Here is a 57671-nt window from a genome sequence, read left to right as displayed (position 1 = left end):
AGCATCAGCCGCAATCTGGTCGAGCTGATGGGCGGAAATCTGTGGGCCGAAAGCGATCTGGGCGTTGGCAGCACCTTCAGCTTTACCGTCTGGCTGGGGAAATCTCCCATAGCGGAGAAAGCGGTAATAGATGTGTTGTACCATCCGGAGGATAATTCCCTGGCAAGTCTGGCTGGACTCAAAATTCTGGTGGCCGAGGACAATCCGGTGAACCGGCAGATTGCCGAAGAATTGCTGCGGCAGGAAGGCGCCCTGGTGGATTCAGTGGAAAACGGGGCGGCAGCCCTGAAACGAATTAACGATGCTAAAGCCCGGGATGATTATGACCTTATTCTGATGGATCTGCAGATGCCGGTGATGGACGGGTTTGAGGCAACCCGTAAAATCCGGATCATTAACCGTGATATTCCCATCCTTGCAATGACCGCCCGGACAATGGCCGATGAACGGGATGAATGCCTGATCAATGGCATGAATGATCACATCTCAAAACCCATCGATCCCCTGCTTTTGTATCATATGATCTTGAAATATGTGAAGCTTCAAGCAAAAGAGTGCGGGGGGGCAGCTGACGCCAGCGCAAGGACTGAAGTAAGAGCGGAAATATCGGAGTTGATTGAAGAAAAATCAGAAGCAATCAGGATTGAAGCCATGAAAATCAAAGAAATCGACTGGGATCAGGTCAAGAATCGGATGGGGAACAGCCAGGAGCTGATCGTGACCCTGCTGACGGTGTTTGCCGAAACCCATCCGGGCATGGCGGCTGACATGGAAACTGCCCTGGAGACTCAGAACAAAGACCTTTTGAAACAAAAAATGCACACGGCTAAAGGGGTTCTGGGTAATATTGATGCCACTGAGCTTTATCAACAGGTCTGTAAAATGGAGGCAGAGCTGCTGGAGACGGGTATGGATGAGATCTTAAGTCAGGATATAAAAAATTTCAAGATCAGCTTTGACCATTTTTATTCAGCTATTCAGATATTTATCGACACTCAGCAGGAGTCTTCGGAAGAGCGGCTGCAAACAGGGGACTACCAAAAAATTTAATCAATAACTGGCTGAACTGGCGGTGGCAATTTTCAGCGGGTTTCAAGGAAATGGCTTCTCTATGCCAGTAAATCGCCCAAAATTTTCAGTACCGCCTGCGGCTCCTCAAAAATAGGGCTGTGGGCAGAGTCTTCAAAAAGATAGAAGTGTTTTTCCGGGGCCTGGACTTCTTCCAGATAAATCTCCGACAGGTGGTAGTTGACGGTGTAATCATAAGCTCCGGAAAAAAAGATGACCGGAATCTCCAGCCGGGTGATGAGATCGTTGAGATTGGCCTGTCGGAATTCCTCGTTGAGTGCCGTGTTTTTAGAAAAAGCTTTACCCTGCCAGATCTGTAACTTTTCCTTGAGCATATATTCCCGGTGCTTCATCACTTCCAGAAAAATTCCGGTAAACACTGAGTACATCTTGTGGGTGGTACCAATCCCGGCCTCATGCATGACCTGATCCCGAATGCGTTCGTAACCGGCAGTTCCATAGGGGGCTTTTTTTAACTGTGCCAGATTCTTCTTATCATCGGCATAGTACTTTAGCATAAATTCATAGGCCAGTTCTTCCGATAGCACCAGATTGACCGACTGAGCCACCCCGATATAGGCGTGGTAGAACTCCGGTGCCTGTGCCACTGCCTGAATGCCGAGATAGGTGCCAAAGGAATGGGCCATCAGATAGATCTTGTCCTGGCGAAAGCGCTGGCGCAGATACTGGGTCACCGCAATGGTATCGGCCACCAGCTGGGCAGTGGTCATCGTCTCAGGAGGGATCCCGGGGCGGTAAGACAGACCGGCGCCGCGCTGGTCCCACCACACCACCGTAAACAGTTCATCAAGGTGGGCAGGATAGCTTGCGTTCAGCCAATATTCCGGCATTCCCGGACCTCCATGGACAAAGAGCAGCACCGGTTTTCTGATATCCCGGGATTTAATAATCATCCCCATTTCCACCCCATTGATGGTGATCCAGGATTTTTCCGATAAACTGCCCGGGAGCACCTGGCCAGTGGCATCGGTGTAGGGAATCATTTTGCCAGAAAACAAGACCATCAGCAAGGTGGTAACGATGCTGATCAAACCCAGAAGTAAAACTAAAAATAATGCCACGATTTGCTACCCCTTTCACAACAAAATTTTATGAGTATCATCAACTTCAGTCAATCCTCTGATAGTTAATAGGATGTTTCGATTATATCGAAACAATTTGATGGCGTCAAGTTGGAAGCTTGATTTCAGCAGTAAGGTTAGTAGGACTGTATCAGCATTACTGGATCCGTTGTCATCCCAAAAATACTGAGGCTGATTCCGCATTGCATATGCAGAATCAGCCTCAGCTTCGTTTTTCCATGGTCATGGCCGGGACTCCTCTCTGATTAATTGCTGTGATTTTGGTCAGGGGACATAGGTGCAAGGATAACCATTGATATAGATGGCGTTGTCACCCAATGGGTTACAATCAATATAGAGCTGGTCGCCTCCGGTATAGATGGTGCCGATGGTGCCGTTTGTTCCGGTTGAAACCGTTGATGAGTAGTAATCATAATAATAGTCGCTGCCGCCATCTGTTACCAGGAGCATTCCACCACTGAACTGATAATAAAGCGTAAACCCGCTGCTGTCCGTCCACTTCCAGGTGCCGCTGATGTAATCTTCGAACTGTTGCCATTCATTGACTTCCGGGGCCACGGTTACAGCCGGTGTTGTGGTTGTGGTGGTTGGCTGTTGGGTCGTAGCCTGCTGAGTCGCTGTCTGTTGAGGAATGGTAATGGTGTAGGTGCCAGTCTTGATGCCGCTTTTATTGCCGCCTTTGTCAATCGCAATGCTTTTCACGGTTGCCGAGGCGTTTAAAACGATGGGGGCTTCATAACGACTTGACTTGTCAGTCGGATCGGTGCCGTCAATGGTAAAATATACAACAATTTCCTCGCCGGAGGGCTTGTTGATTTCAACTTTCTGGGACGAGGCATAGCTGCCTTCGTTTAAGGAATATGAAGGCAGATCGATCACCACCTGTTTTTCCCCAGTTACGCCAGAGTTAGCCAGATCGTTGGTATTTGCCGGATTACCGTTATTTTTGCCGCTGAGACTGAACCATAAAAAAGTGGCGCCGCCAATCAGAACAATTACTCCCAGAATAACGGCCATGATGATCACCGTCTTCTGAGATCCAGCCGATGACGTATTTGGGGGCCCAGACATTTGTGCTGATACCATTTGAACCGGTTGAATTGGCTCTTGAGGAATCGGTACAAGATGGTCTGATACTTCGGTCTCAAAGCCGCAATTCCCACAGAATGGTTCGCCAGGGTCGAGTTTTGCTCCGCACTTTGGACAAAATTCTAAATCTTCCATGAATTTCACCTCCCTTCCACAGTGTAAAGGCTTTTTGCGGTCTTCTATAAAAACTTCATACCCGTCCGATTTAAAATATATCATCATTTTGTGCGACAATTTAAAAGATATTAATAGTTAAAATTAATGAGAAATGGGTTGTTGACTTATTCTAAAATGTTTCGCTGGGATTTTTGAGAGCATCTTACAAATCAGCAGGAAGATAGTATAATAAAGAAATCAGTTAACAATACGGGAAAACCAAAATTTGTAACCGTCGGGCCGGGAATGAGTGTCTGGAAAAAACATTCAAAACCTATAAAATCACTGGTGCAAGCCCGGTGAATAAAGAAATTATTTGACAAGTTTAAACAGGGATCAAAAGATACAGTAATGAATCATCTGAAAATGGCCTAAAATCCCCCTGATACCTAATTGTATCAGGGGGATTTTTCAGGGTTGAAACCGGATAATCTGGGAGGGACATTTGGCCATAGCGTCCTTGATGGCCAGACCGTCCCCGGGCGATAGGGTCTGGCTGATGATCGACGCTTTTTTGGCGACCATCTTAAAATGGCTGGGGGCGATTTTGGCGCACAGGCCACAGCCCACACAATAGTCCGGATTCAGGGAAAGGGGATCATACACTGCGGCGGCCTCATCATCAGCGGGTAGATCCTCCGGTTTGACAAACCGGGAGGTGATATAACCCATCAGAAAAATCGCCACGGTGGTCAAAATCCAGCGGACGACCATAAATTCCGGGCCGAGAAATTTGCTTTCAGTGATCAGCATCGGGATTTTGATCACCGCCCAGGTGGACAGGATGATGACAATATTGGCAATGCTGGCACCCTTGCTCAGCAGCATTTTACAGACCGGAAAGGCGGCGTAAATGGGGCCGGCTGAAAAACTGCCCAGTAAAAACGCAAACAGCGAACCTTTTATACCAGAGTTTTTGCCGAAGGCGTTTTCGATGGTTTCTTTTGGCACCCAGGCTGAAATCAGTGAGGTCAACAGCAGAATTACCGGCATAATCATCAGCATTTCCTTGACATAATAGCCGGTGTTGCCCAGCGATGGCAGAAATTTGTCCGGGGCAAAAATTCCAACTGCCACATAAGCCAGGATCACGATCATCAGAAAGCGGTTGTTTTTGAGTTGGCTTTTTAAAAATGTCATAAGATCACCCCCATCGCCAGAGCAATCACCAGGGCAAAACCAAAGCTCAGAGAGTTGCGGATCAGTGTAAATTTAAGACCGAATTCTCTTTTTTCAAGGGGAAAAGTTACCACCCCGACCATCGTCAGCGTGGTCAGAAAAGCGACAATCGGAACGATGCTGGCGCCGGCATCCACCAGTGAGGCCACCAGCGGAAAGGCCACAAAGGCAGGAATCAGGGTGATGCTTCCCAGTAGGGCAAAAAGCACCGTCGAAACAACCTCATTAGCCTGGCCGAAGGTTGCTTTAATCGTTTCCGGCGGCACAAAGGTAAGAATCAGACCAATTAACAGCAAGATGCCAAGAATATCGCCGGCGATCCCTTTCATCAGCCCCCCAGACATTTTAATGGCCTTAAGGGTTTTGCCCTTGTCTTTTTTTAGTGAAAACCCCAGCCATACCAGGGTAATCATCCAGAAAATCAGTGTAAAAACATCCATCATTTAACCTCCAAGTTGATTATGTGAATCTCAGCTTCAAAATTCGACTTTTCTATATTATACTGTAGATCAGCGGAATAAAAAGTTACCAGGGTCACATCTCAGGAGGTTATTTTATGAATCATCACGATTTTATGATAGTTTTATCCAGCCATAGCCTTTTTTCTGATTTTTCAGCTGAAGCGCTAAATCAGCTTTTCAGAGTCCATTACTATGAGAAACGGGAGTATGAAAAAGATCAGGTGATCCATTTTCAGAATGAGTGCTGCCGGACCATGGATCTAATTCTCAATGGCCGGGTGGCGGTGCAGAATCTCGATAGTGAGGGTAATATTCTGACCATCAGTATTTTCCAGGACGGCGATGTGCTGGGTGCCAATCTGATTTTTTCCAGCCGCAACACTTATCCGATGACCGTGTTGGCACAGTCGCCGACGGTGATCATCCATCTTCATCAAGAACTGATTCTGGAACTGTGCCAGATGAACCGCACCTTTATGATTGGGTTGATTAAAGCCATCTCTGACAAGACTTTGATTCTCACAGACAAAATCAACGCAATATCGATGAAAACAATCCGCCAATGCATCATAGATTTTTTACGGTATGAGTCCCAGATTCAGAAAAGTCAGGTGATCCGACTGCCATCATCAAAAAAAGAACTGGCCCAACGTTTTGGCATTCAGCGATCATCCCTGAGCCGGGAGCTCAATAAAATGCGACAGGATGGTCTGATCGATTTCGATTCGAAAACAATTACCATTAAGAATATGGATTTATGGTTGATTTGAAAGTATTCTGGATACTATAAAAGAGGTAAATAAATTGAAATACTATATTAACCCAAAAAAGAACTAGAACCGATTCCGCCATTTAACCTGCGAAACCGGCCTAGTTCACAATCTCAGTAGTCATCCGTTTGGACTCCTTCTTTTGATTTTATCAAAGATCTTCTTTTTCACTTTTCAGTTTAAACATTACACACTTATAAGGGGATATCCGTCGGTTAAAAAGATTGCTCTTTTTAATAGTTGGAAGATCTGTCTTGATGCAGATTGTTTTCCCGGCCTGTCAATCAATTATTTCATCATGGTCAAATTTTCACCTTCAACCTCGGGTCGGTACATTGATTGTATTGCCAGCGTCGTAATTGTTTTTTAAGTGGTTGACACATTGATTCTTATCACTCGTTACTGAAAATGATTCAGTTGATTTTTGATATGTACCTATTATATCATGGTGCTAATAAAAGTAAATAGACAAGGTGTAAACGTTTGTATAAAATTCGTATACGCTTATAAACAATTCTTATTGGGACTGACAATTGTTGTGACAGCTTAAGATAAGCGGGTGTAATTCCGCCCATCTTTAGGTTAATCCGAAATCTTTTCATGGACTTCTTCTAGCACTTTCACTCGATTTTTTTGTCCGCCGCCGCTGTTCTTTCCCCCCGATCCCTGTTCGTTTGTTTTTGAATCCCAGACGCCCAGGGCTATCGTTCCGAAAATCCCACCAATAAACACCGTCAACATCACAATCGCTACCACGGCAATGGAAAGCTGAGGGCTTTTTTCGGCGGCCTGAACCACCAGGGTTTCGGTTTTAGGACAATTTCGGTCAGAGGTGCATTCATAACAACTGATACAACTGAGACTGGTAACCGTCTCATTCCGGCAGACATCAATATTCATCGGACAACTGCGACTGCATTTCTGACAGCTAACACAGGTATCGGTTTTTCGGCGGATTTTAAAGATCCGGATCTTGTTGAAAAGACCCAGCAGGGCGCCGTAGGGACAGGCATATTTACACCAGGGCCGTTCCACAAACAACGAGCCGATGGTGATAAACATTAGCAGAATCAGGGCTGGCAGGGCCACCGTTCCGGTCCAAAATTTGAATAAGGCGTGATAGGGATCAAGAGTGGCAAACAACAGCGCTCCGGAGACGGCCGTTACCGTCAGTACCCAGATCAGTACGCCATAGCGTAAATAGCGCAGTACCTTGTCTACCTTTGGGGGGATAAACTGATTATAGCGTTTCTTAAATATTTTTTTTCCGATTTTGCCGATCCATTCCTGAAAGGCGCCAAAGGGGCAAATCCAGCCACAGAAAACCGGACCGAAAAGCAGCGCCAGCAGAAATACCAGACTCATCAAAATCACTGCAGAAATCTGGGTTTTGGGGACAAAGAATCCGGTTGTTGCCAGGGTAAAAAAGGTTTCTACACCGCCAAAAGGACAAAGGGCATGGAGCGACGTCGCTGACAAAAAGGGAATCCCCATGCCGGCGGCAGCCAGGGTTTTATTTGCCGTAATAAGGGCGATAAGGGTAAAGAAGAAGATTTGCACCATCAAACGCAGGTTGAATTTTTTAGGTTTAGCCATGATGACCACCTCCAATCATTGTATGCCCATTATGTTAATCTTTAATGATGTCAAAATGGTGTCAGAGTATCGGAGTAGGTTATGATTCAGGTTAATCCATCCAGAAAATCCCCAACCATCGCATTAAAAACAACGGGGTTATCGACATTGGCATTATGGCCAGCCGCGGGGATGATCTTCAGGGGATAGCCGGTTTTGGCCGCCCAGGCCCAGTTGTACTGGGGCACCTTGCCAGTTTTGTCATATTCGCCCAGGGTCAGCAGCACCGGGAAATAAAAAGCCGTATCCCGGTTTTCCCGGAGGAAGCTGGCATAGGCGATCCCCATGATCCGGCAAAGTTCTGCCTTGCCATAAGGTGCCAACATCGTCATCATGTTGTCAAACCCCCGTTTGCTATGGGTGGCCCCTTTAGCAATGGCCGTCACCAGTTTGTCATGGGGATAACAGCGGGACATCCACTCCACCTGTCGCACCCAGAACCGATCCGTCGGCGAATAGTAGGAAAGACCAAAAGGCGAGGTGTCCACCCCCACAAAAGCCAGCACCTTTTCTGGAAAATCCAGGGCATACTGCTGACAGGCATAGCCCCCCAGCGACTGGCCGATGAGGACCGTCGTCGGAATGTTTTCCTGATGGAGGATGGCGTCCAGATCCGCGGCAGCATGGTGAAATGAAAAATCCACATAGGGACGGGAAGCCCCATGGAGTGGTAGATCCCAGCTGATGACGGTGTAATGCTTTCTAAAATAGCTAACCTGGTGATCAAACATCAGGTGATTGGCAGTAAGCCCATGGGTAAACACCAGACAAATTGCCTGGGGATCCCGGTGCCGGGCGATCCAATAATGAACGGTGCCCCGGGGGGAGGTGATTGTTTTTTCCAGCACGATGATGACCTTCTTTCGCAGATTTTCCCATTCCCAGCGGAAGGGGTCTTTTTGTAAGTGTACCGATAAAAAAAGGGTTCGTCAATGGAAGAATTGTAAAGTATGGCGGAAATAATGTTTCACGGCGATTTGATTGACTGCGACGATGTATAAAGAGAATATTCGTCAATTTGCCTGAGGATCGGCTCATTACGTAAAAAAATCGCCGTGGAGACTATAGGTTGTCGCGGCGGTTTACAATGGAGGAGTAAGTTGTGGTTTTTATGATGCCGCCTAGGATGTCCAGCAGTCGACGGCAAAGAGATGGACAGATCATTAACATTTGTTAATGAAAGTGAAAATGGAGAAAAAGCTTGGCGGACAAAGTGTGATTTGTGATAGCCATTTTTTGCTAATCGGCGTATAATTATAAGCAAAAGCAAAAATAAAACCGGCCCCGGGCAGATCAATTGACACATGAAACACAAAGAGACGGCGGTTTTGCGACCTTTTGAAGTTTCACTTATTACATTTTTGCGCTGCCTGCATATAACATGTGACAAAAAGTCTCGGTGTCATACGGGCGCACTTAAACAACTAATCAGTCATTACAACGAAAAGAGGATAAGCGATGCATTTAAAAGACGTTTTCAACCACTACAGTCAGGATTACGATGCCAACCGACGGCATTTCATCCCTTGCTATGATACCTTTTACCAGGCGGCCATTTCAGTTCTGCAATTTGATACGGAGGCACCTAAAATTCTCGATCTCGGTGCCGGCACCGGTCTGTTATCGGCCTTTGTGCTGGCAGCATACCCCAAGGCGCAGATTACCTTAATTGATCAGGCTGAAAACATGCTGGATCTGGCCCGGGAACGATTTACCGGTTTGGAGCAGATTGATTATATCGCCGCTGACTATACAACCCATCAGTATTTCGAAAAATATGACGCTATTGTATCGGCTCTGTCGATCCACCATCTGGCGGATGAAAAGAAGCGTGGACTTTATAAGCGCTGCTTTTCAAACCTTAAACCGCAGGGAATCTTTGTCAATGCCGATCAGGTGTTAAGTCCTGATCCGGAAATCGAAACCCAATTTATCAGAATCTGGCATGACTTTGTCAAAAAAAGACAAATCCCGGATGACGAACTGCAGGCTTACTATCACCGTACTTCGTTTGATCAAACTGCCCCCTTGAACGAGCAGATGGACTGGCTTCAGGCTGAAGGATTTTCCAAAGTCGATTGTATTTTTAAATATTTAAACTTTGCTGTTTTTTTTGCCGTAAAACAAGGCGTTTGAGCTGAGTAACAACCGTTCGCTGATCCATCAGGCCAGCATCTGTTATGCGGTGGTTTATGACACCTGGAAAAAGATGCCTTTTATCATCAAGCAGGGCAATCTGGCAGTGGAGCATACGGAAAAAGTTATTTCTGGCAGCGATGCCATTCAGGCCCTGCGGGGTATGGATGAGTTTTTTCAGTAGATCGACTACTGCTATGGGTCAGACTATCGGGAACGGCGTTTTGATGAGGTCGCCATCCCGCGGCAGAAGTTGGTGGTGGACACCGTTATTATCAGAAAGAAGCGATTAAAAGGAGGAATCTATGTCAAAACGTGGTAGAAATATCAATTTATATCTCATGGACGGTGAGCCTGGTGGCCGGATGAAATGTACCTTGGCAAACTGGACAGGGGTGGCCTACAAGATACCTCGAACTGAGCTGGATCAATGCAAAGAGCGGGATGATCTCAAACAGAGCGGTATTTATTTTTTATTTGGCATTTCTGATCAAACAGGTGAAAATGTCGTTTATGTTGGGCAAGCTGGGGCAAGAAAAAACGGTGAAGGTATTCTCTTCAGACTACAGGAGCACAAGCGTAACGCTGACAAGGACTATTGGACAGAGGCTGTTGTTTTTACAACTTCAAATAATTCCTTTGGCCCCACCGAGATAAGTTATCTTGAAAATCGTTTCTGATGGAGGGTATATGGATTTATTTCAACAACACATCTTTAACAGCCTGATTCCCATCGCGCTCTTCATTTTTTCTTTTGGAACGATGGCTTATACGAATTACAAAAATGGAACAGCAACCGGTAATAAAAGATTGAAGGGTTTTGGCATTATGTACCTGGGTTTTCTGATCGGCGGTTTATTGATTATCGGGGTGATGTTCTATCTGGAATATCGAGATTTGGCCTTTGATATGGTCGCCATATTAATAGATGGGAAAGCTTAATTTAAAAACGATAACTGAATGAAAGAGGGAGAATTAATCATGTCATTATTTACACAAAGAATCGAAGAACTCATTATTGATAGCGGTGAAACGGTGCAATCTCTGGCGGAGATGGGAAAGATTAATCGCTCGACCCTACAGCGGGTAAAATCCGGCGAGCGGCTGCCATCGAAAACTTTTTTTGATGGCATGTGCAAAGCGTTGCGGTTGTCAACTGGGGAAGAAGAGGAACTAAAAAATATCCTGGAAATGGAAACCATCGGCCAGCGGAACTATTATAATCGGAAAGCCATCGTCGGCTTGATCGAAACGATAGCCGAACTTACCGAACACACCATCCCTTTTTCAAAAGAAATTGGTTTGAAAAACGGGGAAGCCTCAGAGCGCACGCTCACCGATGGCATGGAGACTGTCAGGGGACAAAATAATGTCCTGCGAATGGTTGAAAATGCCATTGACTGCGAGATTTTTGCCAGTGAGGCCCCGCAAATTCGGCAGGTCATCCCGTATGACTGGGATGTCGTCTATGACTACATTTTTCAGCAAATGATGGGCTCCGGGAAAAATCTGGTTTTACAGGATATCGTCAGCTTTCCCCAAAATTGCAGCAAGTCAGAAGCCGATCAAAGTCTGATGGCCTTTAAAAAGCTGGCAGCGCTGTCGCTGCTGGATAATGTCGACTATCAATCCCGTTTTTATTATCGGTCTTCGGATGAGCACCCGGTTGATAGCGGGGTATTCCCTTATTATCTGTTAACCGCTGATCGATTGATCACCCTGTCAAAGGATCTCGCCACCGCAGTGGTGTATTGGGAGGCAGGACTTTATCAGGTATATGCTGGTTATTTTTCAGAGCTCTTAGAAAATAGTGCTCCGTTTATTCATGAAAGCCGTGATCTTTTTGAGATCTACGCCCTGGAAGATGCCCTGCCCACAAAACTTGTGATGCAGCCCATACCTTGTTTTTCGCGCTACTATACCGATGAAATGATCGATAAACAGATGAATCGGGATTTTCCTTATTATGAGGCCCTGTATGCGGCAGTGATTCCATTTTATGATAAATTCCGGGCCGATAACAAGTGGATGGTGGATGTTTTTTCCCTGAAATACCTACGACAATTTATGGAAGATGGCTATATCTATCTGCCCCAAGAAATGGTCCATCCTTTTCCCGCTGAAGAACGGCTGCAGCTGATCAAACAATTATATGCTGATATGATGGCCAGTGAAAGAAAGTGCTTTGCCATCAACGAGGACAAGCTTTTTATGAATTCGGCGGTGGAGTTCTCTAAAGAAGACCCGACCCTCCGGTTGATTCTCCACTATCATCGGGGTGATGAAACCATCTTTAAGCACCTGGCCATTCACGAAGTCAATATCATCCATGCTTTTGACGACTTTTTTGACAGCCTGCCGGCCAGCGACTATGTTCTTAGTAAAGCCGAAACCATTGCCGGGATTGAGGCCATCATCAGGGATTATCACGGAACTGAAATAGCAGCAAGAAATGAAAGTCAGAAATCATAATGATTCAACAAAACAACAAAACCGATTTGGATTTACTGCTGGCGATGCGCCATGACAATGGGGCAGATTTTTGGTCAACACCGGATGGTCGTCTCGGCATTGAAAAACCAGTCAGTACCCTGACAGCACTGATGATCATGAGTGAACTAAATATTAGCGAAAATCATGAGGCGTTGCAGGGGGCGGCGGATTTGGTGCTGGCAGCAGTCAGAGAAGATGGTCGGGTGCGGATTGCGCCAAAAGCTGCCATCTATCCCTGTCATACAGCACATGCAGCAGCAGCCCTTTGTCGTAATGGTTATGCCGAGGACAAAAAGGTTCAGTTGATCTTTGCCTGGCTCTTAGCCAATCGATTTAAAGATGGCGGATGGCGGTGTAATAAATTCATTTATGGCCGGGGCCCAGAAACGGAATTCTCAAATCCCAATGTTACACTTCTGGCTTTGGATGCCTTTCGATTTTCAAAAAAATATCAGGACAGCAAAGCACTGGATGATGCCGCGGAAACCCTTCTTGATCATTGGACCGTTAAAACACCGGTGGGGCCCTGTCATTATGGAATGGGAAGCCTGTTTATGCAGGTTGAGTATCCATTTTTAAGGTATAATCTTTTTTATTATACTTATGTTTTGTCTTTCTATTCAAAGGCCCGACAGGATCAGCGGTTTAAAGCGGCTTTTGAAGCGCTCAGCCAAAAACTGGATGATCAACAGATGCTGAGAGTCGAACATCCCAACCGAAAAATCAGTCATTTTAGGTTTTGTCAAAAAGGACGTCCTTCTGAATCCGCCACCTGCAGATATGATGAAATCGTCAAAAATATGGAAGAAAAGAGTGACAATTATTTTAAAGATCGGAGATAGTGATGAATATAACCATCAGAAATGAAGAAGAAAAAGATTACCGCAAGGTTGAAGAAGTCACCCGGGAAGGGTTTTGGAACCATTTTCAACCGGGAGCTGATGAACATTTTCTCCTGCATAATTTGAGAAAAAGCCCGGACTTCATCAAAGAACTGGATTTTGTGATCGAGGCTGACGGTGAAATTATCGGCAGTATTATTTTCTCCACAGCCCGGATCATCGACGCAACCGGAATCGCAACAGAAGTCATTACCTTCGGGCCGCTGACCATTTTACCGGATTATCAGAAGCAGGGGCTGGGCCGAAAACTGATTCAACACGCCATTCATATTGCCACTGAAATGGGCTTCAAGGCGATTCTCATTTATGGCGATCCTCGTTTTTATGGACGGCTGGGCTTCCGGGCGGCGGAAAAATATGATATCACCACCGCCGATGGTTATTATGCAATCGGCCTGCTGGCTTATGTACTCCAACCCGGGGCACTTCAAAAAATCAGCGGCCGATTTGAAGAATCGCCAGTATATCATCAGATTGACCAAACAGCCTTGGAAGCCTTTGATAGCAACTTTGAAAAGAAGCAGAGATGCGAAACTGAATTTCAAAAAGAATTCCGGATTCTGTTGAGTTTAGTCTATAAAGCAGAGCAAGAAAAATAGCATTCGGCTAGAAAAACATTGTTTTAAAAAGAGCGAGGATAAAATGAAGAACATTAATACTAAAAACTTGCGGTTAAGACCATTAACCATGGAGGACACGGCCGACGTTTTTGCCTATTCTAAAAGCGAAAATGTTGGCCCGCGGGCGGGTTGGAAACCCCATGAAACCATTGAAGAAACAGCAGCGATCATGAAGACAATCTTTGTTGGTCAGGAAAACGTCTGGGGGATTGAAAAAGACAACCGGATTATCGGCACAATCGGTTTGATTGAAGATCCCCATCGCCAGAATGATCAGGCACGGATGCTGGGTTACGCTCTGGGTGAGGATTATTGGGGTCAGGGCATCATGACGGAAGCTGCCAGAGCCGTCCTCGCATATGGTTTTGACACCCTGGGTCTCAGTCTGATCTCGGTCGTGCATTATCCATCGAACCTGGGATCCCAGCGGGTTATTGAAAAATGCGGTTTTCATTATGAAGGGACAATCCGACGGGCAGAAAAGATCTATACCGGTGAAATTCGGGATGTCAAAGCTTATTCCATATTCAGAGAAGAATCCGGTGAAGAAAAAGTATAACAATGAGAGTCCAGAAAATCTTTGAAAAATATTGGTGTGTGAGTGAAAGTGAGAAAATATGGGAGCAGATGAAAACTATCAATTTAATGCAAAGATCTACGATGTGCTGGATCGGACTTACTTTAGAAAGGCGGCCTCCAGTCCCCGCAATGCCGTCATTTCGATATTAGGTGATGAACCATTAAAAGTCCTGGACATGTGTACCGGAACTGGAGCCAATGCGTTTGCCATTGCCGGGGCCAGAAGAAATGCCAAAGTGATCGGGATTGATATTTCTGATGCAATGTTACAAAAAGCCACAGCAAAATTGGGGCAAGAGGGGATTTCCAACGTTAAGCTGATTCATATGAATGCGGCCAATCTGAAATTTCCAAACGAGGAATTTGATGTGGTACTGATATCGCTGGTATTGCATGAGATCAGCCCTGATCTGACGGGACAGCTGCTTGGGGAAGCCAGAAGAGTTTTGAAAAATGCCGGTAAACTGATTGTCGTGGAGTGGGAGGAACCAGTCAGCCGATTCAAGCGGATCCCGTTTTATCTGGTTAAAAAAACAGAACACGCAGGCTTTGAGAATTTTCTGAAATGTGAGATGGAGCAGTATTTTTTTCGCTTTGGCTTTGAAATGACACAAACAATTCATTGCGATTATACTAAGGTAATGGTATTAAGAAAGGATGATTAGGCTTGAAATATTAAATGCAAAATAATAACAGACACCCATGTCATCAGAATAAAAAAAATTATAACGACTCAGGATTAATTATTCCATGCGATAATTATCTTACTACATCATAACATTGAAAAGGAGATGGATGACCGTTTGATTAGATCATCCAAAAGTAAGATGAACCGAGTTGCAAAATGGTGTTTCTATTTTTTATTTGCGTTAGTACTCAGCATCGGGATTATGCTTAATAATATATTGGCCGCCACTACGCCAAACGTTAGTTATCGGACCCATGTCCAGAATGTCGGCTGGCAGGATTTTGTATCAAATGGAGAAATGAGCGGAACCTCTGGCTTAAGTCTGCGCCTGGAGGGGATTGAAGTCAAACTTGATGCCCCGGTAACTGATTTGGGGATTACCTATCAAACCCATATTCAGAACATCGGCTGGGAGGCCGATACCGCCAGAGGTTGGAAAAGCAACGGGGAAATGAGCGGAACCTCCGGCCAAAGCCTGCGTCTGGAAGGGATCCAGATCAAACTCACCGGGACGAATGCCGAGCAGTTTGATGTTTACTATCAGGTTCATGTTCAAAATTATGGCTGGATGGATTGGGCAAAAAATGGCGAAAGTTCCGGTTCCCAGGGCTTTTCCTATCGCCTCGAAGGGATTCATATTGTCGTGCAGCCCAAGGGCTCAGCGGCCCCAGGAAAGACGGACACACCGTTCATCGAGGCAACCAAACCTTCTTTTGAGGCTCAGGTGATCGCTCTGGTCAATCAGGAGCGGGCTTCCAGAAATCTTGGCTTGGTAACCAGTGATCCCACCTTGACCCGGGCCGCCCAAATCAGAGCAGAAGAAATTATTCAGCTGTTCTCGCACACCCGACCAAATCAAAGCAGCTGTTTTACCGTCCTGACGGAACTCGGTATTAGTTACAAGGGGGCCGGCGAAAATATTGCCGCCGGTTATTCCAGTCCGGAAGCGGTGATGGCTGGATGGATGAGTTCAGAGGGGCATCGGGCAAATATTTTAAATCCGGGATTTAATAAGCTAGGGGTTGGTTATGCTCAAACTGGTTCTGTATATGGTCAATATTGGACCCAAATGTTTATTTCAAAGTAAAACGGTGGATTGGATTGACTGACAGCGATTAGGGCTGTCAGTCCTTTTCAAACGTCGGGAAGGATAATATGAAAGACTATTCTATTCGGGAAATCACACCAAGAGAAATTCCATTGCTTGATGATTTTTTGTACGAGGCCATTTTTCAGCCAGACGAACAAAACCAGCTGCCAAGGGATGTAATCAAGCAGCCGGAACTGCAGGTCTACATCGAGAACTTCGGTGAACCGGATGACCATTGTCTGGTTGCCGAGTGCGATGACAAAATTGTTGGTGCCGTGTGGACCCGAATTTTAGCCGGAAAGGTCCGGGGATTTAGAAATGTAGATGATAAAACACCGGAATTCGCCATCTCTCTTTATCAGGAATACCGTAACTGCGGCATCGGTACCGCACTTATGAAACGGATGCTGCAACACTTAACATCAAAGGGCTATCGACAGGTGTCGTTAGTTGTCCAGAAAGACAATTATGCCCTGAGTATGTATCTGGCGGTTGGCTTTTGTGTGATTGATGAACTGGATCAGGAATACCTGATGATCTGTCAATTAGATGGTGAATCGATGCTCAAAGTTGATTATGTTTGATATGGGAAAGAAACTCATGAAGTGGAAAAAGAAAGGATTAAGGTTAGGATGAGCGCGTTTAAAATAATTGACTTGACGCCGGAAAATATTGGGGATTATGGAGTCTGTGGCTATAAGGATATCAAAAAACATGTGGAGCTGCGGAATAAAATTCAGTGGTTTACCGACTATTATCCGAAAGGTCTGAGAATCAAGGCAGTGCTGAGTGATGAAGGGGGCTACCAGGGCATGATTGAGTACATTCCCGGAACTTATGCGCACCGACCGGTTGAGGCGGATGGGTATACGTTTGTTCACTGTCTCTATGTCGGGTTCAAAAAGGAATATAAGGGAAAAGGCTTTGGAACAGCTTTGATTCAGGCCTGCATTGACGATGCAAAAAATACCGGCATGAAAGGTGTGGCGGTGGTGACCCGAAAGGGGTCTTTCATGGCCGACGATGCAATTTTTATAAAAATGGGATTTGAAATTGTGGATCAAGCGAAGCCCGATTTTCATCTGCTGGTTAAAAAGTTCGATGCCAAAACAGAGGATCCGAAATTCAAGGAAGACATGCAGGCAAATCTGGAAAATTTTGGACCAGGCTTAACAATTCTACGTTCGCCGCAATGCCCCTACACCGAAAAAAATGTCAAAGCGATGATGGTAACGGCACAGGAACAATTTCATTTGGAGGTACAAATAATTGATCTGTCTGATGCGGAGGCAGCTAGAAATTCACCCTGTCCCTTTGGTACCTTTGGCATTATTTTCGACGGGAAACTCATTTGTCATCATCCCATCAGCAATACGCGATTTGTAAATATTCTCGAAAAATTAATATAATAATCGTCGCGAAATGAATTATGTCGCACAATTCCAGTTGGGTGAAAAAATAATCAGCCTATCGCCAAGAAAGGCAATAGGCTGATCGTCTAAAGGTGTTTCGGAAAGTAATTACAGCTGGTTGTTCCTAGCCTTTGAAATGATTGAGTTATGTTTTAGAAACTTGTTTCTGATCTCCTGTGATACATGATTAAATGGGCATGAAAAGTTCATGCATTTTTTACACATATAGTTATACATAAGATAACTGTCAATAATGAGAAATAGAACAAATATCGATAAAATAATAAATTGTTTTGAGATCGCCATTATTACAACGGGGTATAAAGCAATGATCACTATTCCTGAAAAAAATATAATTTTTTCGGTTAAACTCATCGGACCAGGGCGGAAGCGCCATATTTTTGGAGAGCCATAATTTGCCCAACATTTTAAGGTTTTTGATCCAGGCTCTGCATAGTGGGGACAATGTGAACACAAAACTCTTATTTCAATCAATCCAAAATATAGAAGAATGAAGGCAATCCAAGGTATAATCAAGATGTAATCAAACAGACAGATACTGATACCTGCGAGTATAAATACTGGTATTGATATTATTAAGAATCGGATAAGCAATTTCATATTAAAATGACAACTTAGTAATTTTTTTACATCACAATTTTCACAGTTTTTTTTATCGCAAGTATTTAAAGGCTTGCTTTTATCCAGAAACAAGATCATTTTTCATCCTCCATTTCAAAGTTAATAAGAGTGGTTATTATTTTATATTAAAAACAAATCGTATGTCAGCTTTGATTCTTTCACAAGTTTGTTCAAAAGTAGAATCTTCAGTGTAGACATACAGCGATAACTGCAAAAATAAAGCCCCGAAAATTAAATCGATAGCTGTAGGGGTATCGAAGTCAAAAGGAAGTAAATGCTCTGCTTTAAGCTGATTGATTAGTACCCTGATTTTATCCATAATCTTAAAATCAGCCTTTAAGACTTCCTGGATCGGCATTTTGTCGGATTTCATACTGCTAAGAATTACTGGGAAAGCCATTTTCCAGATTTTTTTATTGACCCAATTCATTTTTTTGAGATGTTTCATGATTGCATCAGTTACAATTTCAGCTGCGTTACCTGATGCATATTGAATGTCTTCCAAATTTATTTCGGTCGTATCTGCCATGTTTTCGGCCATCGAAAGAATGAATAATTCTTCTTTTGATTTAAAATAATTATAAGCAGTGCCAAGACCGATTTCTGCCTTTTCAGCAATTTGTTCCATCGTTGTATGCTCGTAACCTTTGGAAGTAAAAACCTCTTTTGCTGCAATTAGAATCTTTTCGCGATAATATTTTCTGTTTTCTTCTCTAATGCCCATGATAATCTCCTCTATAATAAATTGTGAAAATTGCTGGCAAATACTGTGAATGAATTCATGAATACATTCACAGTATATACCGGCAATTTTTATTTGTCAATCAATAAGCAATATTATTCAATTTGAAACTTAATTTTGTTGACTTTGAGATTGTTAAGGGCGGCTTTATATTAAAAGAAATCGCTCAGTTAATAAGACCATTAAAGAAATCCATTAGCTGCAGACGCTAGGGTGGGGGGTATAAGGCAGGTCGGATCAAAAACGGGATAAAAAAACGATGATCACCCAAATCGGATGATCATCGTTAAAATAGGATATAGTAGTGATCAAATTGAAGAGAGGTTGTTGCATTACAAATAGTAAGTTTTATGACTGTTTACAAAAAGAGCGTTGATTAAAGACCGAACAGTGTATTAGTATAAGGCTGGCTGATCCCAAAGGTTAAGATTAACCCCGATATTATGCTTGCGGGCATAATCATAAACTTCTTTGCCCCAGGCCACATCTTCCACCGGCATCCCGCCGACCGAGTAGAGAATGATCTGATCGTCGCTTTCCCGGCCGGGCACCTTGCCGTTTAGGATGGCCCCTAAATCGTGGATATCGGTTTTGGCCAGTTTGCCATCATGGATCATGTCCATAAACTTGGAACCAAGGATATAGACAATATTGTAGGTTGGGTAGGGATATTCTTCCGCCCAGGCTTCATAAAGGGAAATATTGTCAACCACCAGCTTGGTTTTATCGCTTTGGATAAACTCATCGGTAAAATCGGCCGCCCCGGGGAGACAGAAGAGGGCACCGGGCTTGATCCACTCGGCATCAACAAAAGGATAAGCCGATGGACCGGCACCCATTGGGGTTGAGGTGGCAAAGCTAAGAATATCTGATCCCCGAACACACTCTTCCAGGGTTTCGCAAACAATAATTTCGGTAAACTGCGGACATTTTTCCTTGACGAATTCAATGCAACGGTCGATGGAAGCCTGGCCCCGGCCTTTTATTTTAAGGGTCGTCAGACTTGGTCGCAGGGCGGCAAAGGTTTCGATGGCAGTGGAGTTGATGACGCCAGGACCAATAATCGCCAGCACTTTAGCATCTTTAAGGGCCAGATTTTTGACACCAACGCCAGGTACGGCCGCTGTCCGGTAAGCGCTGAGCAGGTTGGCAGACATCAAGGCGAGTGGGGCACTGGTGTCCTTGTCGTTTAACATCATCATCAGGATCGAGCGGGGCAGATTTTTATCCCGGTTTTCCACATTGGAACCGTACCATTTCATCCCGGCGACGTCAAACTTGCCGCCGACATAGGCGGGCATCGCCATAAAGCGACGGTCTGGGCCGTTCTTCGGCATATTGGGGAATTCCGGTTCTTCCGGGAAGGTAATCATACAACCGTGGGAATTGCCGTTATCACCACCCATCCGGTAGTCGCCCATATCCAGCAGCTTTAACAATTCTTCCATACAATCAGTACAGGCCACAACATCGTTGACACCGGCCTTAATCATATCGGCCTCATTTAAATACAAAAAATCAATTTTAGGTAATGCCATCATAATCCTCCAAATAGTTTTTTATTTTAGATTTTGTTAAAAATCGTAGGAACATAGTTTAATCACAGGTTTATACAAGTTTTAGCCTTTGTAAAGCAAATAGATCGTTATCGGGTAAGGTGAATCAAATCCGCAGGGCGGTTCCTTTAGTCAGGGATTGGCGATAATTCCCGGGGGATATCCCGGTGAATTGTTTAAATTCTTTAAGCAAATGGGATTGATCAAAATAGCCCATGTCCGCAGCAATGGCTGAAATATTCTGATCTTGTCCCAGGGCCAGCAATACATTCTGAAACCGGATGATTTTTGAAAAAGTCTTGGGGGGTAAGCCAATTTCTTTATTAAAGAGCCGATTGATATATCGGGGGGTATAGCCGACGCTCTGGCTGAGTTCATTCACATTAATAATCCCCACAACCTTGGTGATCGCATCCACCATTTGATAACTGAAAGGTCGGATCCCGGGACTGTAATAATTTTGATAGTCAGGAATATAGGCGTTCAGGAACAACTCAATCTGCTCTTTAAAATCGTTGCTGCGGGTGATACCTTCCATCATCGCCTGATCCTCGCAGATTTCTGGCAGCGGTATGGAGCTCTCAGTCAGGCTGCCAATCGGATAGCCTTTCGGTAAAAAGGCTTTGCCGGGCAGAAAGCGGATGCCAAAAATGGTATCGTTGAGATGAAAAACCGAAGCATACTCAATCGAGTGCATTTTCAGAACGGCGCCGTAGCAGGTTGCATCCAGATGATCCTGACCGCAGCGGAAGACGATGTCCACGGTGCCATCGGGAACGATGATGGCAGTTTCTAACATTTCCTGGGTAACCTGGAAGCGATAAAAGTGGGAGATGCCATAAGCCCGGTAGTCAAAGGATTCATAATTCTTGGCGTGCTGAACCATCAAGGGTTGTTTAGGAACAATGATACTTTCCTTTTCTTCGGGGGAGGATGCATAAGAGCCATACCGTTGCAATAGATCAATCATAGCTAAAACCTTAAGCATACGCTTTCCTTTCTGAACAAACTGGATAATGGGCAAGAACCGACATAAAAAAAAACAAGGGCGCCGAAACTCCGGTTTCGACATCCTTGTCTTGTTTGCTGGTTCATTGATTATTTATTGTATACAATATACCATAGTTGAGAATGAAAGAATAGTAAAAATCGGTACAAAGTTACATCGGCAATCATATTTAAGAAAAGTCTAATTAACGCATTGAGATTAGGCGGTTTTATTGTTTGGGCTTAAAGCGGTCGTAGCGGAGCGCTGACAAATCAATGGTGGAGTGACCGTCGGCAATCATTTCGGCGACGTTGTAGCCCACCGCCGGAGCAATCCCAAAGCCGTGGCCGGAAAAAGCGCAGGCGATATACAAGCCAGGGACTTCAGCCACCGGACTGATCACCGGAACATGGTCGGCACAATCATCCAGCCAGCCGGCCCAGGCCCGGACGATCTTGGCATCGGCCAGGGCGGGGAAGTATTTGATAATCCCCCGGCAGGTGCAGGAGGCGCCGATACTACTGGAAATGGGGGTACCGTTGTCTTTATTGAGGTGTTCAAAGCCAGAGGACCCACCAAAAACAAAAGAACCATGCTTGGACTGATGGCCGTAAAAATCGGCATCGGCGGTACCCAGCATTTGTAGAAACATCGGCGGTTCGGCTTCGGTAACCAGACACTCCATCTTCAATGGCATCATCGGCACATCGATGCCCACCGTCGCTAAAATTTTGCGGCTGTCGAAACCGGCCGCCACCAGTACCTTATCGGCTTCATAGATGGCATCCAGGGTGACAACCTGGCGGATCATGCCCTTAATTTTGCGCAGTTCGAAGCAGGGGGCTTTGGTAATAAAGCGGACGCCTAATTCCCGGGCTTTTTTATAGTAACCCAGGGTCGCGGTTAACGGATTGGCATGGCCGTCGGTGGGACACCAGCTGGCACAGGTAACCTCGTCGGAAAGGTAGGGATTGATGGCTCGAATTTCATCACCATTGATCATTCGGACATCCAACCCGCAGGATACCGCCTTATCCGTTAAGCCCTGAAGAATTTTCTGATGGGCTTCCGTTTTCCCCAGCCGCAGGTTGCCTTTTTGGGTATATTCCACATCTACGCCCAGTTCTTCGGACAGTCCCGGCCAGAGGTTTTTAATGCCCCACATCGCCAGCGGCAGTTCCCGGGTGTCCCGGCCGGACTGGCGGACGCCGCCACCATTCCGGGACGAACCACCAATGCCAATATCCTTGCTGGCTTCCAGCACCGTTACCGACAGGCCTTTTTTAGCCAGATAGTAAGCGGTGGCATTGCCGATGATACCGGCGCCGATAATGATCACATCATTATATTTAGACGTATGTTTAGACATGGGTCACCTCTTCATTTCCTAATACTTTCATTTCCACCGGCCGCATGGGTGAACGACTGGTGGCCGGGTCCAACTGATCGGGGATCACGTTTAGTTCCCGGGCAATCAGATTCTTAACCAGCTTGCCGCAGGTTTGACCCTGACAAAGCCCCATCCCAGCCCGCAGGTAACGGCGGATTTCATTAACGGTAAACATCCCGTCGTGAATTGCCTGGCGAATTTCGCCCTTGGTAATTTCTTCGCAGCGGCAGATGATGATAGCGTCGTCGCTCTGGGAAACGAAGGGGCCGATATTTTGTGAACGATCATTAATAGATTTCATTGTCGTAACTCCTCTTTTCCTTATTGTCCGGCCGCATTGATTTCGGACTGATAAAACCGGGCGGTCATGGCTTGCGCTACCGGTACCTTGATGGTAACCAGGGTGGTGTGGTCAAAAGCCTTGGCACTGCGGACATCAATAATTTCGGCGGGGCCCAGAGGTTGACCGCTGCGGCTTAGGGCCCTTCCCAGTTGGCCCTTTTGGGGCCGAGGCAGAAATTCATAGGGCAGGGTAATGCTGGCGTAGCCCGGGGCGTAGTCTTCGTCCACCAGAAAGATGGCCTGGCCGGAACAGGCCGCAACACACAGGCCGCATCCGGTGCAGCTGTTGGTGTCATCAATCCGCGGTAGGGCAGTGATGGTTTTGCCAATTTTTATGCAGCCCCGGGTACAGGCATCCTGACAGGGATTGCAGGGAATGTTCTGGGTGCATTCGATCACCGGATGGATACCGGATTTTTTATCAGTTTGATTAGATCGAGAAGTAAAGCGCTCAAGATCAGCATCATCAAGGTAGCCTTTTTTAAGCAGACTCTGAGAAACCGCAATGCCTTCGTCGGTTTTGGCAAAGGTTTTGCCCTTGCTGCTGGGGGCGAACATACCCTGGTGCAGGCTGTCAAGGGCAATTTCCAGGTCAGCCAGACGCTTATCTTTGTCCTGCTCACTGAAAAAGCCCAGATAAGCGGCGGCTGCCAAACCGGACATCCGGCCCCCAATCATGGCCGAGCTGGCTTCTTCGATGCCAGAGACATCCCCAGCAGCAAAGAGGCCGGGAATCGAGGTTTTGCCATTTTCATCAACCAGGGGTACCTGACCGCCGCGACGGGGATCATCGACCATATTGCAGCCCGCCATTTTCAGCAGTTGCGACATTGGCGAGAGACCGACGGCCAGACAGATGGTATCTACATCAAAATGTTTCTCGGTGCCGGGAATGGGCGTGAAGCCTTCATCGACCTGGGCAATCGCTACGCCGGTGACGCAGTTGCTGCCCTCGGCTTTGGTAATGGTATGGGAGAGATAGAAAGGCACCCCGCACCGGGCGATTTTGGCGGCATGAACGCCATAGCCGCCAACCCTGGGAGCGGCATCCACTAGCGCTACCACTTCACAGCCGGCCTGCATCAGTTGGAAGCTGACTACCAGACCGACATTGCCGCTGCCGAGCATCAGGACCCGCTGGCCGGGCTTTATGCCGTAAAGATTCATCATCGTCTGGGCGGCCCCGGCACCGACGACCCCGGGCAGGGTCCAGCCATCAAAGGTAACCATGTTTTCGGCAGCGCCAGTGGCGATAATGATGGTATCGGCTTTGAAGTGCTCCATCGCAGCCCCGATCTGGACCAGCACTTCTTTGTCCAGATAAATGCCGGCCACGGTAGCATTGAGGAATACCTCAACCCCCGCTTCATCAGCTTCGGCCAGTAGCGTTTCGCCGATTTTATAGCCGCGGATCTTGGCCTGATGTTCCTTGGAACCGAAAAATTTATGAATCTGCTTGAATAATTGACCGCCGGGTTTGGCATTTTCATCAAAAACGGCAACACTCATGCCACAGCGGGCAGCTTCAATGGCCGCCGAGAGTCCGGCCGGACCGGCACCCACGACGATTAAATCATAACGTTTCATTCGTTTACCTCCAGTGCCGTGACCCCATCCTGGGTCTGAACCCTCATCCCTGCAACTAATGGGGCAATACAGGTGCGGATATTGGGGACCCCATCGACAATCATCACGCAGTCGGTACAGCGACCGATGGCACAGAAGATGCCTCTAGGCTCATGGGCCTTGTGGGTATAGCGGTGAACCATCACGCCGGCGGCTTTTAGGGCCACGGCAATGGGTTCACCGGCAAAACCTTCCATCGGCTTGCCATCCATAAAAAAAGTTACCAGTTGGCCTTTTTCGGTTTCGCCGAGAATGGGATGTTCGCTGATCCGATCCATCACTCACACCTGCCTTCTTCGGAAATAATAATCGCCGTCATTTCAATCTCGCACAGTTGCGAGGGGCGGTTGAGCTCCGTTGTTCCCACTGCGGTGAACAGCGGCCGGAATTCTTTAAAGAATTCTGAGTAAGCCCGGCCAATTTCGCCGCAATCAGACATTCGCGTGGCATAACACATAACTTTGACCACATCGGCAGGGGTTGCGCCGGCTTCGGCTAAAAGTTTGACGTGTTTTTCAAAAATGTATTTGGCCTGTGCGTAAGGATCGCCTTCGCCGTAAACACTGCCGTCCGGTTGAACCGAGGTGGTACCGCCGATCATAATTAGGTTGCCGATTTTCACCATCCGTGAATAGCCTACTTTTTCTTCTAAGGGTGCTCCAGATGAATAATTAATTCGTGACATAGTGGTAACGTCCTTTCGTAATGGATTTAATTAGTTTTGAGATACCTTCATAAAAATGACAAAGACGCCGAAAGTTTCTTTCGACGTCTTTGTCATGAGTTCGCTTTGGGTTTGCTGCTAAGGTTAAGGATAATATATCACAGGAAAAATGAGGAGAATAGTAACAATCGGAACAAGTTACAGTAATTTTCATGAAAAATAAAAAATGATTTCATATTCTTGAAAAAAGGATATAATATTAACTAAATGAACTCCTGTCCAGACTAGTATGTAAATTGATAGAATGGAGTGATCCCATGTTTCGCGAGAAATTAGCAAAATTTTTAACAAATAATCATCGCTTCACCTCTGAGGACCCCCAGTTCAGACAGGTACTGATGCTAAATTGTATTCTGTTAATCAGTATCTTTATACTGGCTGTTTTTTCGTTGGTAGCATATCGTATTGCGCTTTACCCCGTGATGATCAGTAATTCGATCGGTGGAGTCGTGGCGATTTTAGCGCTTTATGATTTTCACCAACGGCATTTCCTGCACTTTACATCAGTTTTAATGGTTTTGATTGAGATGCTTATTTTATTGGTTTTGTTTTGGTTTGTCGGATTGGCTCATTATGTTTTGGTGTGGATTGTCGTGATTCCTATTACTGCTTATTTTTTATTGGGGAGAATCGGTGGGCGTATTTTTACAATCAGTTTTTCCTTGATAGTCCTCAGCTTTATTTTACTCCGGTATTCGATCTGGGAAATTCAGGGGTTCAGTATTGTTGGAATGTTAAATCTGGGCTTCGCATATCTTGCACTAATTCTGACAGTCAGCTATTATGAATTAACCATGCAGGAAGTATTGGAAAACCTTGAAAGAAAGAATAAAGAACTCGCTGTTTTATCGGTGACAGATCGTCTTACTGGCGCCTACAATCGCATTAAACTGGATGAGATTCTTTTTTCAGAAATTGTTAACTATCGCAGGACTGGAAAAGTTTTTTCAATCCTGATTTGTGATATTGATTTCTTCAAACAGATCAATGATAATTTCGGGCATCTGTTTGGCGATATGATATTAAAAGAAATTACTCAATTGATGCGTCAGATCATTGGCGAATCTGATATCTGTGGACGCTGGGGAGGTGAAGAATTTATGATTATTTGTCTGAAGACACCCTTAAATGAGGCAGTCAACCTGGCTGAAAAATTGCGACTGGGGATTGAAGACTATTCCAGGAATTCAAGCCATCGGGTTACCATGAGCTTTGGAGTGACCGAATTTATTCCCTCGGATACCATTGAAACGTTGATTAAACGATCAGATGATGCCCTTTATCTGGCAAAACAGCGGGGGCGGAATCGGGTGGAGATTTTGTAAGTCACGCCGAGATCAAACAATGGGAAAGAAGAAAGATGATCATTTTTGGATCATTTTATGGATGGCCAGGATACAGATGATGTGAGTGATGGCGTTTCGTAAACGCCGATTAAACAACAAGGGAGGTATGCAATGCAAAATGGGAATCTTTTTGATGTGGAAGTAAAAGAATATGAAGAATGGTTTAGAATAAATGATCAGTTGCTCAATTCTGAACTGGATGCAATCAGACCATTGCTTCCAGCATCAGGAAAAGGGATCGAGATTGGTGTCGGTACGGGTATCTTTGCTTCACAATTAGGAATTGGATTTGGGGTCGAACCATCAGAAAAAATGGCGGCTAAAGCCATCAAAAAGGGGATTCAAATAATGATCGGTACAGCAGAAGAACTGCCGGTCGAAGATGAATCTTATCAGTTTGCGTTAATGGTAACCGTGGATTGTTTTCTTCATGATGTTGTAAAAGCGTTTTCTGAGGTCAATCGAATACTCGTTAATCAAGGGATATTTATTATCGCTTTTCTTAATCGGGCGACCCCGCTGGGTGAACTGTATCACAAAAATAAGCATATGAATGATAGTTATAAAAATGCCAATTTCCATACAGATCAAGAAATTTCACAATGGCTGGAAAATACTGGCTTTGAGATATTGGAGCGAAAACAGACAATTTATTCCCTGGAGAATACCCCGCAACAAGTGAACGATGGTTTTGGAGAAGGGGTTTTTGCGGTGATTAAAGCAAAAAAACTATGCTGATTTATTCCAGAATAACTTTGTATAAAACTACTGAAAAAATAAAAGGAATAACAATATGAGCGAAAATATAAGATTTTGATCGATAGTTGCCAATCAGATGGGTATATCCTATAACAGAGACGATTACGAAACACTGTAAACGAAACGCGTTGTTTCGCAATTTCTTATTTTGGATCATAGAAAAAAGGAGGATTAAAAATGGTAGAACAGATTTTCAAGCTGTCTAAAGGTAATGATAAGGCAGTGGAAAAAGTAATATTTGACGAAAATGTTCATTATTTGCACATGGTATTTAACAAAGAAGAGGGGCTTCCCGAGCATTTTTCCAATTCAAACGTCTATATGACTGTGATCAGAGGAATGCTCTCGATTGGCCTTGACGATCAGGAAGTTCATGAATATGAAGCAGGAACCCTGCTAAAAATACCGTTTAAAACAAAAATGAATGTCAAGAACATGCACGCCGAAACATTAGAATTAATCGTTGTCAAAGCACCGGCTCCAACTAATTAAAAACAGTGTTAGCTGGAGTTAAGAAAAGAAGTCGCTTTTATCGGGCACGAGAAAACAATTAAGCCGGTAGCTTAAAACCCCCTTTGCCGATTCTTATTTATCGGGAATGGGGGTTTTGTAATGACCGGATATTGCTAATAAAAGAATTCTGGCTGTTTGGGTTCTTTGAACAGGGTGTTTAGTCGGACTGATGCATCATACACGGGTCCTTGTTTAATGGTTCTGGCATGCCGGGGACAATTCTTAATGCAGGCGCTAGCAGGTGATGCATTCTTCCTGATCAATCAGGCGGCTGTTTTCAAAATCGATGGCTCCTGACGGACAGACCTCAGCACAGATCAGGCATTGAATGCAGTCATTGTTGACGGCAATAAAATCCACATCCCACAGTATGGTTTCACCACGATAGGGGAATTCGCCAGGCACATTCAGTTCTTCAATTTCCTCGACTGACAGAATTGCATCCAGTTTTTTTCTGATTGTTTGGCCAAATTCTTCCGTTTGGCTGAGATCCCGGTTATCAGGGCGGCCGCTGGCAATGGGTGTTTCATCGCTGGAAAAGGAGTGTTCGCCAATAAAGGTTCCAGCCGCCATGGGAACGCATCCGTCCGCGGTGAGAATGTCTTTAAGTTCGAGTAGCGTATCGTCATAGACACGATTACCATAGACAACGATACAAACCGCCGGGGTGTTCAGCGCTTTAATGGACTGCAGCCATCCCCGGATCACCTCCGGTACCCTGCCCATGTAAACAGGGACCCCAACAATCAGTAATTCGTTTTCCCCGGTTTGCAATGGTTGTAACCGCGTAGCCGGTTTGGTCAGATCGACCCGGTCTATTTCTGTAGTATCAAATCCTCGTGCAACACCTTCAACCACAGCCTTTGTGGTTCCTGTTGGCGAAAAGTAAACCAGTTTTGTTGACTGTATCTTCATTCGATAACCTCCAAGTTTTCGTTTTTATAGAATAAGCATATTACAGATGTTATAATATTACCAGAAGTGAAGTTATACTGGTATAAATTATAATAGAAAGGACTTACCATATGGATAATGAACAGCAACGATATAAGGAACTGGGTGATTTCTTAAAAACTCGGAGAGTAAAAATAATGCCTTCCCAAGTTGGTCTTTTATCGGGCCAGCGACGGCGAACGCCAGGTTTGCGGCGGGAAGAAGTCGCCCAGTTGGCTGGGATCAGCCTAACCTGGTATACCTGGCTTGAACAGGGCCGGCCGATCCACGTGTCGACTCCGGTGGTGGAAAGTCTTGCAAGGGTATTGCAGTTGGACCGGGAAGAACGTCATCATCTTTACCGGCTGGCAAACCAACCACTGCCTGCTGATATTTCGGAGGCTCGTAAAATCGTGAGTCCGGCGTTACAGCATATGCTGGACAGTCTAACCCATTGTCCAGCCCTGATCACAGATCAGAGATGGAATGTGATTGCCTGGAACAAGGCATCCTGTACAATTTTTGGCGACTTCGATGCCATGAGTGATCGGGACCGGAACATTGTCTGGGCCATGTTCACCGACAGCAAATATAAGCAGTTGTTTGTTAATTGGGATCGCCACGCCAAGGGCATGGTTGGTCGATTCCGTTCAACCAGCGGAAAGTACATTGAAGATTTCTGGTTTGCTCAGTTTATTGAAGAGCTGAAAACAAGAAGTCCGGAGTTTGATTTATGGTGGCCGCTCCATGAAATTCAAAACAACGGTGAGCTGTATAAACAGCTGAACCATCCTCAGGTCGGACAGCTGGATTTTGAAATCAGTAATTTTGATGTCGCTGATCACTCCAGTCTGAAAATGGCAGTCCATGTTCCAATGCCGGGAACCGATACAACTGAAAAAATGGCGTCACTACTGCGCACATATGGGAATGAATCCGGTCTGTTATTAAATGATTCAACAAGGAGAAAACAGTGAAAATAATATGTTTTGGCGACAGTCTGACCTTTGGTTACCAGGTATCCCGGGAAGAAAAATGGCATGTCATCGCAGCAAAAAAGACCGGAATCCATATTGTCAATCGCGGTGTCAGCGGGGATACTACCGAGGGCATGCTGAAGCGGATCCAGAAACAGGTCTTTAATGCTAAGCCCGATGGGGTAATCCTGATGGGCGGCTATAATGATATCTTTTTTAATCGCAGCTGGGAGCCAACCGCCCAGAATATGATCACCATGGTTGACCAGTCCAGAGCCAATAATATTCAGGTTTTTGTGGCCATCCCGCCACCGATTCATCTGCCGGTGGCCTTTAAAGAAGGGGAAGCGGTGATCGATTTTAAAAAATCAGCCGAGATGATCGAAGCCTATTGCCAGTGGTTAAGAGATTATACCGCATCGTCCCAGATTCCAAACCTGGATTTCCGAGCTGCCATTGACTGGACCGATAAAGATCTTTATCTGGACGGGATTCACCAGAGCCCGGCCGGCCACCGGTGCATGGCGAACCGGCTGATCGCGTTTTTGATGAAAAGCGATGGTACAGCTGAATAAGGGTTTTTTAACCAACCAGGGTCTAAATCCCTTCTTTAAGTGATTCCCGGTTTAACAGTTTTGAAACATCACGGCTTTCGGTTTTTTCGATCAAAATTGCACTGATCAAGTAAAGTGGAAGACTGATCCCAACGTGGATCAATGTGAACTCCAGTCCAATTGATGCGACTTCAAATAACAAAACCGGCAATTTTGTTGTAGACCAAACACCAAGAAAAAAGATGACATTTGATAATCGGGCTCCTTTTTTTAAGAGCATGACCCCAATTGGAAAGGCAACATACAATGGACCGGCAGCAGCCGTTCCGAGCACAAAAGCGATAAGTAAGCCTTTGATTCCCGAACCTTCGCCCATATATTTTGTCAGGGTTTCCTTTGGAACCCATACTTCCATTAAACCCATTAGAACAAATATGGGCGGAACCAGTAAAAGCATTTCTTTGAAATTCAACAGGGAGATGCCCATTGCTTCGATCCCCAGTGATTGATTATATAAATATAATCCGGCCATGACCGCTAGAAAAACAATACCCCATTTATTGGCTTTTAAGATTTTTATCATTACATTATCACTCCAATCACGATTGTAAATATGACACAGATGATAAAGGTCGAAACATTTCGTTTTATTGCCAAAGATTTAGTAAAATACTTCATCTCGGTGGGCATGGTGATAATCCCCACCGCCATAACCGTCGAAACAAGTGCAGCAACTTGAGGATATCCAGCACCAGCATTGAGTAAAGCGCCTCCTAAAGGAAAGGCGACAAAACTGGGAATTAAGGTGACTGAACCCAGTACCAGGGCGATGAGAACGCCGGCGATCCCCGACTGTTCGCCAATTAACTTTGAAATTACTTCATTGTCAAGAATCGCCAGGGTAATCCCGATAAAGAGCATAATAGAAATCACGCTTGGTAAAAGCTTTATAAACTGATTCCACGCAATTTTCAGACTCTTCTTACTTTTTTCCTGATCTTTGGAAAAAGAGATCAGCAAGGCCAATCCGGCCATTGAATATAGAATAATGGATGTCATCGGGTTTCCTCCTGGTCTTCTATATTTTCAAATTCAGATAAAAAGAATTCCATATTTTTCTGAAGCTGTTCCAGTTCTTTTTTAAATTCAGATAACAGCATCATTCCTTTATCAGTGATGGTATAACACTTTTTTGCGGCTCCTTTGGCTGACGTATCCCATTGGGCGATAACGGCTTCCACTCTTTCCAATTCATTAAGAGCCCGATAAACGCCCGGGCCATCGGAAGAATTAAAAGGCATTTCGTCCTTCATAAGGTTTAATAAGGCGGATCCGTAGGAGGAACCTCTGGTTAAAAATAATAAAATGAATGCCGGTAAATGCCGGCCATATTTTGGTTTTGCCATAATTGATCTCCTTTGTTTTTTTATCACTACAAGTGGTTATTTTCAAATTTTCAAATTCGCAACGCAAGCTTCAGTTTGCACATACATGTTAAAGACACTATACTGTTTGCAACAAGATATGTCAAGAAATAAATCAGAAAGTTTATATCCTATCAGCATCCTGATCATTTGACGACTCCTTATTATTTTGTCAATTGGTAACAGGTGTTCGAAAAATGAAGAAGTTATCGGTCGGGATCCAGCCTACCTGACAATAAGGACCGAACTATGACAATCAGTGCGATAGTATTTTTAATTGTTGTATTTTAATCAAACCATCAAGTAAACGAATAAAATGCTGTCACATCCGTTACTACACCTTGAAAATCCAGAGATTTAGATTTATAATGAGAATAGAGGAATTTTATAGTATATTAGTTTAACAATTAAGTTGCGTAAATGATTTATAGTATGGAAATAAAAGTAATCTACGGAGGAACCATGAGAATAAACAGAAAAAATGCCGGTAAAGGTATTATTATTCTAAATCTCTTTACAATCTGCGTATTTTTATTGGTTATCCTCAAAATTTTGCCCTATGAATCCATCAGCGGCGGACGACTGGAGAGCTACGATGCGGCTGTTCGCACGGCAACCACCAGCATTGTGATGATGATCTATGGCATCCCGGTGATTGCAGCAGCTTCCGGGCTGGTTCGGGTGAAGGCCTATAAAAAATTCTATATCGGCTGGTTGTTTTTTGCACTGATATTGATGGCCGTGCTCTTTTTTGAAGCTTCCATAATGGGTGTGATTGTGGTCAGCTTTGGGGTACCATTAATTGCTGTGGCTGCAGGTATAATTGAGTATAAACAGTTTAAGCTGTTTTCGAAAATTTATCTTTGGCTGTCATTTGTATTTGTCTGCTTAAATACCTTGGGTAATCTGTTGGGCGCCACCTGGTTTGAGAAAATCATCATGGGCCTGGTCACCCTGGTTCAGGCAATCTTGTATTTTTACCTGGCTAGGGGAATCCAAAAAAGAAAGTCTCAGAATGGGCAATAAGCCTGGGATAAGCAATGGTGGAAAATTTTAATTCAAGCCGAATGAATCAAATAACAGCCGGTTAATGAGCAGTTAAACTGGTGCAAGTATACTTCACTCGGGTAAAAGTCAATATTCAAACCTAATTAAAAACACTTCTAGCGCTGTAACGCAATCTGGAAGTGTTTTTTAATTGACAACTGAAAAGAAAAATGCTAAGATAGTTGTCGTTGCAACATTTGTAACGACAACTATCTTTTTTAATTTGAGGTGACTAACTAATGTTAATGAACAATCTTTCTATCATCGTGCGTCACAGCAAGGTGTTTTGTGAACGACGTTTGCATGATTTTGGGGTGGGATTTCCGGAACAGGTGATCCTGATGTATTTAGTCTCGAACAATGGGGTCAATCAGGACAACATAGCTCAGCATTTTATGCTGGATAAAGGAGCAATCGCCAAAACTTTGCGAAAGCTGGAGGAAAAAGGCCTGATTAAACGCCATCAGAATCCTGAAAATAAACGTGAAAATCTAATTACCATTGTTCCGGATGGTCAAAGCATTCTGGGGGAAATGGAGGAAGCATTGAATGAATGGAATCAATACTTTTTTGAAGGTTTAAGCGACGACGAGATTCAACAATATGAACGTATTACCGAAAAAATTGCAGACAATGTGGCGAAACTAACTGAAAAAAATTGTGAGCATAATCTATAATAACGAAAGGACAGAGAATCAAATGACGAATCAGAATAAGAAAATCAGCTATGGTCTAATCATGGCGGTATATCTCCTGGGTATTTTTATGGGAGCCCTGGATACCGGCATCGTCACACCGGCACGAACGGTGATCCAAGCCAATTTATTGGTCGATGATAAAACAGGAATCTGGATGATTACCATGTACACCCTGGCTTATGCAGCAAGTATTCCAGTGATGGGAAAATTGGCGGACCGCTTCGGTAGAAAATACATTTATCTCTTGAGTATCTTTCTTTTTGGATTGGGTTCGCTATTTTGTGGGTTGTCACAGAATTTCGGAAGCTTTCCGATGCTGCTGGTGGCAAGAGCGGTTCAGGCCATTGGCGGCGGTGGCATCGTACCGGTGGCAACCGCCGAATTTGGAACCACCTTTCCCAAAGAAAAACGGGGTATGGCACTCGGTTTAGTAGGCGGCGTCTATGGGATTGCCAATATTTTTGGGGCTTCAGCCGGCAGTGCCATTCTGGATCTGGCCGGAACAGCCAATTGGCAGTATATTTTTTATATTAATGTACCGATCACCATTTTTATTCTGGTGGCAGGAGTGATTTGTCTGCCGAATACCAGAGTAGAAAATGTGAAGAAAATCGATATAGGAGGCATTACCATTGTAACCATTATGGTTCTTTGTGTCCTATACGGATTGAAGAACATTGACTTTTTTGATTTTACCAATACCTTACTGAGTACGTCGGTCTATCCTTTTCTGATAATTTTTATGTTGTTGCTTCCGGTTTTTATTCTGGTCGAGAAAAAGGCTGAAGATCCGGTTATTAATTTATCCTATTTCAAAAATAGAAATATCTTGATCACCCTGGTTTTGTCTTTCATCACCGGGGTGGTCATCATGGGGATGATTTTTGTGCCCCAATTCTGTGAAAATGCGATGAAAATAGCGACTGGAAAAGGCGGTTATTATGTAATTATTCTGGGTCTTTTTGCTGGTGTCGGGGCCCCGTTTTCGGGTAAACTCATCGATAAATTCGGCGTAAGAATTACCTTGGGATTTGGTTTTCTGGTATCGGTGATCGGTTCGCTGTTCCTGATTTTTGTGACAACTAATTATCCCAGCACCCTCACAGTAGTGATCAGTCTAATTCTAATGGGGCTGGGGATTGGCTTTACAATGGGAACACCGATCAATTATATGATGCTGGACAATACCAAAGCCGAGGAGTCCAATTCAGCCCTGGCAACCGTCTCTTTGATCCGTTCCATTGGAACGGCTGTGGCACCGGCCATTATGATTGGATTTATTGCTCACGCTGGTCTGTCGGTGCAGACTAATGTCATGAATCTGCTGCCAACCGAAGTAAATGTGCCGACCCTGCCTTATGCCCAGGAGCTGACGGATGAACTTAATCAGTTAAAAGGTAATGAAGCCATTGCTGATAAACTGGCGACCTTCACCTTACCTGATTTAACAGCTAATAAGACCATTGAAATCAATATGAGCGCTGACAGTGGCAACGAAGTACCCGAGGATTTAGTAGCAATGATGAAAGACTCTGACGTGACCACCATCACAGCAAATAGCAAAATATTCGCTGAGCGGATGTTTGCGATTATGACACCAGAGCCGATCGCCGAGATCAGTAGCGGCATCGACTCCGGTATCAATGGGTTAAATAATGGGATAACCGAATTGGATGGCAGCATTGCCGAACTCCGAACTGCCTATGATGGCATTGGCGAGGGCATTGCCGGTATGGAATCGGCTATTGCTTCGCAGGAAGAAGGACTTTCTCAGCTTTACAGTCTGCGCGTGACGATGTCGGATATGATGGCGGCTGCGGCAAAAATGGCAGCCATACCGCCGGCAACCGGGATGCCAGCGGGTGTGACGGAACCACCGGCAGCGGTTACATCAGCAATGGGTCCAGGCGCAGTAGATATCATCAGTATGATTCCGGAAAGCGTTCGAAGCCAATTATCACAAGCGATACTAGATGAACTCAGTGATATCAAAAGTATTGGTGATTTAGATGGAAAGATTTGGCAGCTGGAAAGTGCTATCGCAACCTTATCGGAACAGGTCGATACAACCCGGGCAAGTCAGGCTCAGATGCAGGTGGCCATCGATTCAATGGCAGATGTGAAAAATCAGTTAACCAATATGGTTAATCAGATGATAATCATGAAAAATGCTGTGTCGGGCGCCTTTGAAACCGCCAAGAATGATTATTTAGCAGGTATTGACAGCCGCAAGACGGTAATTGATGATGAATTCCAGAGAACTTTGAACAATGGATTCAAGCAGGTATATTTGACGGTAGCCATCGCGTCAACGTTGGCATTGATTATCCTGGCTTTTTATAAAAAACCGTCCGTGCTCGAAGCGTCTTAAAAGGGGCCAATTTTGTACCATATCAAAGGCAGAAGATAATTTATTTTCATTGATAAGAACTGACCTTCAAACTATGGAAATATAAAGAAGACTATGCTATAATAAAAAAGTAAGAATCATAGGATAAACTAAACACTTCCTGATCTGCAACACCAATCTGGAAGTGTTTTTAATTGTGTAAAAAAAGAAATGGAGCATAAATGAGTATTTTAAATGTCGAGAATCTTTCGCACGGTTTTGGCGATCGGGCGATTTTTAATCAGGTATCGTTTCGGTTGTTAAAGGGAGAGCATATCGGTTTAATTGGACCAAACGGCGAGGGTAAGTCGACCTTCATGAATATTGTTACCGACCGGCTGATGCCGGATGAGGGCAAGGTGGAATGGGCCAAAAATGTCCGGATCGGCTACCTGGATCAGCATGCCGTTTTGAAACAGGGAATGACCGTCCGGGATGTACTGACCTCGGCCTTCGATTTTCTGCTGGATATTGAAAGCCGGATCGGTTTTCTCTATGAAAAAATGGCTGAGGACAGTCCGGAAGAAGTGGAAAAGAGTCTCGAAGAAGTTGGCGACCTTCAGGAATTGCTGGAGTTTCATGACTTTTATCTGGTTGATTCAAAGGTTGAAGAAGTAGGGAATGCCCTGGGCCTCAACGACATCGGTATGGATAAGGATATCACCGAACTCAGTGGCGGCCAGCGAACCAAGGTGCTGCTGGGAAAACTGCTGCTCGAAAAACCGGATATCCTGCTGTTGGATGAACCCACCAACTATCTGGATGAACAGCATATTGAATGGTTGAAGCGCTATCTTAACGACTATGAAAATGCCTTTATTCTGATTTCTCATGATCTGCCCTTTGTCAATTCGGTGATTAATCTCATTTATCATATGGATAACCAGAAACTGACCCGGTACGTCGGCGATTACGCTAAGTTCCAGGAAGTACTGGAAGCAAAAAAAGCTCAGGAACAGGCCGCTTACAACAAACAGCAAAATGAAATTGCTGATTTAAAAGACTTTGTCGCCCGGAACAAGGCCCGGGTAGCGACCCGAAATATGGCTATGTCGCGACAGAAAAAGCTGGATAAAATGGATATCCTCGAGCTGGCCTCCGAAAAACCCAAGCCCCGGTTTAAATTTAAAGAAGCCGGTGCCACCGGTCGCCGGGTTTTTGAAACTGAAGATCTGATCATCGGTTATGATGAACCGCTGTCCAAACCTCTGAATTTAGTGATGGAACGAAAACAGAAAATTGTTTTAAAGGGCACCAACGGGATTGGCAAAACTACTCTGTTAAAAAGCATCCTGGGATTAATTCCACCAGTTGCCGGTACTGTTGAACAGGGTGAAAAATTACAAATCGGTTACTTCGAACAAGAAATGGATCAGGATATCCGCACCAGCTGCATTGACGAGGTATGGAATGAGTTCCCGTCCCTGAATCAGAATGAGGTGCGTTCGGCTCTGGCCCAATGCGGTCTGACTCGAAAGCATATTGAAAGCATGGTCAAGGTTTTAAGCGGTGGTGAACAGGCCAAGGTTCGGCTGTGTAAACTGATCAACCGGGAAACCAATATTCTGATTCTGGATGAGCCCACCAATCATCTCGATGTTGATGCCAAAGCCGAATTGCAGCGGGCCTTAGAAGCTTATAATGGCGGCATCCTGATGGTCTGCCATGAACCGGAATTTTATGAAAGTTTTGTTAATGAAGTCTGGGATTGTTCCCAGTGGACCACCAAATCGTTTTAAATCACTCAAGACCAGAATGGGGAGCAGCCGTTCTGGTTTTTTTATTGAAAAAACCTTGACGATGCAAGCTGGCAGAACCGTCATATGAAATCAGTAAAGTGTTGGTTGATAGCAGCGACCTGGTTCAGTGATAAATGATTAAATCAGTAAATCATGGCATCTTGGTTCAGAATCATTTATAATAGAAACAAAACAAATGAAGAGGAGCAATTTGGGTGATAAAGGATGAAAAAAGAAACAAAAGAAAAGAATAACCAGAACAAAAAGAATAACCAGAAGAAAAACAAAAAAAAGATAGATTTGGAAAACATCGCGATCGCATTGGATGAAATTTCAGTGTCATTAAAAAGCATCGCCCTTTTGTTGGAAACGAATCAGTCGATGCCTTTAAATAATCAGGACCATCAGCTTTATCAGGGCATCGCTAGTATAATGTATGTGGGAAATCAACTAAAAGAAGCAACTCATGAATCGGAATGCAATATGCCGGTTGATCACTTGCTGATCATGAAAGACTCTGTAAAATTAGATGTCGAAGAAAAATATGAGGATGCCAGGATTGCCTTAACGGATTTTTTAGCAACGATTCATATCAATTTTCAGCATTCTCAAAAGAAATTGATCATTGATAATGATTTGGATACAATTGCTAATTTGTTTGGCCGAAAATACAATGAATTATCACCATTGATGAATAACATTAAAGGAAATATAGAGAAGAGAACATCGTTTTCATTGTGTTTAAAAAATTATGCGCAATCGACCGTTGGCATCATTTGTCAAGCGGCGCTGTGCCTGTTAAATACCTCGTTACTGGCGGAATACGTCTATCGAAAGTCACCCTCTTTTCTTTTGACGGCCAGGCCCAATACAGGGGAGGCCGTACGTGATTTTTTTTGCGGTGAATGGTTGGAACGCTATCTTGTTTCAATCACTCGTAAGGTTATTCGGAATCTAGCCGATGAATTAAAACGACCGGTTTGCTTTCATATTTTTGAACAGAGTAGAATTACATTGCCAAAGAACAGTATCATTGATCTGGATCTGGTTATTAAAATCAATGATCTTTTTTATTGGGTGACGTATCAATCGGGAAGCTATCGGAGAAACATTGCGCATCATGATCTGTTTATCAATAAACAACGTTTTGACTATGGTAATGCCTATGTTGTGATTGGTGAATTTCAGAAGAACGAACCGTCATCCACAGACAAATCTACCAGTATGCCGGTCCATTCACTTTCTAACTTTGAGACCTGTTTTAAAGAACGTTTGCGAAAGCAGATTCTGAGAAAAGCACGTTAAAAATGGATAAAGCAATTTAGAAAGAACGAAGAAGGAGAAAAAGATGCGTTTAAAAGTTATTGTCGATAATAACACCACCATCGACGAATATTATTGGGGTGAGCCCGGGGTCTGTTATTATATTGAAGACGGGCCAGATGCTTTTTTATTCGATGTGGGATACTCAGATCTGGTAATCAGAAATGCCGCAGCCATGAATATTGATTTAAATAAGGTCAATACGATTGTGCTTTCCCATGGCCATGATGATCATACCCGGGGATTAAAAAGTCTGTTGGATGTTAGGAGAAAAAAGCCTTTTCAGATCATTGCCCATCATCATGCCGTGAATTACAAAGAATGCGACGGTCTGAAAATATCAGCCCCCTTTACCCGAGCAGAACTGGCAGAAAAATGCCAGTTGAAGCTCACCCGGACTCCGGTAAAGGTTACCGAAAACATCACCTTTCTGGGCGAAATCCCCCGGGTACTGGCTTTTGAAAAACCGGAGTCGATTGGAAAACAGCAGCTGGGTGACGACCTGACCGATGATTATCTATTAGATGATTCCGCCCTGGTTTATCACGGCGATGCGGGGATTTTCATTATCACCGGTTGTTCCCACAGCGGCATCTGTAATATTATTGAATATGCCAAAGCTGTCACTGGAGACCACCGGATCTGTGGTGTTATCGGCGGTTTCCATCTTTTTGAGGTCAATGACCGAGTGGTACAGACGCTTGAGTATTTTAAGAACAATCAAATCAAGCAGATCTACCCCTGCCACTGCACCGCTTTTTCTGTCAAGGCGGCCATCCACGCACACATTCCCATCATCGAGGTTGGGGTCGGCCTGGAGCTGAACTGGTAATAAAGGAAAATCACAAAATCAATCGTTTTGGAGTAATAATCGTGAAAAAACCGGATAAGCAAATTTCTTTGCAAACCATTGGCGCAGTTGAAGACCTGATCTTTGGAGCTAAATCGCTGGTGCAAAATAAATATCGGGAAACCGTGAATACCGACTATGCGTTTTTTATGGAAGCTGAAATTGAGACGGCTCTGATGGCTATTCCCATTGAACGCATCAATGAAGCAGGGCTGGGAATCCGCACCGCGGTCATCCGCGAGGCCGGTGTCGATAACATGGCTCAGCTTCTGAAGATGAGTAAAAAGGAGCTAATCAAAATCCAGGGCGTTGGGGAGCATAGTGCCTTTCAGGCGATGGCGGTAGCCCAAAACTTTGAGGAATCTCTTCGTAAAACGCATTTTCCCAGGCTAAAGCCGGAGGCACCGACAGTGTTTTCCGACCGACTGGTCAAAAATCTGTATTGTCTGCTCCAGAGTAAAGCGGATTATGAAATCTGCAAAACCATCCTGAATGAATTTGAGAACCATCTTTATCAGGAACTTGAGCAGGCTCGGCGGATCCCGAAGGCATTCCGCTGGCTTTTCACCGGCGGTCAGAAAAAAGAAGAAGCCCTTCAATCGTTGAATAATTTAACCCGCTTTCTTGATAGTGATGCTGGCCGCGATCTGGATCAGGCGGTTAAGCATTACCGCTTGATTCAAGAAACACCGCTGTCAGAAGTTTGGCTGGATTTTACCAGCAATGCCGCTGCGTACTATGCCTTGCTGGAAGTCATTACCGGTGTTAAAGCAGACCGACAAAAACGCCAGGGCGATCTGCCCCAGGAACTGGTTGAGCGGGTGGAAGCCTTGAGCTTGAACACAGCGCTGATGAAATCCTCGCTACGGGGGTATCAGGAATTCGGGGCGAAGTATGCCCTGGTCCAGAAAAATACCCTCCTTGGGGATGAAATGGGTCTGGGGAAAACCCTGGAAGCCATTGCTGCGATGGCTCATCTTCAGGCAGCCGGAAAAACCCATTTTATGGTAGTATGCCCCGCCAGCGTGCTGATCAACTGGGATCGGGAAATTGTCCTGCACAGCCAGCTTACATCCTATTCCATCCATGGGTCAGATCGGGAAATGCGCTTAACGGAATGGGCAGAAAAAGGTGGAGTGGCGGTGACTACTTACGAAACGCTTAAGGTCATTGTGATCCCGGTGGAGATTTCTGTGGATCTGCTGGTGGCTGATGAAGCCCATTATGTCAAGAATCCTGAGGCGAAAAGGTCGCAAGCCGTGTATCAGCTGGTGAAGCGGGCGGAGTCGGTTCTTTTCATGACGGGAACTCCGCTTGAAAACAACCTTCAGGAAATGAGCAGTCTGATACTAAGACTTAATCCGGAGATTGCCGAAAAAATCAGTCAGAAGGATGTGCTAACTAATGAGTATCAGTTCCGGGTTTTGATTGCACCAGTTTATTTGCGACGTAACCGGGATGATGTCCTTAACGAACTGCCGGAGCTTATTCAAAAAGATCAGTGGGTGGATTTTGGCCTCCAGGAAGAAAAAGATTATCGTCTGGCCGTCTTAGCGGGTCAATTTATGCAGATGCGCCGGGTGGCCTGGACAGGCGTAGGGGTAAAAGATTGTCCTAAGCTCAAGCGGCTGCTGGAAATTTGCGCGGAGGCAAAGGAAAACGGACGTAAAATATTGATCTTTTCTTTTTTTCGGGATGTGATCGATACTCTCAGGCAGGCCTTGGTTGAGAGGTCTCTAGAACCGATAACCGGCAGCGTCACCCCGACCAGGCGTCAGGCGATCATCGATGATTTCAGCACCGCCCCGCCGGGTACCGCCTTGATCTGTCAGATACAGGCCGGGGGTGTAGGTCTGAATATTCAAATGGCCAGTGTGGTGATCATCTGCGAGCCCCAGATCAAACCAGCTCTGGAGACCCAGGCGATCTCCCGGGCTTATCGGATGGGACAAACCCATACCGTTTTTGTATACCGTCTTCTCACTGATGACAGTGTGGACGAACAGATGATGACAATTCTTCAGAATAAACAACAGCTTTTTGACTCCTACGCCCGGGATTCGGTGATTGCCGAATCGAGCTATCAGGCCGTAGATGTTTCAGAAAAATCCCTGATTGATGAGATTTTAAGAGTAGAACGAAAGCGTTTGAACGGATCGTAAAAAACGGCACGTCACAATAAATTACCAAATCGCCTCAGGCTGAAAGAAAACTGGCAGGATTGATTAAGATTGAAGGTATAATGATGAGAAAAAAAATTCAGGTCTTGTTGCTGTTGGTGCTAATTATTTTGATCAGCACCGGATGTTTTCCGCAAAAAAAAGACATTCTGGTGGGAAAATGGCAACGGGTTGAGTCAGACAATATGTTTAATGGTCTGGTTGTCAATGTGGAGGCGCTAGATGATGGTTATCGAGGGTTGATCCTTGAAATGAGCCCTGAAATGGAAAGCATCGGCTATCGTATCGGTGACACCAAATGGAAAAATGTGAAAAAACTGAAATCTGGTTTATATGTTTTTGAAGATCTTGGGAAAAATACCGAGACGAAAGAAACCTTATGGTTTGAAATGAATATGAATATCAGTCTCGAAGATCCTGATACAATGACAATAACCAGCGTGGCAAATACCGGTGAGGTGGGATCAGTCCAAACCTGGAAACGGGTGCCGCCGCCAGTATAAAGTTTATAGATTATTAGATGAAAAACTGTAAACACGTAGAAGTAAAAAAATCGAGGTGATGAGAATGTCTTTCCTTGCGGAGTATGAAGATTTAATCCAGGATATCAATGAAGACATCGAAGCGGGTGTGATCACAACCAATGATTACATAAAAGTTGTCCGAAAAAGAAAAACGAAAGGAAATGACTATCAGCCGATTACGGATTACTATTATGCCAGTTGTCAACCAATGGTAAAATATTCGGAAATGCGTGTCAGTGAAGTGTTACAGGAATTGGTACTGAGAAACATGCTGAGAAAATAAATCAGCAGAAATTTGAGAAAAATCAATAAGAGCAAAAAAAGAACCAGCCTGTTGCTATTAAAGAACAGGCTGACATAAAGTGTGGGGTATTATAATTGAGGATAGAAAAAGACTCATTCACACTTGAATCTGATGCGGAAATAGATATTTTTATGGCTATATTATCAATCGATAACAGGGATAACAACCATAATTAATTTACAAATTTGGATCGGCTAAACGGCGGTTCAAGGCAATAAAGCGTATTGTCTTCAACTTCATTGGTCATTTCTGGGCGGTCAGGTTTGCATTGATACAATTTGCGAATCAGATCATTATAAACCCATTCCAGATTGTCCAGTTCTTCAAGAAGGGTAAGGGTGTCGGCGATGACCTCAGCGGCCTGAGTATAATCGGAATTTTTTGATAGTCGATCATATTCTTTTTTACTGATTACATCAATCATTTGGCATGTTCGAGATTCGGCTTTATCGGCGGCAAAAAGTTTGATTCCTTTATCAAAATTCTCCTGCGACAGATTATCCAGGTCTTTACAAAGCTCCCTGATTTTTCCAAGTAATTTTTTTGAGATCATAAGGTTCCTCTTTTCGTGTTTTTTTAATGATACCATCTTTTAAAAATACGTCAAGGATAAAACATTGTTATTTGCTTCCAACACATGGTTGAATATTAAAAAGAACACAATAAAGGACGTTTATATGCTTAAGTTTCAATACTGGACAAAAAAAGCGTCTAATTTATTTGTAAATAATCTTTTGCCCAGCAAAGAGAATAATTATTTAATCAGTTCTAAACATTTTATTAACCAGGCGATATAGGAATCCTCTCGCAAAATGGCGCCCAATAAAACGGCATAATCTCCAAAATCTTTTGTCCCAAATTGTGGAACGTTGCTAAAAACTTTTACCATAGTATTTTCGAGATATTCTTTTTTGTAATTGTGTTTAAGCAACTGACTGTTAAGATGTCTTTCATAGTCCGATGGAGCCATAAAATCACTAAAAAAAGTTCTCAGTCTAAATACATCTTTAGGTGTTACCCCTAAAGGTTCATCCCGTAACAGCCATTCAACAAATTCAGCATGTCCCTTTGGCGTAATAGTATATAGTTTTTTCTCCATTTTTTCACCCTGAACAATAAGTTCAAAGGAAATAAGCTCTTCATCCAATAATCGTTTTAATTCCGGATATACCTGGCTGTGTTTCGCATGCCAAAAATTTGCCATGATTCGTTTCTCAAATTCTTTGGAAATATCATATCCTGTTATGGGGCCTCGATCAATTAATCCGAGCAGTGCGTATTTTAATGTTCTCATATGTATTCCCCTTTCAAAGTTTGTACAGATAATTCATACACAATTTAATATTTTAGCACAACTAAATAAAGATAGATAGAACTATATGTAAGCTTCAGGGCAAAATAGTTTGTATTATCAGACAAGACAATCTTTATAACGTTCAAATGTAAGTGCATACTGCAATAAAATATTATATTTGAAATCGATGACATAATCAAGAGAAATATGTATTTCTTAAAATGTTTAATATAACATGTAACTGTTGACATGATTAGCGAACTGTGATAAATTAATAACATAAAATACAAACAATTTACTAAAAAACTTTGAAATGAACTGGGTAATATTTTAGCAAGGAGGACAATTTTATGGCTAAATTTATTTCGGCAGCAGAAGCAGCTAAGTTAATTCCAGATGGAGCAACAGTAGGTGTGGCTGGAATGGGACTTGCAGGCTGGCCAGAAGAAGTAGCAGTGGCGATTGCCGACAACTTTAAAGAAACCGGCCACCCCTGTAACCTTTCGATGAAACAAGGAAGTGCCATGGGTGACTGGCGCGAAAGAGGTATGACCCGTTTGGGACTGGAAGGTTTGGTTACAAAATGGTCGGCTGCTCATATTGGTTCAGCTTTTGCCATGAACGACCTGGTACGGGCAGAAAAACTGGCCTGTCATTGTTTGCCACAAGGTGTAATCGTTAATCTATGGCGGGAAATTGCGGCTAAACGACCTGGTTTGATAACAAAAGTGGGATTAGGTACCTTTGTTGATCCACGTTTAGAAGGCGGCAAAATGAATAAGGTCACCACTGAGGATCTGGTTGAACTGATTGAATTTAACGGTGAAGAATACCTGTTCTATAAATCTTTTAAGCTGGATGTGGCGATGCTGCGGGGGACAACTGCAGATGAAAATGGCAACATTACCTTTGAAAATGAAGGCCCTATCAATGAAGGTCTGGCAGTTGCCCAGGCGGCTAAAAACAGCGGTGGAATTGTCATTGTTCAAGTGGAATATCAGGCGCTAAAAAACACCTTAAAGCCGAAGGACGTAAAAATACCGGGCGCACTGGTTGATTATGTGGTGGTAGCCACCGATAAAAATGCGTGTTGGCAGACTGAAGGTCTGTACTATGAACCGGCTTTTGCAGGGAATCTGAGAAAACCACTGAGTGCTATTCCAATCCTGCCACTGACCGAAAGAAAAGTCATGGCCAGACGAGCAGCTATGGAACTGTCAAAAGGCGATCTCGTGAATCTTGGAGTTGGTATTCCTTCCGATGTAGCCAGTATTGTCTCAGAAGCCGGTTATATTGAAAAAATTACGATGACAACTGAAATTGGCGGGTTCGGCGGTATTCCTGCAAGTCTCCCAAATTTTGGAAGTTCGTACAATGCTGAAGCCAATATTGATCATGGTTCGATGTTTGATTTATATGACGGTGGCGGAATTGATGTGGCCATACTTGGTTTGGCCCAAGCTGATGAAGCGGGTAATATCAATGTCAGTAAATTTACTATCCCAGGCTTGGGCGACCGATTAACGGGACCCGGCGGATTTATCAACATTACTCAAAGCACCCACAAGGTAGTTTTTGCGGGATCTTTCAATGCAAAATGTGAAGTGGATGTAAGTGACGGAAAATTGATAATTAAAAAAGAGGGCAAAGGAAAAAAATTCTTAAAAGAAGTTGAACAAATCACCTTTAGTGGGAAATATGCCGCTGAAAACGAACAGGAAATCCTTTACGTGACAGAACGATGTGTATTTAAACTCATTGGTGGAAAAATGACGGTTATTGAAGTGGCACCTGGTATTGACCTTGAAAAAGATATCCTCAATCAGATGGATTTCAGACCCGAGGTTTCAGCAGATCTTAAAGAAATGGATCCGAGTTTGTTTTCTGAAAAATGGAATGGACTTGACACAATTATGGGCAAGTAATTGTTGCCTGGGTTGAGGAAGTGATGGATGTGGAACTAATAAGGCAGACAATGAATTCTTTTTTAAATAAAAGAGTTGAAAAAACACCGGATAAGATTGCCATCGTCTTTGAGGATGATGCTTATACATGGTTGGAAATGGATCGGTTATCGGATGGCATTGCCCTGTTATTGCTGAAATCCGGAGTAGCCAAAGGAACTCATGTCGGCATCTGGAGTCTGAACAGTCCACTGTTTATGCTTTATACTTTGGCGCTGGCAAAAATTGGCGCGGTGATTGTACTGATCAATACCCGGTGTCATCAGTCTGAACTGGAAGATCTCTTAGTCTATGCTGAAGTAACCACCTTATGCTATGGAGAAGATACGAATACACTTAAATTTTCAGAGATGATCGAACTGCTCGACAGAAAACGACTCTCGTTATTATCGAAAACAGTTGCTATGGGAAAGAATAAAAATGACATTTCTGAGCGATTCAAAAAGAAGATAGTTGACGATGACGATCTGACACTACTCGACAGCGCCAAGAAAAAGGTCTTGCCAGAAGATGTGCTGGGTATCTTATTCACCTCAGGAACAACATCTGCGGCTAAAGGCGTTATGCTTAGTCATTTTGCCACGATCAATATTGCCATCGAAACGGTAACGCAGATGCATTGGAACGAAGCCGACAAAAGTTGTCTGGGAATTCCATTATTTCATTGCTTTGGGCTTTCGTCAGGATTCATGGCCGCTATTTATGCCGGCATTCAGATCTATTTGCTTGAGAGCAATAAAACCATCCGGGTTTTAAAATGTGTGGAACAGAACCAATGCACCATTTATAATGGCGTGCCAACCATGTTTATGGCGATGATCAAACATCCCCGGTTTGAAACCTACAAGCTCAGTTCATTAAACAGCGGCATCATTGCCGGGTCTTATGTGAACGCTAACGACTATCTGACCATCTGTGAGAAATTGGGAATGGAAAAACTACAGATGTCTTACGGTCAGACCGAGGCATCGCCGAGTATTACCTTCTCGAATTATGATGACAGCACCCTTTATAAAAGTCGCTCGGTGGGAAAAGTGATCCCTCATGTCGAGCTAAAAATTATGGCAGCTAATCAGAATGAAATCTGTATTAAAGGCTACAACACCATGCTGGGCTATTATAAACTGGAAGCAGAAACGCAAAAAGCCATCGATGCTGAGGGCTGGCTTCACACCGGTGATCTCGGTTATTTAGATGATGATGGAAATCTTTGTATTACGGGACGGTTAAAAGAAATGATCGTCCGCGGCGGTGAAAATATCTCCCCGTATGAAATTGAAAACCACATAAAAAATTTTCCATACGTCGCCGATGTCAAAGTCATCGGAATTGAAGCCGAAGTGCTTCAGGAAGAAATTGCCGCCTGTATTGTTACCGATGGCCGAAAAAAATTAAGCGAGACGGAAATGCGGGAATTCTTAAGTCAGCACCTGGCGGCTTATAAAATCCCCAAGTATTTTATCTTTTTAAAGAAGTTTCCGATAAATGCCAGCGGTAAAATAGTTCTTGATGAACTGAAAAATCAGATCAAGACAATTATTAATGAAAATAAAAATTAATTGCACTAGGAGGAAAAAATGTATTTCAGTGAACAAAATAAAATGATTCGAAAATTGGCAAGAGATTTTGCTCAAAAAGAATTAACAAATGAAATATTGGATGAAGTGGAAGAATCAGGTGAATTTCCCCAGGAGATTCTTGATAAAATGGCGAAATTTGGTTTCTTTGGGATTAAGATTCCCAAGTCATTAGGTGGATCCGGTGGAGATCACATGTCTTATGTCATTTGTATGGAAGAGTTTGCCCGGGTTAGTGGGGTGGCCAGCGTGTATTTGTCAGCACCTAACTCATTGGCTGGCGGTCCATTGCTACTGTCCGGAACTGATGAACAAATCGAAAAATATCTGAAACCAATTATCACTGGCAAGAAAAAACTGGCCTTTGCCTTAACTGAACCGGGAGCCGGTTCGGATGCTGGGGGGATGACTACCACTGCCGTAGATATGGGCGATTATTACCTCTTAAACGGACGAAAAACATTTATCACCATGGCACCCCTCTGTGATGATGCCGTTATCTACGCCAAAACAGATATGTCAAAAGGGACCCGCGGTATTTCAGCATTTATTGTTGACTTAAAATCTGAAGGGGTTTCGCTTGGGAAAAACGAGCATAAAATGGGTCTGATCGGTTGTGCCACATCAGATATTATTATGGAAGATGTGAAAGTTCCGAAAGAAAATCGCTTGGGCGAAGTCAACAAAGGTTTCAGTAATGCTATGAAAACGCTGGACGTCGGAAGACTTGGAGTAGCATCACAATCCATTGGTGTGGCTCAGGGTGCTTTAGACGAAGCCATTAAATATGCCAAAGAAAGAAAACAATTCGGCAAACGGATTGCCGATTTCCAGGCTATCGCTTTTATGATCGCCGATATGGCTACCAAACTGGAAGCGGCCAAGCTATTGGTTTACAATGCCGCCAGCTTGATGGATAATAAGCAGAATGCCTCAAAAGAAGCGTCCATGGCTAAGTTTTACGCTTCAGAAATCTGTAATGAAATCTGTGCCAAAGCGGTCCAGATTCACGGCGGATACGGCTTTATCAAAGACTATAAGGTTGAACGTATGTATCGTGACTGTCGCGTATTTACCATCTACGAAGGAACCTCTCAGGTTCAACAGATGGTTATTTCCGGCATGCTGTTGAAGAAATAGAGACTAAGAAAGGAACTAAATATAGATGAGAATTCTAGTTTGTGCAAAACAAGTACCGGATACGAATGAGGTAAAAATCGATCCGAAAACAGGAACAATGATCCGTGAAGGTGTGCCAAGTATTTTAAACCCCGATGATGCCAACGCGTTAGAAGCAGCACTGGTAATTAAAGACGAAAACCCGGGATCCGAAGTTATTGTCATGACCATGGGACCACCCCAGGCAGCGGAAATGCTGAGAGAATGTCTGGCCATGGGTGCGGATGAAGCCTATTTATTAAGCGATCGCGCTTTTGGAGGCGCCGATACCTGGGCAACATCAGCCACCCTGGCAGCAGGGATTAAGAAAGTCAAAAAAGTTGACCTGGTTCTGGCCGGGAGACAAGCCATCGATGGCGACACCGCTCAGGTTGGCTCACAAATTGCCCAACGGTTGAAAATGCCAGTGGTGACCTATGTTGAAGATATCAAAATCGAAGATAAAAATGCCATTGTTCACCGCCAAATGGAAGACGGCTATGAAGTTATTGAAGTTCAGATGCCCTGTCTTTTGACCTGTGTGAAAGAACTTAATCAACCCCGATATATGAGTATCGGAGGAATTATGGATGCTTACGAACAACCAATCACTACCTGGAATCATGCAGACATCGGGTTGACACCCGAAGCCTGTGGCCTGAATGCCTCCCCAACTCAGGTGTTCCGTTCGTTTACCCCGCCAGCAAAGGGTGTCGGTGAAATGATCACTGGGACCACCGTTAGCGAAATTGCCGGCAGCCTGGTTTCCAAGCTTAAACAAAAGCACATAATCTAGAAAGGACAAATAAAAATGGCGATTAAAGTAATAGATGAAAAATGTATCGGATGTTCAAAATGTCAGAAAAGCTGTCCTTTTGATGCGATCACGATTGAAAATAAAATAGCGGTGATTGGCGACGCGTGTACCAATTGCGGAACCTGTATCGATGTTTGTCCCACTGACGCGATTCTCCAGGAAGGCACCGAAAAAATTGTCCGGGACCTGAGCATGTACAGAGGGGTCTGGGTTTTTGCGGAACAACGAGCTGGAAAAATCATGCCGGTTGTATTTGAATTGCTGGGCGAAGGCAAAAAACTGGCCAATGAAATCGGCACCGAACTGTCGGCGATTCTCTGCGGCAGCAATGTGGCCGGATTAGCTGACGAATTGTTTGCCTATGGCGCTGACAAGGTCTATCTGGCTGATGCCCCAGAACTGGAAAAATATACCACCGACGGCTATTCCAAAGTGATCAACGAAGCCATCGGAGTGTATAAACCAGAAATTGTATTATATGGCGCTACCCATATTGGTCGCGATCTGGCTCCATGTCTGGCTGTTAAAGTCAACACTGGTTTGACCGCTGACTGTACTAAACTGGAAATTGACCCTGATGATAAAAAAATCAGACAGACCCGACCAGCCTTTGGCGGAAACCTGATGGCAACGATTGTCTGCCCGGGCAGCCGTCCGCAGATGTCGACAGTCCGACCTGGGGTTATGGACAAAGCCGCCTATGATCCAAGTAAAAAAGGCGAGGTCATTAAACTGAACGCCGTCTTTGCCGAAGGCGATATCCGGACTAAGGTGCTGGAGATTGTTAAAACAACCACCGACAACATTTCCATTTCCGACGCTGATTTTATCGTATCCGGTGGAATGGGACTGGGCAAACCTGAAGGTTTACTCTTACTGAAACAACTGGCTGATAAACTGGGCGGTACTGTGGCCACATCAAGAGCCTGTGTCGATGCCGGATGGGCTGATCATGCCATCCAGGTAGGTCAGACTGGAACCACTGTTAAACCTCAGATTTACTTCGCCTGCGGTATTTCCGGCGCCATTCAGCATATTGCCGGGATGCAGGAATCAGATTTGATCATTGCCATTAACAAAAACGAAAATGCTCCTATTTTCGAAGTAGCCGATTATGGTATTGTCGGGGATCTCTATAAAGTGATTCCTGCTATCATTGAAGAATTAGACAAGCTTGGTAAATAATTAACATCTAAATTATTTCCTCTTAACAGCGAGTTGCAGATAACCTGTAACTCGCTGTTTTTTTACACTTGATAAATAGGTAGTAAAGGGGGGAATCATTATTGCGAATTAAATTTTTGAAAACTAATTGTTATGACACGTTGTTGCTAGTTGCCATGCAAGAAATATGGAATAATCCATCGACATTTTTCTTTGATTGTGGTATCTTAATCATATGCGATGATGCAAACGAGTAAAAACAAAATGGCACGAAATCAGAGATCTTAAGGAATTGCTGCCAATCTCAACGATTCATCAAAATACAGTTTGAAATGGAGAAGAAAATGAAGCGAATATCAAAGTTTTTATCGCTGCTAATGGTTGCGTCGATGTTGTCGATGCTGATTCCGGTCTCAGCGTTAGCTGCCGGTGAAGCGGTAAATGAACAAGCTGCGGCCAGCGAATTAGGCCTGGTTTTAGTAACAACTGAAACAGCCGATACAGAGACTGCTTTAACAGCGGAAACAGCCAACAGTAACGAAATTGCCCCGCTGCCCGCGGTCGCTGAAATAACAGCTTCTGCCGATAATAACCTCGAAACCAATGTCGATTCTGAGCAACTGGTTATCTCAACAATTGAACCGGAAACGTTTGAAACCGCAGCAGCTACATATTTGTGCTTAACTCAGAATGGCGTGATCATCGATGTCCTGGCCACCAATACCGGATCCGATTATGCATTTGATGCAGTAACCAATGAACTGACATTAAATAATTTTATGGGCGAAAAGCTTAATGTCAAATCGACAACAGTTCCGTTTAAACTGGTCCTGCTGGGTACCAATATTATTAAAACCGATAATGGTTTTGCCGTTAAAGTTGAAGGTGATATGAATGCCAGCGGGACGGGCGCGCTGATTGCCGAAGGACATGCGACCCCTGATATAATGGGGGGCGGCATCAACGTCGTTGGGAATCTGGTGATTGACAGTGGGACCTATGATGTCGCAGCCGTCGGATATGAAAGCTCCAGCTCAGCGGTTGGAATCCTGGCCGGTGATAATGCTGAAGTTATGACAATGGGTAATCTCACCATTAACGATGGGAACATCGATGTGACCGCTTATAATAGCGATTATGCCGGGGCCTTTGGTTTGTTTGCTTTTGGCGATCTGGTCGTCAATGGTGGAAATATTAAGGCTTTCACCGATAGTCCAACCAGTTACAGCCGTGGTATCGGAGCCTATGATAAACTGGTATTCAATGGCGGATATACTGTCGTCGAGTCGATTGCTGATCATGGCGATGCCGGCGCGTTATTCTCCTATAATAAGATTATCATTAACAATGGTATTCTTGATTTATGCACATCCGGAGCTGTCGCCAAAGCCCTCGTGGCCGAAGGGGGCATTGATATCAGTGGGATTTATGGGGATGTTGACCGTGATGCGGCCTGTTTGTATCTTGAACCGCTTTCGGCTCAAACGTTTAAAAAACAGCATGCCAGTTCAGCTAATCCCAAAACCGGGGTGGACACCAGCGCATCGGAAGCTGCCGTGGCGGGAGCAGCACTGATCATGCTGATCGGACTTGCTGTTGCTGTTGGTAAAAGAGAGGCGCAGGCCTGAAATTTTGCGAGTAGATGACTGAATCTACAATTATCGACACTGTACAGCGGCCGTTCTGGCCGCTTTTCTTTTATGGATCTGAAAAAAATAATTTTTGGGAGCGCAAAAAAAGATGGAAATCATCGAAAATGTTTATCAGCTTGATTGTGCCAGCCATGGTCATGTATTTTTTATTCGTGCGGATGAAGGAATTCTCATCGATACGGGTATGCCAGGCTTGGCAGAGAAGATTCTGGCAGAACTGGAAGCTCTGGACGGAGCGGTTCAGACGATAAAAAAGATCCTTCTGACTCACCACGATATTGATCATATCGGCAATACTAAAGCCTTGCAGGAAGCCACTCAGGCTGAGGTGTGGGCGCCTCAGGAAGATGTCCCCTACATTATGGGTGAAAAAAATCGACCAGGAATCAAACGAATCCTGCAAACAATAGTCCGCCCTCCCAAGCCCACTATTTCTGGCAGCTATCAGGCCAATCAAAGTTTTGGGGAGGTTCGGGTGATTCATGCCCCAGGCCATACACCGGGACACACAATTTTTCAATATCGAAAGGTATTGTTTATTGGGGATTTATTTCAGGAGGTCAGGGGAAAATTAGACCTGTTGCCGCGCTTTTTAGTCTGGGATAAAGAGGAAGCTACGCGATCGATTTCAATCATCAAAGAGCTCCAATACGATTGGATTTGCCCCTCACATGGGATGCCAATAAAAAGAGGCACCGCAACGGAAGAATTTTTAAAAAACTATTAGAGAGATTTTAGACCCGCCGTGATACCATGGTCAGCAATACAAAATTGAAACGATAAAGTGGCCTAAATTTGACTTCGCAATGATGAAATTTTTCCCCGAATATGGTATGATCATCTCGGCAACAGTTTAACGAAGACGTTATTATTAAATGAAAGGAGCTCGTGTCAGCAGTTTCAGATTTAGAGATCAGCTGATGCGATGTGAAAATGATGGTTACTTATATTCACGAAATCGAACTGCATAAGGGCATTGAGGCGGCGATGAAGGCTTTGAATCAGGCCGATGTCGTCATCGGGAAGAATCAGGATCGGGAAGACAGTTTAAAAGAAATTCACCTGCTGATGGATATCGACAGCGTGCAGGATATAAAAATTACCATGGCCATGCCAACCGGGCTGGAAACCCTGGTGGACTACGTCCTGGAAATTGTTGAAGGCACCAAGGATTTTGAAAAGGACATGTATGGTTATACCTATCATGATCTGTTTTCCAAAAACATTGATTTTGTCATCAATAAACTAAAAGAAGATCCCGGAACCAGACAGGCGATGTTGCATGTCGCCAATCAGGAGGCCGCCAGACTAAATCATCCACCCTGCCTGCAGCTCATTCATTACACCGTTAAGGAGGGCAAATTAAATACCGACGTGGTATTTAGAAGTAATGATGGGGTTAAGGCAGTCGCCATGAATATTTTCGCCCTCATCGAACTGTCAAGAATGATTGCCAGAGAAGCAGGGATCAACGAACTGGGTTCCTATACCCATCATGCCCTGAGTTTTCATGCCTACAGCCGGGATTGGAAAGCCCTGGAAGGATATTGCAAATCTTTTGATGAGCGAGATTGCACCATTGATTATGAAGATTACCTGGAAGCCTATGAAGATTATGCGGATGAATGCCGAGAAAAAAGTATTGAACTGAAAAATGCCCAGGAGAAAAAGAAGCATTAGTACAGTTTACAGAAATAGAATAGCTAAACAGCCCTTAAATAACAGATGACTATTTGAGGGCTGTTTCAAATTACGCCGAAACGGGTTTAATCAGCACCGGTATTTTGATAATTCAATTTGAACCCCATTGGTTGTCACGGCCAGCAGCAATTCCAGAAATTGTTCGGTCGGCAGGTCTTTGTCATTGGCATACCATTTTGCAATCGTACTGAGTATCGCCGCACTCTGGTATTCCATTAAATAGCTTACTTCCAGTAGTTCCCGGGGTGTCAGTTTTTTATACATCGAAAGCACCGTCGGAGTGAGTTTCGTTAAGACCTTTTGCCTGAAGTGGGGATCGCCGTTTTCTCCCAGTAAAACCGGGAGATAAGTCTTGTTTTTTTCAAAAAATTCGAGAATTGATTTTAAAATGGCTTTCTTGCGATGATCATGAAAAAGATTACCGTAAAAGAGATTTTTTATAACGATTTTTTTAAAATCTTCGACCGTAATGGTTGTCTCTTCAATTTCTTCCAGAATTTCATAGGCATCTTTAAAATAAACATAAAAAGTCGAGCGATTGTAGCCGGCTACGTCACAGATTTCCTTGACAGTGATCTTCTCAATGCTTTTTTTGCAATATAACAGCCAAAACGCATCAATCAAGTTTTGGCGGGTAACTTTGGCAGTGGTTGATAAAGTCGTCTTCATGTCAGTTTTACCTCGTTCACGGGATCATTCATTTTGATTATAAACGAAGCCGCTGGGATAAACAAGAAAATCCAACAGCTTGAAATAGACTGTTGGTTGAATTTAATAAGGACCAGGGCTAAAATGAGGATAGTAAACATAAAGAGAGGGAACGGAAAATGAAAATAGAAGTCTGTGAAGTCAATAAATCATTTAAACAACAGCAGGTTCTCAATCAGATCAGTTTGATAATTGAGGGTGGCCGGATCTTTTGTCTGCTGGGGGCATCCGGTTCAGGTAAAACAACCTTGCTGCGAATCATGATGGGTGCGATACCCGCTGATGCTGGAAGCGTAACAGTCGGTGGTATCGCCGTGCCAAACCGCCAACTGCTAGCCGAGATGGGCTATATGCCGCAAAATGAAGCGCTGTATGAAGAGTTATCAGCCTGGGAAAATCTGAAGTTTTTTGCCGGGCTGCAGCGACAAAGTCGTAAAACATTTGCAGCAAATGCTGAAGCACTGCTCGAGATTGTCGATATGGCAGCGTGTAAAAATAAACTGATCCGTGATTGTTCCGGGGGAATGAAAAAACGAATATCATTGGCGGTTGCCTTGATTCACAAACCGAAGTTGCTGGTGCTCGATGAGCCAACAGTAGGGGTTGACCCGGTGCTGCGCCGCAAAATTTGGCTTTATCTCAGACAGCTGCGAAATGAAGGAACCACCATTGTGGTGACTACCCATGTTATGGATGAGGTTACCCAATGTGATGATGCCGCCTTGCTTCGCAATGGTCATATCATTGCCCGGGATACGGTTAAAAATTTAATCGACCAGACTCCCGACGGAAACATTGAAGAGTTGTTTTTTATCGACCATCAGTCAGAAGCGGAGGCGCCATTATGTTAAGTATTGTCAAACGGATTCTGGGTCAAATGAAAAACGATAAGCGATCATTGGGATTGCTCTTACTTGCGCCGCTGCTGGTTTTAACGCTGCTATTTTTTATTCTCAGCGATGCCAGCTATGTGCCGAAGTTGGCCGTCTATGATATGAACGAAAAATTTGTCGCAGAGCTTGAGAACCATGCCACGGTGATCGAAGAAACAGAAAAACCTGAAACCGCAGATTATCTGGAGGCTAATGGAATCGATGCGCTGATCTGGAGCGACAGCGCGGGAACACACATTGAATTGCTGGAGAAAAATTCCAAATCCGTCGCCGCTCTGGAAGCCATTCAGGATACCAATAAAGCTTTGCAGCCAACCCAAAATGAGTTGATTATTGATTATGTCTATGAATCAGCGGGGGATAACCAGCTGGATTCGCTCTCCTTTGTTTTTCTGGGCGTGATCTCATTTTTCTTTGTCTTTATTCTTTCGGGGATGTCATTTGTCCGCGAGCGGTTTGGACAGACCTTAGAACGGATGCTGATGACCCCGATCAGACGGATCGATGTCATCGCGGGTTATACCCTGGGCTATGGTTTGCTGGCTGCAGTTCAAAGTGTGGTGATTATCTTGTACGCTGTTTATGTGTTGCAGCTGCAGGTGGAAGGATCGGTGGCCTTGTGTACCTTAGTCATGATCCTGATGGCATTTTCGGCGGTTTCAGTGGGCGCGCTGGTATCGATTTTTGCCAACAATGAATTACAATTGGTTCAGTTTATTCCGGTGATCATCATTCCGCAGATCTTTTTTTCCGGACTGATCCCGATTGACACCATTCCTTTTGGACTGGGAAACCTCTGTTACCTCACGCCAATTTATTATGGCTGTACAGCCCTGGAAATGATTATGATTCAAGGTAAGGGGATTGTCGAGATATGGCCCTGGTTAGTGGGATCGGTCGTCTTTATTGGGGTGCTGTTTTTAGCGAATGTGACCGCATTAAAGAAATACCGCCGGCTCTAAACTTGTGATGGCGTATCAAACCTGAGTTTGATACGCTTTTTTGATGGGAGAGTTAGATTTAGTCCACAACCATCATGATTTTATGATATCATTCACTTGTAATGTTTTTAAATAGCATTTTATAACAGCCCAAAATAAAGTCAGAAAGAAGAATAATATGTTAAATCAGGAATACATTGAAGCACAAACGATTATGAATCAGGCCAAAAAAGATCTGGAGACCATTTTTGACCAGGTTAAACCGCAAACACCAGAAGATCAGGAAGCGCATAACAGCTTATTGAGACTGATTGATCAATTAAAAATCATGGATGCTTACTACAATCATTTAAAAACAGCTAAAATCGAAGCCTTGTCTCCAAATGAAAAGCTGTTTGTCAATCTCATCAAGAAAAACAAAGAAAACCTTAAATAGATCGGTCATCAGTGATTGCTATGGTACTTCCGTTTAAATCGACAGTATTTATCAGGTCAAGCTTTATGAAAGTAGATCAGCAAAAAGATAATCATTGATGCGATCAATCAGTTCCCGTGGTCTGATCATTTGATCAATGATTTCCCGGGTCTGCGTCACATCGTCGGTAATAATGTTATCAACGCCGATTTTCACCATTTTCTCGGTTGATTCTTGAGAATCGACGGTCCAGGCTAAAACTTCTTTATTTTCCCGATGGATGGCAGTAACGATCTCTGGAGTGACGAAGGATGACTCGATGCTGTAGATATCGACCGGCAGTTTTTGAATATCACCAATAGCCAAGGCGGTAATGTAAGCCCGTTTCAGCTCAGGAGCCACCGAGCCAACCTTTTCCAAGGTGGGGTAATCCAAG

At 44.2% G+C, this 57671-nt stretch carries 59 protein-coding genes and 1 pseudogene (1 of these 60 running past the window's edge); 38 read left to right on the top strand and 22 right to left on the bottom strand.

Annotation, left to right across the window (positions count from 1 at the left end; genetic code table 11):
* Positions 1-1050, top strand: the 3' portion of a protein-coding gene (locus tag ACEW8F_RS02370; protein WP_373481870.1) for an ATP-binding protein. It extends 1992 nt beyond the left edge of the window; the window shows 1050 of its 3042 coding nt (coding positions 1993-3042); its start codon lies off the left edge, out of view; it ends in the stop codon at positions 1048-1050.
* Between the two features lie 59 nt (positions 1051-1109).
* Here ACEW8F_RS02370 and ACEW8F_RS02365 read toward each other — a convergent pair whose 3' ends face one another.
* The 4 genes from ACEW8F_RS02365 to ACEW8F_RS02350 all read right to left on the bottom strand — a co-directional run bounded on the left by ACEW8F_RS02365 (position 1110) and on the right by ACEW8F_RS02350 (position 5035).
* Positions 1110-2150 carry an alpha/beta fold hydrolase gene (locus ACEW8F_RS02365; protein WP_373481869.1) on the bottom strand — a complete coding sequence of 347 codons (1041 nt, stop codon included), beginning with the start codon at positions 2148-2150 and terminating at the stop codon, positions 1110-1112.
* Positions 2151-2435: 285 nt separating this feature from the next.
* Positions 2436-3395, bottom strand: coding sequence for a chitobiase/beta-hexosaminidase C-terminal domain-containing protein (locus ACEW8F_RS02360; protein ID WP_373481868.1), 960 nt, complete (start codon positions 3393-3395; stop codon positions 2436-2438).
* A gap of 432 nt (positions 3396-3827) precedes the next feature.
* Complete coding sequence (locus tag ACEW8F_RS02355; protein WP_373481867.1) at positions 3828-4556, bottom strand: permease; 729 nt, start codon at positions 4554-4556, stop codon at positions 3828-3830.
* Positions 4553-5035 (bottom strand): permease, encoded by a 483-nt coding sequence (locus ACEW8F_RS02350; RefSeq protein ID WP_373481872.1) that lies wholly within the window; start codon positions 5033-5035, stop codon positions 4553-4555. Before ACEW8F_RS02350 ends, ACEW8F_RS02355 begins: the two co-directional genes overlap by 4 nt.
* A 116-nt stretch (positions 5036-5151) precedes the next feature.
* Here ACEW8F_RS02350 and ACEW8F_RS02345 point away from each other — a divergent pair, with 116 nt between their 5' ends.
* A complete protein-coding gene (locus ACEW8F_RS02345) occupies positions 5152-5826 on the top strand; it encodes a Crp/Fnr family transcriptional regulator (protein WP_373481866.1) in 675 nt (224 codons plus the stop codon).
* Positions 5827-6408: 582 nt separating this feature from the next.
* On the opposite strand, the gene ACEW8F_RS02340 is transcribed toward ACEW8F_RS02345, so the two are convergent.
* Together ACEW8F_RS02340 and ACEW8F_RS02335 are read right to left on the bottom strand one after the other, a co-directional pair.
* Positions 6409-7422, bottom strand: coding sequence for a 4Fe-4S binding protein (locus tag ACEW8F_RS02340; RefSeq protein WP_373481865.1), 1014 nt, complete (start codon positions 7420-7422; stop codon positions 6409-6411).
* 86 nt (positions 7423-7508) lie between these two features.
* Positions 7509-8309: an alpha/beta fold hydrolase gene (locus ACEW8F_RS02335; RefSeq protein WP_373481864.1), complete on the bottom strand. Its 801-nt coding sequence runs from the start codon at positions 8307-8309 to the stop codon at positions 7509-7511.
* A gap of 610 nt (positions 8310-8919) precedes the next feature.
* On the opposite strand from ACEW8F_RS02335, the gene ACEW8F_RS02330 reads away from it, so the two are divergent.
* The 11 genes and pseudogenes from ACEW8F_RS02330 (at position 8920) to ACEW8F_RS02280 (ending at position 17378) form a co-directional block, all read left to right on the top strand.
* Entirely contained in the window at positions 8920-9597 is a 678-nt protein-coding gene (locus ACEW8F_RS02330) for a trans-aconitate 2-methyltransferase (RefSeq protein ID WP_373481863.1), read from the top strand.
* A 305-nt stretch (positions 9598-9902) separates the two neighbouring features.
* Positions 9903-10274: pseudogene (locus ACEW8F_RS02325) on the top strand (GIY-YIG nuclease family protein); the annotation flags it as partial.
* A gap of 13 nt (positions 10275-10287) precedes the next feature.
* Entirely contained in the window at positions 10288-10539 is a 252-nt protein-coding gene (locus ACEW8F_RS02320; protein ID WP_373481862.1) for a hypothetical protein, read from the top strand.
* Between the two features lie 39 nt (positions 10540-10578).
* Positions 10579-12069: a helix-turn-helix domain-containing protein gene (locus ACEW8F_RS02315; protein WP_373481861.1), complete on the top strand. Its 1491-nt coding sequence runs from the start codon at positions 10579-10581 to the stop codon at positions 12067-12069.
* Complete coding sequence (locus ACEW8F_RS02310; RefSeq protein ID WP_373481860.1) at positions 12069-12932, top strand: prenyltransferase/squalene oxidase repeat-containing protein; 864 nt, start codon at positions 12069-12071, stop codon at positions 12930-12932. The genes ACEW8F_RS02315 and ACEW8F_RS02310 overlap by 1 nt, the downstream gene beginning before the upstream one ends.
* A 2-nt stretch (positions 12933-12934) precedes the next feature.
* Positions 12935-13591, top strand: a complete 657-nt coding sequence (locus ACEW8F_RS02305; RefSeq protein ID WP_373481859.1) for a GNAT family N-acetyltransferase — start codon at positions 12935-12937, stop codon at positions 13589-13591.
* Positions 13592-13634: 43 nt separating this feature from the next.
* Positions 13635-14171 carry a GNAT family N-acetyltransferase gene (locus ACEW8F_RS02300; RefSeq protein ID WP_373481858.1) on the top strand — a complete coding sequence of 179 codons (537 nt, stop codon included), beginning with the start codon at positions 13635-13637 and terminating at the stop codon, positions 14169-14171.
* A gap of 58 nt (positions 14172-14229) precedes the next feature.
* Entirely contained in the window at positions 14230-14856 is a 627-nt protein-coding gene (locus tag ACEW8F_RS02295; RefSeq protein WP_373481857.1) for a class I SAM-dependent methyltransferase, read from the top strand.
* A 138-nt stretch (positions 14857-14994) separates the two neighbouring features.
* The gene (locus ACEW8F_RS02290; protein WP_373481856.1) at positions 14995-15966 is read left to right on the top strand and encodes a CAP domain-containing protein; all 972 of its coding nucleotides are present in this window, start codon (positions 14995-14997) and stop codon (positions 15964-15966) included.
* Between the two features lie 68 nt (positions 15967-16034).
* Entirely contained in the window at positions 16035-16553 is a 519-nt protein-coding gene (locus ACEW8F_RS02285) for an N-acetyltransferase family protein (protein ID WP_373481855.1), read from the top strand.
* 48 nt (positions 16554-16601) lie between these two features.
* Positions 16602-17378: a GNAT family N-acetyltransferase gene (locus tag ACEW8F_RS02280; RefSeq protein WP_373481854.1), complete on the top strand. Its 777-nt coding sequence runs from the start codon at positions 16602-16604 to the stop codon at positions 17376-17378.
* 760 nt (positions 17379-18138) lie between these two features.
* Here the strand turns inward: ACEW8F_RS02280 and ACEW8F_RS02275 are convergent.
* From ACEW8F_RS02275 to ACEW8F_RS02240, 8 genes are all read right to left on the bottom strand, one after another.
* Positions 18139-18747 (bottom strand): TetR/AcrR family transcriptional regulator, encoded by a 609-nt coding sequence (locus tag ACEW8F_RS02275; RefSeq protein WP_373481853.1) that lies wholly within the window; start codon positions 18745-18747, stop codon positions 18139-18141.
* 413 nt (positions 18748-19160) lie between these two features.
* Positions 19161-20303, bottom strand: coding sequence for a tyramine oxidase subunit B (locus ACEW8F_RS02270; protein WP_373481852.1), 1143 nt, complete (start codon positions 20301-20303; stop codon positions 19161-19163).
* Positions 20304-20427: 124 nt separating this feature from the next.
* Complete coding sequence (locus tag ACEW8F_RS02265; RefSeq protein WP_373481851.1) at positions 20428-21309, bottom strand: helix-turn-helix domain-containing protein; 882 nt, start codon at positions 21307-21309, stop codon at positions 20428-20430.
* Positions 21310-21538: 229 nt separating this feature from the next.
* Positions 21539-22678, bottom strand: a complete 1140-nt coding sequence (locus tag ACEW8F_RS02260; RefSeq protein ID WP_373481850.1) for an NAD(P)/FAD-dependent oxidoreductase — start codon at positions 22676-22678, stop codon at positions 21539-21541.
* Positions 22671-23000, bottom strand: coding sequence for a (2Fe-2S)-binding protein (locus tag ACEW8F_RS02255; protein ID WP_373481849.1), 330 nt, complete (start codon positions 22998-23000; stop codon positions 22671-22673). Before ACEW8F_RS02255 ends, ACEW8F_RS02260 begins: the two co-directional genes overlap by 8 nt.
* Before the next feature lie 20 nt (positions 23001-23020).
* Positions 23021-24628 carry an FAD-dependent oxidoreductase gene (locus tag ACEW8F_RS02250; RefSeq protein WP_373481848.1) on the bottom strand — a complete coding sequence of 536 codons (1608 nt, stop codon included), beginning with the start codon at positions 24626-24628 and terminating at the stop codon, positions 23021-23023.
* On the bottom strand, positions 24625-24945 hold the full coding sequence (locus tag ACEW8F_RS02245; protein WP_373481847.1) for a (2Fe-2S)-binding protein: 321 nt from the start codon (positions 24943-24945) through the stop codon (positions 24625-24627). Before ACEW8F_RS02245 ends, ACEW8F_RS02250 begins: the two co-directional genes overlap by 4 nt.
* Positions 24945-25352, bottom strand: coding sequence for a Rid family hydrolase (locus tag ACEW8F_RS02240; protein WP_373481846.1), 408 nt, complete (start codon positions 25350-25352; stop codon positions 24945-24947). The genes ACEW8F_RS02245 and ACEW8F_RS02240 overlap by 1 nt, the downstream gene beginning before the upstream one ends.
* Before the next feature lie 296 nt (positions 25353-25648).
* Between ACEW8F_RS02240 and ACEW8F_RS02235 the strand changes: the two genes are divergently transcribed.
* The 3 genes from ACEW8F_RS02235 (at position 25649) to ACEW8F_RS02225 (ending at position 27988) form a co-directional block, all read left to right on the top strand.
* The gene (locus ACEW8F_RS02235) at positions 25649-26716 is read left to right on the top strand and encodes a GGDEF domain-containing protein (protein ID WP_373481845.1); all 1068 of its coding nucleotides are present in this window, start codon (positions 25649-25651) and stop codon (positions 26714-26716) included.
* Between the two features lie 132 nt (positions 26717-26848).
* Positions 26849-27475, top strand: a complete 627-nt coding sequence (locus ACEW8F_RS02230) for a class I SAM-dependent methyltransferase (RefSeq protein ID WP_373481844.1) — start codon at positions 26849-26851, stop codon at positions 27473-27475.
* Between the two features lie 198 nt (positions 27476-27673).
* On the top strand, positions 27674-27988 hold the full coding sequence (locus ACEW8F_RS02225; protein ID WP_373481843.1) for a cupin domain-containing protein: 315 nt from the start codon (positions 27674-27676) through the stop codon (positions 27986-27988).
* A 255-nt stretch (positions 27989-28243) separates the two neighbouring features.
* On the opposite strand, the gene ACEW8F_RS02220 is transcribed toward ACEW8F_RS02225, so the two are convergent.
* Positions 28244-28924, bottom strand: coding sequence for a 4Fe-4S binding protein (locus ACEW8F_RS02220; RefSeq protein WP_373481842.1), 681 nt, complete (start codon positions 28922-28924; stop codon positions 28244-28246).
* Between the two features lie 110 nt (positions 28925-29034).
* On the opposite strand from ACEW8F_RS02220, the gene ACEW8F_RS02215 reads away from it, so the two are divergent.
* Positions 29035-29919 carry a helix-turn-helix transcriptional regulator gene (locus tag ACEW8F_RS02215; protein ID WP_373481841.1) on the top strand — a complete coding sequence of 295 codons (885 nt, stop codon included), beginning with the start codon at positions 29035-29037 and terminating at the stop codon, positions 29917-29919.
* Positions 29916-30494: a GDSL-type esterase/lipase family protein gene (locus ACEW8F_RS02210; RefSeq protein ID WP_373481840.1), complete on the top strand. Its 579-nt coding sequence runs from the start codon at positions 29916-29918 to the stop codon at positions 30492-30494. The genes ACEW8F_RS02215 and ACEW8F_RS02210 overlap by 4 nt, the downstream gene beginning before the upstream one ends.
* Positions 30495-30516: 22 nt before the next feature.
* Here the strand turns inward: ACEW8F_RS02210 and ACEW8F_RS02205 are convergent, their stop codons facing one another.
* From ACEW8F_RS02205 to ACEW8F_RS02195, 3 genes are read right to left on the bottom strand one after another with little or no spacing between them, the layout of a single operon-like run.
* On the bottom strand, positions 30517-31056 hold the full coding sequence (locus ACEW8F_RS02205) for a permease (RefSeq protein ID WP_373481839.1): 540 nt from the start codon (positions 31054-31056) through the stop codon (positions 30517-30519).
* Entirely contained in the window at positions 31056-31532 is a 477-nt protein-coding gene (locus tag ACEW8F_RS02200; RefSeq protein WP_373481838.1) for a permease, read from the bottom strand. Before ACEW8F_RS02200 ends, ACEW8F_RS02205 begins: the two co-directional genes overlap by 1 nt.
* Complete coding sequence (locus ACEW8F_RS02195) at positions 31529-31879, bottom strand: helix-turn-helix transcriptional regulator (RefSeq protein ID WP_373481837.1); 351 nt, start codon at positions 31877-31879, stop codon at positions 31529-31531. Before ACEW8F_RS02195 ends, ACEW8F_RS02200 begins: the two co-directional genes overlap by 4 nt.
* 480 nt (positions 31880-32359) lie before the next feature.
* Here ACEW8F_RS02195 and ACEW8F_RS02190 point away from each other — a divergent pair, with 480 nt between their 5' ends.
* The 9 genes from ACEW8F_RS02190 to ACEW8F_RS02150 all read left to right on the top strand — a co-directional run bounded on the left by ACEW8F_RS02190 (position 32360) and on the right by ACEW8F_RS02150 (position 42930).
* Positions 32360-32923 (top strand): hypothetical protein, encoded by a 564-nt coding sequence (locus ACEW8F_RS02190; RefSeq protein ID WP_373481836.1) that lies wholly within the window; start codon positions 32360-32362, stop codon positions 32921-32923.
* 260 nt (positions 32924-33183) lie between these two features.
* Positions 33184-33621, top strand: a complete 438-nt coding sequence (locus ACEW8F_RS02185; protein WP_373481835.1) for a MarR family winged helix-turn-helix transcriptional regulator — start codon at positions 33184-33186, stop codon at positions 33619-33621.
* 22 nt (positions 33622-33643) lie between these two features.
* On the top strand, positions 33644-36013 hold the full coding sequence (locus tag ACEW8F_RS02180) for an MFS transporter (protein WP_373481834.1): 2370 nt from the start codon (positions 33644-33646) through the stop codon (positions 36011-36013).
* A gap of 200 nt (positions 36014-36213) precedes the next feature.
* Positions 36214-37770 (top strand): ABC-F family ATP-binding cassette domain-containing protein, encoded by a 1557-nt coding sequence (locus ACEW8F_RS02175; RefSeq protein ID WP_373481833.1) that lies wholly within the window; start codon positions 36214-36216, stop codon positions 37768-37770.
* Between the two features lie 225 nt (positions 37771-37995).
* Complete coding sequence (locus tag ACEW8F_RS02170) at positions 37996-39075, top strand: hypothetical protein (RefSeq protein ID WP_373481832.1); 1080 nt, start codon at positions 37996-37998, stop codon at positions 39073-39075.
* Between the two features lie 43 nt (positions 39076-39118).
* Positions 39119-39925: an MBL fold metallo-hydrolase gene (locus ACEW8F_RS02165; RefSeq protein ID WP_373481831.1), complete on the top strand. Its 807-nt coding sequence runs from the start codon at positions 39119-39121 to the stop codon at positions 39923-39925.
* Between the two features lie 41 nt (positions 39926-39966).
* Positions 39967-42105, top strand: a complete 2139-nt coding sequence (locus ACEW8F_RS02160) for a DEAD/DEAH box helicase (protein WP_373481830.1) — start codon at positions 39967-39969, stop codon at positions 42103-42105.
* Positions 42106-42185: 80 nt separating this feature from the next.
* Positions 42186-42626, top strand: coding sequence for a hypothetical protein (locus ACEW8F_RS02155; RefSeq protein ID WP_373481829.1), 441 nt, complete (start codon positions 42186-42188; stop codon positions 42624-42626).
* Positions 42627-42690: 64 nt separating this feature from the next.
* On the top strand, positions 42691-42930 hold the full coding sequence (locus ACEW8F_RS02150; RefSeq protein WP_373481828.1) for a hypothetical protein: 240 nt from the start codon (positions 42691-42693) through the stop codon (positions 42928-42930).
* Positions 42931-43123: 193 nt separating this feature from the next.
* Here the strand turns inward: ACEW8F_RS02150 and ACEW8F_RS02145 are convergent, their stop codons facing one another.
* Both ACEW8F_RS02145 and ACEW8F_RS02140 read right to left on the bottom strand, forming a co-directional pair.
* A complete protein-coding gene (locus ACEW8F_RS02145) occupies positions 43124-43504 on the bottom strand; it encodes a hypothetical protein (protein ID WP_373481827.1) in 381 nt (126 codons plus the stop codon).
* A 201-nt stretch (positions 43505-43705) separates the two neighbouring features.
* Positions 43706-44245, bottom strand: a complete 540-nt coding sequence (locus ACEW8F_RS02140) for a PadR family transcriptional regulator (protein WP_373481826.1) — start codon at positions 44243-44245, stop codon at positions 43706-43708.
* A 350-nt stretch (positions 44246-44595) separates the two neighbouring features.
* On the opposite strand from ACEW8F_RS02140, the gene ACEW8F_RS02135 reads away from it, so the two are divergent.
* The 8 genes from ACEW8F_RS02135 to ACEW8F_RS02100 all read left to right on the top strand — a co-directional run bounded on the left by ACEW8F_RS02135 (position 44596) and on the right by ACEW8F_RS02100 (position 54257).
* A complete protein-coding gene (locus tag ACEW8F_RS02135; RefSeq protein ID WP_373481825.1) occupies positions 44596-46170 on the top strand; it encodes an acyl CoA:acetate/3-ketoacid CoA transferase in 1575 nt (524 codons plus the stop codon).
* 23 nt (positions 46171-46193) lie between these two features.
* Complete coding sequence (locus ACEW8F_RS02130) at positions 46194-47768, top strand: AMP-binding protein (protein ID WP_373481824.1); 1575 nt, start codon at positions 46194-46196, stop codon at positions 47766-47768.
* Between the two features lie 18 nt (positions 47769-47786).
* Positions 47787-48926 carry a caffeyl-CoA reductase-Etf complex subunit CarC gene (gene carC, locus ACEW8F_RS02125; RefSeq protein WP_373481823.1) on the top strand — a complete coding sequence of 380 codons (1140 nt, stop codon included), beginning with the start codon at positions 47787-47789 and terminating at the stop codon, positions 48924-48926.
* Positions 48927-48951: 25 nt separating this feature from the next.
* The gene (gene carD / locus ACEW8F_RS02120) at positions 48952-49740 is read left to right on the top strand and encodes a caffeyl-CoA reductase-Etf complex subunit CarD (RefSeq protein WP_373481822.1); all 789 of its coding nucleotides are present in this window, start codon (positions 48952-48954) and stop codon (positions 49738-49740) included.
* Between the two features lie 15 nt (positions 49741-49755).
* Positions 49756-50946: a caffeyl-CoA reductase-Etf complex subunit CarE gene (gene carE / locus ACEW8F_RS02115; RefSeq protein WP_373481821.1), complete on the top strand. Its 1191-nt coding sequence runs from the start codon at positions 49756-49758 to the stop codon at positions 50944-50946.
* 323 nt (positions 50947-51269) lie between these two features.
* On the top strand, positions 51270-52553 hold the full coding sequence (locus ACEW8F_RS02110) for an LPXTG cell wall anchor domain-containing protein (protein ID WP_373481820.1): 1284 nt from the start codon (positions 51270-51272) through the stop codon (positions 52551-52553).
* A gap of 112 nt (positions 52554-52665) precedes the next feature.
* On the top strand, positions 52666-53304 hold the full coding sequence (locus ACEW8F_RS02105) for an MBL fold metallo-hydrolase (protein ID WP_373481819.1): 639 nt from the start codon (positions 52666-52668) through the stop codon (positions 53302-53304).
* A gap of 206 nt (positions 53305-53510) precedes the next feature.
* Entirely contained in the window at positions 53511-54257 is a 747-nt protein-coding gene (locus tag ACEW8F_RS02100) for a thymidylate synthase (protein ID WP_373481818.1), read from the top strand.
* Positions 54258-54347: 90 nt separating this feature from the next.
* Here ACEW8F_RS02100 and ACEW8F_RS02095 read toward each other — a convergent pair whose 3' ends face one another.
* Positions 54348-54947: a TetR/AcrR family transcriptional regulator gene (locus tag ACEW8F_RS02095; RefSeq protein ID WP_373481817.1), complete on the bottom strand. Its 600-nt coding sequence runs from the start codon at positions 54945-54947 to the stop codon at positions 54348-54350.
* Between the two features lie 158 nt (positions 54948-55105).
* On the opposite strand from ACEW8F_RS02095, the gene ACEW8F_RS02090 reads away from it, so the two are divergent.
* The 3 genes from ACEW8F_RS02090 (at position 55106) to ACEW8F_RS02080 (ending at position 57256) form a co-directional block, all read left to right on the top strand.
* Complete coding sequence (locus ACEW8F_RS02090; protein WP_373481816.1) at positions 55106-55837, top strand: ABC transporter ATP-binding protein; 732 nt, start codon at positions 55106-55108, stop codon at positions 55835-55837.
* Positions 55831-56841: an ABC transporter permease gene (locus ACEW8F_RS02085; protein ID WP_373481815.1), complete on the top strand. Its 1011-nt coding sequence runs from the start codon at positions 55831-55833 to the stop codon at positions 56839-56841. Before ACEW8F_RS02090 ends, ACEW8F_RS02085 begins: the two co-directional genes overlap by 7 nt.
* Before the next feature lie 157 nt (positions 56842-56998).
* Positions 56999-57256, top strand: coding sequence for a hypothetical protein (locus ACEW8F_RS02080; RefSeq protein WP_373481814.1), 258 nt, complete (start codon positions 56999-57001; stop codon positions 57254-57256).
* A 63-nt stretch (positions 57257-57319) separates the two neighbouring features.
* Here ACEW8F_RS02080 and ACEW8F_RS02075 read toward each other — a convergent pair.
* Positions 57320-57671: glycerophosphodiester phosphodiesterase family protein (locus tag ACEW8F_RS02075; protein WP_373481813.1), on the bottom strand; the 352-nt coding region annotated here is incomplete at its 5' end.

Origin of the sequence: Acetobacterium sp., from assembly GCF_041752335.1 — a bacterium.
GTDB lineage: Bacteria > Bacillota > Clostridia > Eubacteriales > Eubacteriaceae > Acetobacterium.
The sequence above is the reverse complement of the archived record's forward strand: the minus strand, read 5'-3'. Positions and strand labels throughout refer to the sequence as shown.

What these genes read in the sequence shown, in the direction of transcription:
- ACEW8F_RS02145 (WP_373481827.1), bottom strand. Translation starts at nt 43,504, where the DNA reads ATGATCTCAAAAAAATTACTTGGAAAAATCAGGGAGCTTTGTAAAGAC.
- ACEW8F_RS02220 (WP_373481842.1), bottom strand. Translation starts at nt 28,924, where the DNA reads ATGAAGATACAGTCAACAAAACTGGTTTACTTTTCGCCAACAGGAACC.
- ACEW8F_RS02095 (WP_373481817.1), bottom strand. Translation starts at nt 54,947, where the DNA reads ATGAAGACGACTTTATCAACCACTGCCAAAGTTACCCGCCAAAACTTG.
- ACEW8F_RS02240 (WP_373481846.1), bottom strand. Translation starts at nt 25,352, where the DNA reads ATGTCACGAATTAATTATTCATCTGGAGCACCCTTAGAAGAAAAAGTA.
- ACEW8F_RS02085 (WP_373481815.1), top strand. Translation starts at nt 55,831, where the DNA reads ATGTTAAGTATTGTCAAACGGATTCTGGGTCAAATGAAAAACGATAAG.
- ACEW8F_RS02315 (WP_373481861.1), top strand. Translation starts at nt 10,579, where the DNA reads ATGTCATTATTTACACAAAGAATCGAAGAACTCATTATTGATAGCGGT.
- ACEW8F_RS02080 (WP_373481814.1), top strand. Translation starts at nt 56,999, where the DNA reads ATGTTAAATCAGGAATACATTGAAGCACAAACGATTATGAATCAGGCC.
- ACEW8F_RS02270 (WP_373481852.1), bottom strand. Translation starts at nt 20,303, where the DNA reads ATGGCATTACCTAAAATTGATTTTTTGTATTTAAATGAGGCCGATATG.
- ACEW8F_RS02150 (WP_373481828.1), top strand. Translation starts at nt 42,691, where the DNA reads ATGTCTTTCCTTGCGGAGTATGAAGATTTAATCCAGGATATCAATGAA.
- ACEW8F_RS02275 (WP_373481853.1), bottom strand. Translation starts at nt 18,747, where the DNA reads ATGGGCATTAGAGAAGAAAACAGAAAATATTATCGCGAAAAGATTCTA.
- ACEW8F_RS02355 (WP_373481867.1), bottom strand. Translation starts at nt 4,556, where the DNA reads ATGACATTTTTAAAAAGCCAACTCAAAAACAACCGCTTTCTGATGATC.
- ACEW8F_RS02195 (WP_373481837.1), bottom strand. Translation starts at nt 31,879, where the DNA reads ATGGCAAAACCAAAATATGGCCGGCATTTACCGGCATTCATTTTATTA.
- ACEW8F_RS02330 (WP_373481863.1), top strand. Translation starts at nt 8,920, where the DNA reads ATGCATTTAAAAGACGTTTTCAACCACTACAGTCAGGATTACGATGCC.
- ACEW8F_RS02140 (WP_373481826.1), bottom strand. Translation starts at nt 44,245, where the DNA reads ATGAGAACATTAAAATACGCACTGCTCGGATTAATTGATCGAGGCCCC.
- ACEW8F_RS02260 (WP_373481850.1), bottom strand. Translation starts at nt 22,678, where the DNA reads ATGTCTAAACATACGTCTAAATATAATGATGTGATCATTATCGGCGCC.
- ACEW8F_RS02175 (WP_373481833.1), top strand. Translation starts at nt 36,214, where the DNA reads ATGAGTATTTTAAATGTCGAGAATCTTTCGCACGGTTTTGGCGATCGG.
- ACEW8F_RS02215 (WP_373481841.1), top strand. Translation starts at nt 29,035, where the DNA reads ATGGATAATGAACAGCAACGATATAAGGAACTGGGTGATTTCTTAAAA.
- ACEW8F_RS02305 (WP_373481859.1), top strand. Translation starts at nt 12,935, where the DNA reads ATGAATATAACCATCAGAAATGAAGAAGAAAAAGATTACCGCAAGGTT.
- ACEW8F_RS02130 (WP_373481824.1), top strand. Translation starts at nt 46,194, where the DNA reads ATGGATGTGGAACTAATAAGGCAGACAATGAATTCTTTTTTAAATAAA.
- ACEW8F_RS02200 (WP_373481838.1), bottom strand. Translation starts at nt 31,532, where the DNA reads ATGACATCCATTATTCTATATTCAATGGCCGGATTGGCCTTGCTGATC.
- ACEW8F_RS02110 (WP_373481820.1), top strand. Translation starts at nt 51,270, where the DNA reads ATGAAGCGAATATCAAAGTTTTTATCGCTGCTAATGGTTGCGTCGATG.
- ACEW8F_RS02090 (WP_373481816.1), top strand. Translation starts at nt 55,106, where the DNA reads ATGAAAATAGAAGTCTGTGAAGTCAATAAATCATTTAAACAACAGCAG.
- ACEW8F_RS02350 (WP_373481872.1), bottom strand. Translation starts at nt 5,035, where the DNA reads ATGGATGTTTTTACACTGATTTTCTGGATGATTACCCTGGTATGGCTG.
- ACEW8F_RS02180 (WP_373481834.1), top strand. Translation starts at nt 33,644, where the DNA reads ATGACGAATCAGAATAAGAAAATCAGCTATGGTCTAATCATGGCGGTA.
- ACEW8F_RS02300 (WP_373481858.1), top strand. Translation starts at nt 13,635, where the DNA reads ATGAAGAACATTAATACTAAAAACTTGCGGTTAAGACCATTAACCATG.
- ACEW8F_RS02165 (WP_373481831.1), top strand. Translation starts at nt 39,119, where the DNA reads ATGCGTTTAAAAGTTATTGTCGATAATAACACCACCATCGACGAATAT.
- ACEW8F_RS02340 (WP_373481865.1), bottom strand. Translation starts at nt 7,422, where the DNA reads ATGGCTAAACCTAAAAAATTCAACCTGCGTTTGATGGTGCAAATCTTC.
- ACEW8F_RS02100 (WP_373481818.1), top strand. Translation starts at nt 53,511, where the DNA reads ATGATGGTTACTTATATTCACGAAATCGAACTGCATAAGGGCATTGAG.
- carE (WP_373481821.1), top strand. Translation starts at nt 49,756, where the DNA reads ATGGCGATTAAAGTAATAGATGAAAAATGTATCGGATGTTCAAAATGT.
- ACEW8F_RS02310 (WP_373481860.1), top strand. Translation starts at nt 12,069, where the DNA reads ATGATTCAACAAAACAACAAAACCGATTTGGATTTACTGCTGGCGATG.
- ACEW8F_RS02285 (WP_373481855.1), top strand. Translation starts at nt 16,035, where the DNA reads ATGAAAGACTATTCTATTCGGGAAATCACACCAAGAGAAATTCCATTG.
- ACEW8F_RS02235 (WP_373481845.1), top strand. Translation starts at nt 25,649, where the DNA reads ATGTTTCGCGAGAAATTAGCAAAATTTTTAACAAATAATCATCGCTTC.
- ACEW8F_RS02360 (WP_373481868.1), bottom strand. Translation starts at nt 3,395, where the DNA reads ATGGAAGATTTAGAATTTTGTCCAAAGTGCGGAGCAAAACTCGACCCT.
- ACEW8F_RS02265 (WP_373481851.1), bottom strand. Translation starts at nt 21,309, where the DNA reads ATGCTTAAGGTTTTAGCTATGATTGATCTATTGCAACGGTATGGCTCT.
- ACEW8F_RS02105 (WP_373481819.1), top strand. Translation starts at nt 52,666, where the DNA reads ATGGAAATCATCGAAAATGTTTATCAGCTTGATTGTGCCAGCCATGGT.
- carC (WP_373481823.1), top strand. Translation starts at nt 47,787, where the DNA reads ATGTATTTCAGTGAACAAAATAAAATGATTCGAAAATTGGCAAGAGAT.
- ACEW8F_RS02320 (WP_373481862.1), top strand. Translation starts at nt 10,288, where the DNA reads ATGGATTTATTTCAACAACACATCTTTAACAGCCTGATTCCCATCGCG.
- carD (WP_373481822.1), top strand. Translation starts at nt 48,952, where the DNA reads ATGAGAATTCTAGTTTGTGCAAAACAAGTACCGGATACGAATGAGGTA.
- ACEW8F_RS02225 (WP_373481843.1), top strand. Translation starts at nt 27,674, where the DNA reads ATGGTAGAACAGATTTTCAAGCTGTCTAAAGGTAATGATAAGGCAGTG.
- ACEW8F_RS02245 (WP_373481847.1), bottom strand. Translation starts at nt 24,945, where the DNA reads ATGGATCGGATCAGCGAACATCCCATTCTCGGCGAAACCGAAAAAGGC.
- ACEW8F_RS02230 (WP_373481844.1), top strand. Translation starts at nt 26,849, where the DNA reads ATGCAAAATGGGAATCTTTTTGATGTGGAAGTAAAAGAATATGAAGAA.
- ACEW8F_RS02155 (WP_373481829.1), top strand. Translation starts at nt 42,186, where the DNA reads ATGATGAGAAAAAAAATTCAGGTCTTGTTGCTGTTGGTGCTAATTATT.
- ACEW8F_RS02255 (WP_373481849.1), bottom strand. Translation starts at nt 23,000, where the DNA reads ATGAAATCTATTAATGATCGTTCACAAAATATCGGCCCCTTCGTTTCC.
- ACEW8F_RS02135 (WP_373481825.1), top strand. Translation starts at nt 44,596, where the DNA reads ATGGCTAAATTTATTTCGGCAGCAGAAGCAGCTAAGTTAATTCCAGAT.
- ACEW8F_RS02250 (WP_373481848.1), bottom strand. Translation starts at nt 24,628, where the DNA reads ATGAAACGTTATGATTTAATCGTCGTGGGTGCCGGTCCGGCCGGACTC.
- ACEW8F_RS02345 (WP_373481866.1), top strand. Translation starts at nt 5,152, where the DNA reads ATGAATCATCACGATTTTATGATAGTTTTATCCAGCCATAGCCTTTTT.
- ACEW8F_RS02205 (WP_373481839.1), bottom strand. Translation starts at nt 31,056, where the DNA reads ATGATAAAAATCTTAAAAGCCAATAAATGGGGTATTGTTTTTCTAGCG.
- ACEW8F_RS02295 (WP_373481857.1), top strand. Translation starts at nt 14,230, where the DNA reads ATGGGAGCAGATGAAAACTATCAATTTAATGCAAAGATCTACGATGTG.
- ACEW8F_RS02170 (WP_373481832.1), top strand. Translation starts at nt 37,996, where the DNA reads ATGAAAAAAGAAACAAAAGAAAAGAATAACCAGAACAAAAAGAATAAC.
- ACEW8F_RS02185 (WP_373481835.1), top strand. Translation starts at nt 33,184, where the DNA reads ATGTTAATGAACAATCTTTCTATCATCGTGCGTCACAGCAAGGTGTTT.
- ACEW8F_RS02280 (WP_373481854.1), top strand. Translation starts at nt 16,602, where the DNA reads ATGAGCGCGTTTAAAATAATTGACTTGACGCCGGAAAATATTGGGGAT.
- ACEW8F_RS02190 (WP_373481836.1), top strand. Translation starts at nt 32,360, where the DNA reads ATGAGAATAAACAGAAAAAATGCCGGTAAAGGTATTATTATTCTAAAT.